The sequence below is a fragment of the Rouxiella aceris genome, from assembly GCF_012933545.1.
In the GTDB taxonomy this organism is placed as follows: domain Bacteria; phylum Pseudomonadota; class Gammaproteobacteria; order Enterobacterales; family Enterobacteriaceae; genus Rouxiella; species Rouxiella aceris.
Window position 1 is genome coordinate 57,672 of sequence record NZ_JAADJU010000015.1, and the last position, 57,671, is coordinate 115,342.

A 57,671-nucleotide genomic window follows, 5' to 3' on the forward strand; every position below is an offset into this window, starting at 1 on the left:
ATCAAGCGTGATAACAAAGTTAAACTGGCCGCGTACGTGAAGCAGGTGATGGGACTGACGCTTAATCCGGATGCGATTTTCGACGTGCAGATCAAACGTCTGCATGAGTACAAACGTCAGCATCTCAACCTGTTGCACATTTTGTCGCTCTACCGTCAGTTGCGTGATAACCCGCAAAGGGATGTTGTGCCGCGCGTGTTCCTGTTTGGCGCCAAAGCGGCACCGGGCTATTACCTGGCGAAAAACATTATTTACGCCATCAACCAGGTCGCCGAGAAGATTAATCACGATCCGCTGGTGCGCGATCGTCTGAAAGTGGTGTTTATCCCGGATTATCGCGTATCGGTGGCTGAGCTGATGATCCCGGCGGCAGATATCTCCGAACAGATCTCCACCGCAGGTAAAGAGGCTTCCGGTACCGGCAATATGAAACTGGCGCTGAACGGTGCACTGACCGTCGGTACCCTTGACGGGGCCAATGTGGAGATCGCCGAACAGGTGGGCGCAGAGAATATTTTTATCTTCGGTAACACCGTTGATCAGGTCAAAGCGTTGCAGGCTAAAGGCTACGATCCGCTGAAAATCCGTAAAAAGGATAAGCATCTGGACCGTATCCTGAAAGAGCTGGAAAACGGCTTTTTTAGCAACGGCGACAAACAGGCGTTCAGCCCAATGCTCGATAGTCTGCTCGACGGCGGCGACCCTTATCTGGTGCTGGCCGACTTTGCGGATTACTGCGCCGCGCAGGAGAAAGTGGATGTGCTATATCGCCATCGCGATGAATGGACGCGCAAAACTGTTCTCAACACCGCCCGTGTCGGCATGTTCAGCTCTGATCGATCAATCCGTGATTATCAGCAACGCATCTGGCAGGCGAAACGCTAAGGAGTCCCCATGGAGAACAACACGCTGGAACAGGCTGCCAGGGAGGCGGGGATCTCCTCCGGATTTATTAACGCGCACGGCCAGCAGCAGGCGATTGCGCCGGAAACCAAACGCGAGCTGTTAACGGCGATGGGCTGGGAGATAGGGCGCCGTCAGGGCTCCACTCCGCTACCGGCGGTAAAAGTCTTTGTCGCTGGCCAGCGTCTGGCGCTGCCGATAGAGGGCGACGGGGAATACCACTGGGCATTACAGCTGGAGAGCGGGGCCACTCGGCGTGGCCGCATCAGTGGCAAGATGACCTTGGCGCTGGCGGGGAAAATCCCGCCAGGCTACCACCAACTCACCCTGACGCAAGATGCGCACAGCTGGGAATGTCGGGTGATTGTCGCCCCGAAGCGCTGCTATGAACCGGATGCCCTGCTGGCCGGGAAAAAGCTGTGGGGTGCCTGCGTGCAGCTCTACACGCTGCGATCGGAGAGTAACTGGGGTATCGGTGACTTTGGCGACCTTAATCTGCTGCTGAAAAACATTGCCCAACGCGGTGGTGCGTTTGTCGGGTTGAACCCCATTCATGCGCTCTATCCGGCCAACCCGGCAGCGGCCAGTCCTTACAGTCCGTCATCGCGGCGCTGGCTGAATGTGATCTATATCGACGTCGGCGCAGTGGATGATTTCAGGCAGAGCGAGGCGGCACAGCGCTGGTGGCAGTTGCCAGAGACGCGGCAGCGCGTAGAGGCGGTGCGCGCCACTGAGGCAGTGGATTACGTCGAAGTGATGCCGCTAAAACTTGAAGGGCTGCGACTGGCGTACGCGCATTTCCTTGGGCGTAAACCGCAGGATACGCAGGTCAAAGCCTTGGCCAGCTTTATCCGCCAGGGCGGCGAGAGCCTCTATTTGCAGGCGGCCTTTGATGCGCTGTACGCACACCTCGCCAAAGAGAGCGATGTGGCGCTGGGCTGGGATCACTGGCCTGAGCAATACCATGATGCGCGCGGCCCGGCGGTACGTGCATTCTGCGAGCAGTATACGCAGGAGGTGGAGTTTTATTTGTGGTTGCAATGGCTGGCAGAGACGCAGTTTGCGAAATGCTACCTCACCAGCCAGCAACAGGCGATGCCGCTGGGGCTATACCGCGATCTGGCGGTCGGCGTGGTTGGCGGTGGGTCGGAGACCTGGGGTGATGGTGAGCTGTACTGCCTGAAGGCCTCGATAGGCGCACCGCCGGATATCCTCGGCCCGCTGGGGCAGAACTGGGATCTACGCCCGGTGGATCCGCATGTGATGGTAAAACGCGGTTATCAGCCGTTTATCGATCTGCTGCGGGCCAATATGACCAGCTGCGGCGCGTTACGCATTGACCATGTGATGGCGCTGCTGCGCCTGTGGTGGATCCCGACAGGTGAGACGGCGGATAAAGGGGCTTACGTTCATTATCCGGTTGACGATCTGCTGGCGATCCTGGCGCTCGAGAGCCAGCGTCATCGCTGTATGGTGATCGGTGAGGATCTGGGCACGGTGCCGGTGGAGATCGTCAGCAAGCTGCGTGAGGGTGGGGTTTACTCTTACAAGGTGCTCTATTTCGAGCGCGATGAAGAGAATAACTTCCGTGCGCCGCAGTCGTATCCGATACAGGCGATGGCGACCATTACCACCCACGATCTGCCGACGCTGCGTGGCTACTGGCAGGCTGACGATCTGACGCTGGGGAAAACGCTTGGGTTGTATCGTGATGAGAGCGTGTTGCAGGAGCTGTATCTTGACCGCGCACGGGCGCGTCAGGGGCTGCTCGATGGGCTGCATCATTATGACTGTATTCCGAAGAAAACCGGACGCCACGCCGATTTGATGGCGATGACGCCGGTGATCAGTCGTGGTTTACAGCGCTACGTTGCCGACAGCGCCTGTGCGCTGCTTGGGCTGCAGCCAGAGGACTGGCTGGATATGGACTCGCCGGTCAACGTGCCGGGCACCAGCAGTGAATATCCCAACTGGCGGCGTAAGCTTTCACATACGCTGGCGGAGATCTTCGCCGACGAGCAGGTTAATAAGCTGATTAAAGACCTTGATAAACGGCGGCGTAATGTGTCGGTGATCTGAGGCTAACGCAGTTGGAAAAGGGTTTCTCCCGGTGGGGGGGAACCCTTTTTTTTGGGTAAAAATCAGAAGCATTAGCAGGTTGCGAGCGATCGCCAGGGCGTAGTTGTTTATACCCATGGAGAGCACAATGAACGCAGGGATGGGGTTGGTCTGAGGTGGGCCGGACGTCACTAAAAATCATACAAATCTACTGCGATCGATATACATACTATTTATCAGATAAGATTTTTACAGAAAAAAAGGGCGGCTTCTTCAGCCGCCCAAGACACAGGGTTTCTAACAAGTCATACACCCATCGCTGGGATTAAGCGTCTACGTTCTTATAGCCTTAGCCTTTCACCCCGCCCGCCGTCAGGCCCCCCACCAGCCAGCGCTGGGCAATCAGGAACACCGCCGTAATTGGGATGGCTGAGAGGATTGCGGCGGCCGCGAAATCACCCCACAGATAGTTCTGCGGGTTAAGGTATTGCTGCATTCCCACCGCCAGCGTGTAGCTGTTCACGTCACGCAGCAGCAGCGACGCCACCGGCACTTCGGTGATAGCGGCAATAAACGACAGAATAAACACCACTGCCAGAATCGGTACCGACAGCGGCAGAAGCACCAGGCGGAAAGCCTGCCACGGCGAGGCACCATCCAGTGCGGCGGCTTCCTCCAGCGAGCTGTCGATGGTTTCGAAATAGCCTTTAATGGTCCACACATGCAGAGCGATACCGCCCATATAGGCGAAGATCACCCCGCCGTGGGTATTGAGTCCGAGGAACGGCACATAAATACCAAGGCGGTCGAACAGGGCATATAACGCCACCAGCGACAGCACCGCCGGGAACATCTGAAAGATCAGCATCCCCTTTAGCAGCGAGCTTTTGCCTCGAAACTTCATGCGGGCAAAGGCATAGGCGCAGGTGGTGGAAAGCGACACAATGCCGACGGCGGTGATGCCGGCGATCTTAATCGAGTTCCACAGCCATAGCATGACCGGGAACGGAGGAGGGGTCAGGCTGCCGTCACTGTTGGTGACGGCGATCCCCAATGCCAGTTTCCAGTGATCCCATGAAATCTGATCCGGGATCAGGCTGCCCGTGGCGAAGTTCCCCGGTCGCAGTGAGATGGCGAAGACCATCAGCAGCGGGAACAGGATCAGCGCCAGAAAGCAGAGTAATAAAAGATGCGTTACCAGCAGTCTGACTTTTTGCGACCTCGGTTTTACCATTGCCATTATCTGTTTCTCCTTAGTCGAATTTCATGCGTGACGCTTTCAGGTTAACGATAGCCAGCATACCCACCAGCAGGAAGATCAGCGTAGCGATCGCAGCCGCCAGCCCGAAGTCCTGTCCACCGCCGCCCTCAAAGGCGATGCGGTAGGTGTAGCTCACCAGCAGGTCGGTATGGCCGGCTGGCGTGGTGGTGCCCAGCATATCCGGCCCGCCGTTGGTCAGCAGTTGGATCAATACAAAGTTATTAAAGTTAAAGGCAAAGCTGGCGATCATCAGCGGTGTCAGAGGTTTGATCATCAGCGGCAGCGTAATGCAGAAGAAGTTCTGCATCGGTGTAGCGCCGTCCATTGCCGAGGCCTCATAAAGATCGTCCGGGATGGCTTTCAGCAGTCCCATGCAGAGGATCATCATGTACGGGTAACCCAGCCAGGTATTGACCAGTATAATCATACCCTTGGCGGTCCAGGGGTCGCTAAACCACGAGGGTTTAATGCCAAACAGCGCGTTTAGCATCAGGTTGATTTCCCCGAAGCTCTGGTTAAATAACCCTTTAAAAATCAGAATAGAGATAAAGGCTGGTACCGCATAGGGCAAGATCAACAGGATGCGGTACACCGCTTTGCCTTTCAGATCCTCCCACTGCACCACGCAGGCCAGCACCATGCCAACGGCAACGGTCAGTACCACGGTAAGCAGGGCAAAAACAATCGTCCAGACGAAGATCGACAGGAAGGGCTTCTGGATACCCTCATCGTGCAGCACGCGCAGGAAATTTTTCCAGCCGATGCCGACGGTAAAGCCGGGACTCAGCTTTTCTGCCTGCCATTCGCCCTGTGCGTTAATCGCCTGATAAAAACCCGTCTCTTTATTTGGGCGATAAACGACACCGGTCTGGGCATTGGTTAACTGTTGGTTCTCTTTATTCAGTTGATAGAGCGACTGAGTGCCGGAGAACTGGTGCAGAGAGCTCATTCTAAGCATTTCACCATCAGGCAGTTTGGCCATTAACTGGCCAAGGGCCAGGCGGTTTTGGGTGATCACGCGCAGCCCGGCTTTGTCTCCGGCAGGCGCAGCCTGGGGGAGCATGGTCAGGGTTTGTGGCGAGGAAGCATTGAAGGCGAAAGGCGGGGAAACCAGCACCTCGCTGTTATCTGATGACGTCAGTGTTAGCTGCCAGCGATCACCTGCCGGATAGAGGGCAAAGTTCAGTGCCTTGCCACCCTCATACTCACGCTCCATCAGCACCGACTGCGCACGTTCAAACGTCAGCTGGTTAGTGCTGCTGTAGTTGGTAAAGGCAATGGCGATGGTGCAAATCAGCGGGAACAATACAAATAACGACATCCCGGCCAGGCCAGGATAGACATAGCGCCACGAATAGGCACGGCGGTTACCGTAAATATAAAGGCCGGTGCTGGAGAGGAGCAGGGCCAGAACGGCAAAGAGGTATTCACCCTGCGCATACATCAGCACGATCAGATAACCGGTTAAGCAGGCGAGCAGGCCGATGGCCAGCCATTTTATCACCTGACTCAACGGCCATTTTTTTTGAGCGGTTTGGGCTACTGGCATAGGGGCTATCCTTGTAGTAACGGCAGGGAGCTGGTTTGCTCCGTGCCGTGTATTTCAATACCTGAACGACATCAATCACACTATTTGGTAATGCGGGTCTCTACGTCTTTCAGTGCCTGTTGAACGGTCTGGCGGCCATTAACCGCATTGATGATGGCGCTGCGCTCGGCATACCAGAAGGCGCTCATCTGCGGGATATTTGGCATGATTTCACCATTTTTCGAGTTGGCCATGGTAGCAGCGATGCGTGGATCACTCTCCAGCTTCTCCTGGTAGGATTTCAGTGCCACCGCGCCCAGAGGTTTGTCTTTGTTGACGGCGCTTAACCCCTCGTTAGTGATGAGATAGTTTTCCAGGAACTCTTTCGCCAGTTCTTTATTCGGGCTGGCAGCATTGATACCTGCGGTCAGTACGCCCACAAACGGTTTGGAAGCTTTGCCATGGAAGGTTGGCAGCAGGGTGACACCATAGTTGATTTTGCTCTTGTCAAGGTTTGACCACGCCCACGGGCCGTCGATGGTCATCGCCGTCTGGCCTTTGTTAAAGGCGGCTTCGGCGATGGAGTAATCGGTATCCGCGTTGATGTGTTTGTTTTTCACTAAATCGATAATAAACTGCAGACCTGCTTTAGACCCCTCGTTGTTCACGCCGGTGTCTTTGATGTTGTACTTGCCGTTTTCATACTTATAAGCGTAACCCCCGTCAGCGGCGATGATAGGCCAGGTGAAGTAGGGTTCCTGCAAGTTCCACATAATGGCGCTTTTACCGTTTGCGCGCAGGGCGGTGTCGAGTGCCGGGATCTCTTCCCAGGTTTTCGGCGCTTCTTTAATCAGGTCTTTGTTGTAAATCAGCGACAGCGCTTCTACTGCCACCGGGTAACCGATCAGCTTGCCGTTAAAGGTGACGGCATCCCAGGTGAACGGGAAGAGTTTGTCTTTAAAGGCCTGGTTCGGGCTGATTTCAGCCAGCAGGCCAGACTGTGCGTAACCGCCAAAACGGTCGTGAGCCCAGAGGATGATGTCCGGGCCACCGCCGGTCGCCGCGACTTGTGGGTATTTCTCTTCCAGTTTATCCGGGTGTTCGACCGTGACTTTAATGCCGGTATCTTTTTCAAATTTCTTACCGACTTCTGCCAGGCCGTTATAGCCTTTATCACCGTTGATCCAGATAACCAGTTTTCCTTCTTCTATTTTGGCAAACGCAGAAGAGGAGAGCACCAGCGTCGCGAGTGCGGTCAGTGTCAGGGTATGTTTAACAACTTTTTTAATGAAAGGAGCCTTGTTGCTGAGAGTCATAATCCAGTCCTTTTTATTCCTGTTAGGAGTCGGTATTGCGCTTGTCAGAGACATAATGACAGGGTACGGCGTCAAGTGTGGATTCAACCCGGCCAGGCTTCATCATCCCCCCCTCTACGCCCCCGGGTCTCAGAGTGTGATCCCGTCGACACTCTCAGTCGTTATGTGGTCCATGACTCGACATTCCGCTTCATTTTTTGCCACTCCGATCACGAATATGCCAGTTGCCGTGAACTTTCTCCCTGCTTAAGGGAGCCGTCGTCCTCCCTGCGCCTCCACCGTGAAAAACTTTGTTACGGGTGATTACGCTTAACGTCTAATCCTTCACTCTTTGTTGCATCGAGTTTTCTCGCTGGCAGCAAGTACAGGAGTTCAGGATGGCGAGCGTTTCCCTTAACAGCGTCTACAAAGCCTTTGGTAGCACCGTGATTTCCAGCAATATCAATCTGGAGATCGAAGAAGGCGAATTCGTCGTGTTTGTCGGGCCTTCCGGCTGCGGTAAATCAACCCTTCTGCGGATGATTGCCGGTCTTGAAGATATCACCTCCGGTGAGTTGAAGATTGGCGATAAGCGTATGAATGAAGTGCCACCCGCCGAGCGTGGTATTGGCATGGTGTTTCAGTCTTATGCGCTCTATCCCCACCTGTCGGTGGCGGAGAATATGTCGTTCGGGCTGAAGCTGGCCGGGGCGAAAAAAGCAGAGATCAATCAGCGGGTGAACCAGGTTGCCGAGGTTCTCCAACTGGCCCATTTACTGGATCGTCGCCCAAAAGCCCTGTCAGGTGGACAGCGTCAGCGCGTGGCGATTGGCCGTACCCTGGTGGCTGAACCGACGGTTTTCCTGCTGGATGAACCCCTTTCGAACCTTGATGCCGCCCTGCGCGTTCAGATGCGTATTGAGATCTCCCGCCTGCATAAGCGTCTGAAGCGCACCATGATTTATGTGACGCACGATCAGGTTGAAGCGATGACGCTGGCCGACAAAATTGTGGTGCTCGACGCCGGGCATATCGCGCAGATCGGCAAGCCGCTGGAGCTGTATCACTACCCTGCCAACCGCTTTGTCGCCGGATTTATCGGCTCACCAAAGATGAATTTCTTGCCGGTCAAAGTCACCGGTGCCGAACCCGCACGAGTACAGATTGAATTACCCAATCGCCAACAGGTCTGGCTTCCGGTGGAAGGCACCGACGTCATCGTCGGTAGCAATCTGTCGCTGGGGATCCGTCCGGAACATCTGCTGCCATGCGACGTGGCCGAAGTCACCCTCTCCGGTGAGGTGCAGGTGGTGGAGCAACTGGGTAACGAAACACAGATTCACATCCAAATTCCGGCCATACGTCAGAACCTGGTATACCGCCAGAATGACGTGATGCTGGTAGAAGAAGGTGCAACATTCGCCATCGGTTTGCCGCCACACCGCTGTCATCTGTTCCGTGAGGATGGAACAGCATGTCGCCGGTTACACCCGGAACTCGGCGTTTGAAAGCACGCGATCCCCTACAGGAGAAAATGATGAGAACAATGCGTATTGCTTCCCTTTCGCTGGCAGTGGCTGCTGGTATCCTTTCTACACAAGCGATGGCGGTTGATTTTACCGGTTATGCGCGTTCGGGCATTGGCTGGACGGGCAGCGGCGGTGAACAGCAATGTTTCAAAGCGACTGGTGCTGACAGTAAATACCGTCTGGGTAACGAATGTGAGACCTACGCCGAGTTGAAATTGGGTCAGGAAGTGTGGAAAGAAGGAGACAAGAGCTTCTACTTCGACACTAACGTGGCCTATTCCGTTTCACAGCAGAATGACTGGGAGTCAACGGATCCGGCTTTCCGTGAAGCAAACGTGAAAGGGAAAAACCTGATCGAATGGCTGCCGGGATCCACCATGTGGGCCGGTAAGCGTTACTATCAACGTCACGACGTTCATATGATCGACTTCTACTACTGGGATATTTCAGGTCCTGGTGCCGGTCTGCAAGATATCGATCTTGGCTTTGGTAAGCTGTCTCTGGCCGCCACCCGTAATACCGAAAGCGGTGGGTCGTTTGGCTATATCGCTAACCAGCGTAAAGAAGTCGCTACCTCAAATGATGTGTTTGACGTGCGTCTGGCAGGTTTGAACACTAACCCGGGCGGCAAGCTGGAGCTGGGGGTAGATTACGGTCGTGCCAACGCCCGTAATGGCTACACACTGGCAGATGATGCCACCAAAGACGGCTTCATGCTGACAGCGGAACACACGCAAAGCATTTACAACGGCTTCAACAAGTTTGTGGTGCAGTATGCCGCCGACGCTATGACCGATCCGGGTCAGGGTGCTGCCAATGGCCACTCTAACGGTTCATCGATCAACAACAACGGCAGCATGATCCGCGTGCTTGACCACGGTGCGATTGATTTCAACGACACCTGGAGCCTGATGTATGTGGCGATGTATCAAGACGTTGACCGTGATAACAACAACGGCACCACTTGGTACACTATGGGTGTGCGTCCAATGTACAAATGGACGCCAATTATGAGTACCCTGCTGGAAGTCGGTTACGACAACGTGAAATCTCAGCGCACCGGAGATAAAAATGGTCAGTACAAAGTAACGCTGGCCCAGCAGTGGCAGGCCGGTAACAGTATCTTGTCACGTCCCGCATTCCGTGTGTTTGCGACCTACGCCAACTGGGATGAGAAATGGGGATATGATACCGACACCGGCGCCAGCAATGGTTTAGCCATGAGCGATACCAGTGCCCATACTTTCAGCCGTGGTAAAGACAGCGAAGTGACCTTCGGCGCACAAATGGAAATCTGGTGGTAACTTTTTCCTTGCTGTTTCGCGCTGCTGATGCGAAGGCCGCGCGGCCTTGCCCCTGTCACCTGGTGAACTGCGCTCTCGGGGACTTGGTCGCTTGCCGCCTTGCGGCAACACGAAAAAGCTTGGGAAAAGCCCCGTTTCACATGAGCTAAGAAGTGCTGGCTGGCGGTATATCCCTGGATAGCCGCCAGCCTTTATGGCGATCAAAAGGAAACAATAATGAGAAAAAATCTGCTGTCACTGTGCCTGTCGCTGAGTCTGTTGGGAGCCGTGCCTGCGGTGGTGTATGCCGCACAAAATGATGTGAATACCGCACCGGCGATCTCAAGCCAGGCGTTGCACCGTCTTTCATGGACGCCGCTGGTGACACCCGTGACGCAGGATGTGACGCTTGGCACAGCCAGCGCAACCCTTAATCAGGGCGATATTCAAGGGGCTGTGGCGGCATATGCACTGCCTGCGGACCGAGGATCCCTTGAGATCACCGTTAGCAGTATTGCCACCGGTAAAACGGTGTATGCCCCGAATGTATTAGTGCTGGATGAACAGATGCGTCCGGCCGCGTTTTATCCCTCCAGCTACTTCCCGTATCAGCAGCCGGGCATCGTTTCCAGCGACCGTCTTGAGGGCACCCTGAAGCTGACGCCAGCCTTGGGGCAGAGACAAATTTTCCTGCTGATCTACACCACGCGTCAGGATCTCGCTGAGACCACGCAGATGGTTAACCCGGCAAAAGCCTTTGCCGCAGGCGTGGGTAATGCCATACCGGATATCCCGGACCCGATAGCACGCCATACGCCAACCGGTAGATTAAGCCTGAAAGTGATTGCTGAACAGAAGAGCGGTAATGTGATGATTGGCCAAATCTTCTCGTCTTCTACCTCTGCGGCGGCAGCGCCGGTAGTGGTTGGCAGCACAACGCCGGCGACGGCTGTACCGGCCAGCGCGAAACCCGGCGAACCGATGCTCGATGACTCTGAAACCTACTTCAACGACGCCATTAAAAAGGCGGTTAAAGCCGGTAACGTAGACAAGGCATTGAAACTGTTAAATGAAGCCGAGCGTCTGGGATCGAAAACTGCCCGTAGCACCTTTATCGACAGCGTGAAGCACTGATCGCAAGCCAGGGGCAGGCGCGTTCTGCCCCGTTAACGCAACGTATCTCATACTCCAACTCTCGGTTGCCAACAGGCAAGCCATCAAACAGTAAATTCAGATTTTGTGCAGCTCATCATGCCCATTAACGTGATGCTATTCAAAGAGTAGCTCTTATTTTTATGGCAATTTAGCGCCTGGTACATTTTGCCTGCCCTGGATTTAATCATCGACCCTTTCAATGTATTGGCTAGAAAATCCCGCCGGATAAGTATCGATTTATTTACGGCAGAGTAAGTTTTGGCCGTGAGAAAACCTGTATCACCAACAACCGATGGTCACGACTTAAATTATGTTGAAACGTTTGCTCTCAGCCCTGTGCGGCAAAAAAAATAAAGCGCCTGCCAATGCCGATTCTGCGCCAAACTCTGCTTCATCTTCTCCGGCAGCAAAAGAAGAGATGATTGTTGCCTATGATGTCAACGGGAAAGAATTCCATATCACCCGCAGTGAGTGGCGAGAAAAAATATTCCTGCCCTCGCTGCAGCAAAAATGGGACAACCCCGCCGAACTTTACGATGCGATCTTGACCGGCTTGAACGATGGTTTTGCCAGCGATTTGCTACCGGCCGCCGAACGTCTGGTAGAGATTGATCCTAATCCCGAACGTTGCCACGTTATTCAGGGCATTGTGCTGATGAATAACAGCCAGTTCGCTGCCGCAGAAAATACCCTGCGTGCAGGCATAGCCAAAGTCGGTGAGACGGGAGCCTTGCTCAACAATTTGGCCAAAGTATTTGCCGAGTTGGGCGACGACACTCGCGCAGATGAGACGCTTTGGCGAGCGATACAGGCTGAACCCAATCTGGAAAATGGTTTTATGTGGTGGGCAACCACGCAGCGGGAACGGGGTGGGGAGGCGGCCTATCTGAAGGCCTTGCGCACGGTAGCGGCTCTGCCTGGCAGTTGGCGAGCGAAATGCTGGCTGGCCCGTCATTATCTGGAAAACAACCAAGTGGCGGTTGCGCGCGACTTATACGCCGAAGTGATGGCCAGTGGCCTGTGCGATGATCGCGCAATGGTGATGATATCCAGAGACCTCGGCAATAATGATGAGATCCCGCTGATTGTCGAATTTTTCGCTCCGGTCTATGACGAGCATAAACATGATCCCAGGGTCGGCATGAACTTACTGCAAGCCTACCAGCAGCTTGGTAATGCCGAAGAAGGTGAAAAGCTGCTTGCCCGCATGTATCCACTGGGTTTAGTGCCCTATAAACAGTATCTTGACGAGTTTGCCCAGGCCTTTCATGAGATACACAAGCAAACGGCGCAAAGTACGCCAATTGATGTCCAAAATCTGAATATTCAAATCTTATCTTTCACGCAGCCAATTTGGCACTATGGCTTATGCCAGGCCGACTGGCTGTTCAAACAAAAGCATGAGGATGCACCAAAAGTAGGCTTCTTCGCGCTGTCAAAAATTAGCAACGACACATCTGCCTCCGAATCTCAGCGCGAAGATGATGTTGGACGATTAACTCGTGCTATTCCACTCTATCTGGCCGAAGCCACTCACTATTGGAGCAACTACTCGACCCAAAACTATTTCCACATCGTGGAGGGGGCGGGACCTGCGCTGTTCGCAAGTCAGATCGACGAAAATATTCTTTTCGACCTTGTGCCACCGACGATGAAGTATTTTGTGACGGGGGAAATAGGCTGTATTGGTGAAAATGAACAGGGTCAGTGGCAAATATCCTTAATTCTCTGGGATTGCACCCGGCGAGTGAAGCAAGCTTGCGAAAGTGGTCAGGCAATTTATGCCGAGCTTGGTGCTCTGGTATTGGATCTTGAACAACGTTTGCTTGCTCACATTGGCCTCAAACGTCAGCAGCCGCTGGATCCGTTCTACCAGTGTCCTGCTGTTGAGGTAATGCCAATTTATCTGAGCGCACTGGCGCAGAATTTTACGCTGACGCTGGTGGCAGATAAACATGCGCCTCACTCCACATTGTGGGGCGAGAGGGCGATGCTTGATTGGCCGTTTAACATGTTGTCGCATTGGCCGTCGGCACATGTACCAAAGCTGATGGCTATCTCTGGGTTGAGTAAAGCTTCTGATTATCGGTCGACGGCACTGGCTGAATATAGGCAACGCTGTCTGAAGTTGCTGCACGATGCCGAAGAAATGAATAGCCCGGCTGCCAAGTTGGCACCGCTGGTATGGAAAATATTCGACATGCAGGAAGAGTTTCTGGCCCATCGCCGGAATTTGCCTGAAGGTTCCGACCAGGGTTACTTGCAATGGCTGGATCGCGTATCCGCAAAGTAACTATAGAACGCAGGGCAACCGCCAGTAACATACGCGCCTGCCCTGAAAATCCGTCGGCACCAGGCCGACGGGAAGTGCGTTAATAAGGATGACCGATATTGACTATGGTGCTGATGGTATCGCCAAAAAAGGCCAGGCGGCTTAGCAGCACCGCCGCCAGCGCAGCCGCAGCCGCCATTGGCACCCGGTTTTTGCCAGGCAGCGAAAGAAAATAAGTCAGAATAAAGCACAGAATACTGCCCCAGAAAAAGAGCGAACTGCTCCATTTTCCTGCCGTCATTTGCATAATAGTGCCGCCGCTGCTCCAGATTAGCGGGGCGATAATCAGCGATAAAACAAACAGCAGGATCCCTTGCCGTAACAGGGACGACGACGGCACCTCGTCCAGCAGTGGGATACAGGCTGCGCCCATCACCCACACCGTCAGGAAGTAGTACACCATCGGTAGACCGTTGGCGATGGCGGTTATCGCCGGTGCGGCATAAGTCATGCCCTGCACGATAACCAGTACCATGGCAAACAGCGCGGCAGCCAGTACCGCCAGTTTATGGCCGTTACTGAGAAATGCCGCAGCAATCGCCACGGCGAAGGCGCCGACTGCGACGATCTCGCGACTTAGCCAGGCCTGTTTGATATTGATTAATGCGTAGTAACCCTGGAAGGGATAGGAAAGGTGAAAAGCAGCGCCGATCAGCGAAATAAACAAGATAATACCGATGACCAGCCAGCCTTTACGCTGGGGCCGGTTTCCGGTGGCCCAACGCCGCCAGGCGAGAAATATCGCCATACCCGCTGCCGTCTGGCTTAACGAGGTGAAGATCACCAACGGGAGTTGATACTCTTCCATAATCAGTCTCCTATCTGCTGTGGCAGATGTGGCATGATAAATCGGGTGCCGGGATTCAGTTCGGGCATCTTGGGGTATCCCGGTGGGTATTGCACGGCATTGGCGGGAAGCTCGTTGCTGTCGAGGTCAATAAGGCTGAGCGCGCCGACCGGACAGGCCTCGACGCACGCCGGCAACAGACCAACATCCAGACGTTCGTAACACAGGCTGCATTTTTCTGCTTTGCGGGTCTCCTGGTTATAACGCGGTGCGCCATAAGGGCAGCAGCGGATACAGTTCTTGCAACCAATGCAGCGTTCCGGGTCATGTACCACCACGCCATCGGCTCTTTTGCTATAGGCCTCTACCGGGCAGGCGGCGAGACAGGCCGGATGTTCGCAATGATTACAGGCCAGCGAGTAAAATGCCCGTTCCTCATGCGGATAAATTGTGGCATCAAGAGGATAGACATAGCGCCAGAACAGCTCCGGTTCGAGCTGGTTGAAGCTCTTGCACGCCATGGCACAACCTCGACAGCCAATACACTTGTTACTGTCGACTAAAAATGCGCGTCTCATACGGTAATCCCTCCCTTGCTAACCGGAGCGTGGGTAATTTCGATATCGACGAACTGGCTATGGATCGCCGAGCCCGGCGCCCCGGTTTTCATTTGCCCCATATCGGATGAGGTGTCATCCACCACGTTCTGTACATTGAAGGTGTTTTTAGGGAACCATGCCTCGTAGATCACCAGAAAATCTGTCGGTACATTCCTGGTCAACTGCGCTCTGACCACCACTTCGCCCAGCGGGTTGAACACCCTGACCCAATCATTTTCGGCGATACCTTTCTTGCGGGCGGCATCGGGGTGGAGATAGACAAAGGGTTCCGGGTAAAACACCTGTGTCCAGTCCAGGTTGATAAATTGCGAATGGATACCAAACAGGGTATGGGGAGTAAATAAATGGAAAGGTAATGTCTTTTCCCTTCCCGCTTTGAATTCGGGCAATGCCGTAAAGCCATGTTGCTGGCAAAGATCTGATTTGAATTCGTATTTTCCGGATTTAGTTTTAAATTTGCGATCATGCCAGGCGGCACTATTGTCGAGTTTGGCTTTGACCGGTCCGTTTAGTAACTCCTCCCAGGAGGAGATCCCAAACATTTTGTAAATACTGTCGTTAAATTCTTTTCCTACCCATTCCCGGCTGTCGACCTGCTGAGGAAAAGTGCAGGAACCCGGCGCTAGTCTGTTCATGGCCCGGGACAGCGCTGCCGCTATTTCGAGGTCCGTTTTGCTCTCATACATCGGCTTGATGGCTGGCTGATTAATGGAAAGCCAGTAGTGCCAGTAGGAAACCGAGATATTCCACTCTTCCAGCAGGGTCGTGACCGGCAAAACAATATCCGCCTGTTCAACGGTCTGATTGAAAAACTGATCGACGCAGACCACCATTTCCAGCTTTTCAAAAGCGCGCTGCATTTTGTTGCGATCAAAGTCCTGCGAGAAGGGATTCTTGCATGAGACCCATAGCATACGGATTGGCGGATCCTTGGCGTCGAGTATTCCCTGGGCGGTTTTGTTGATATTCAGGCTGCGGTCGCTGTACTGCACGGCAGTTTTGGCCGCGAAGTCGAATTCGCCTTTGGGGCCCTGTGGCCCGACAAATCCTACTGAGCCGTCCGGGGCTTTCTGCGTCATGGCGTAATAATTAAATCCCCAGGTTTGCAGATGTCCGTAACGGGCACCGCCGCCTTCCAGCCCGATATTGCCGGTCATGGCGACGAAGGCGTCAATGGCGCGGACATTGGTCCCGCCATTGATATGTCGCTGCATGCCGTAACCGATCCAGATCGTGGCCGGTTTGGCGGCAGCGAACTCTTCGGTCAATTGGCGGATGATATCGGTGGGCAGACCACATTGTTCCGCCGCCCATTCCACGGTGATATTGTCGCGTAAATATTGGGCAAATTCGGGGAAGCCATAGGCGTATTGATTAACGAATGTCTGATCCACTAGCCCCTTGTCCAGCAGGTGGCGCGCCATGCCCAGCGCCAGTGCGCCATCCGATGCGGGACGCACCCGCAGATAGAGATCGGCCTTGACTGCGGTTTGGGTAAGCAGGGGATCGATAACGACAACTTTGGCACCTTGCTCGCGCGCCTTATAGATGTATTTCATGGTGTGAATGGAACACCAGGCCGGGTTAGCGCCCCAGATGATGATATATTTTGCCTTGACCAAATCCTCGGGATCATTGCACCACATATCGCCCATATCGTAGCTCTGGGCGTCGATACCGGCTGGCCAGCAGGGTGTGCCGACAAACCGCGTGGTGTAGCCGAGCGAACTCATCATCCCTTCAACACCGTAATTCATAATGCCGAGGTTACCGGAGTATTTCGTCAATGCCAGCCCCAGCAGCGAGCCATCTTTTTTCTTGATTTCCAACATCTTGCTGGCGATTTTTTCCATCGCCTCATCCCAGGAGATGCGCCGCCATTTCCCTGTGCCACGTCCGTCCTGGATCATCGGATATTTGATCCTGTCGGGGCTATAAGCACGCCGCGGATAGGTAAGCCCCTTCACGCAAGGCATGCCATGGGTAAAGGTGGACTCCTTGGCTCCCTCAACGTAGGACACTATTCCATCCTTGACGTAGGTTTTCAGGCTACAGGTGTCAAAACAGTTGCGTGGACAGGCATTGCGGTAAATCGTGTAATTTTTCGGGTTATAGGGAATAGGGGGTTGCGCCATCGCCTCCCGGGGGAGCAGAAAACCGCCTGGTAACGCTAAAACTGCACCCGCGGCAACTATTCTTTTTATAAATAACCGCCTGCCGGGAAATTCAACTTCATCAATTGTCATGATATTCTCCGTTGCAAATCATTAAACCAAAGTGACAACACCCTGGTGATTGCCAATAACAGAGGGGTTTGTGCCTGGTTCTCGCTGTTGGCGATAAATTTAGGCAGCCAATGGCCCATATGATCGCTGACCAACCAGGCCAGCGCTTCTTGATATATAGGCTGTTGTGGAGCCTGCTTGATCAGTACCAGGCAGAGTTCAATCTCATAAGAAATATGATCATCAGGTATCTGATTTTCATCGCGCACCGATAAACCAAGCGCATGCAGAAGTCCGCGTATTTCTTGCGTGCTGTTGCCCATTAATTGGGGTTCCGTTTCCAGATAGGCTGAGGCATAAGGCGGGGCAAGCAAGGCCTGTGGTCCGACAAACAGGCGATTGAAATCGTATTCTGCATCCCGCCAATCGTCATTGAGATTCAGTAGCGGGAAAGTGACCTGTGCACGACAGTATTTTTCAATTTTATTAATTAGTTGCGGCAGTGTGTCCGCCTGGGGAAACATGTAGAAGTCACGGAGTAACAACCCGACACCGTGCCAGTCAGAGCATGAAAACAGACTGGGTAAGGCGGATAATTCCCCTGTGCTGGCCGATATATTGAGTATTTTTTTCATAAGTTAGGCACTTATATAAATGCAGGTTTGCATTCAATAATAACCTTACTCTTTAAATGGTTTTTATTTCTTTGAACAAACACGCAAATTACATATTTCAAATCTCAATTCACAGCAGTCTGGGCCCCAGGATTAATAACGGATGAGCTATGCAATAATATATTAGTTATTTTTATGTGTTGTTATGCCAAAGAGAATTTATTTTTCGGTTGGTTTTTTCGCAATATAAATATATATATAACGAGGTGCTGCCATTAAATAGTAAAGCGTTGATAATATCGTCCTCTGTTAATCGCAGTACACCAGACGGGGCATTAGCGCCAAACAGCAAGGGTGCTGCAGCCCTGTATAATCAGGGGATGGGTAATGCTGATGGGTTTTAATGGTTTAAAAAGAGTAGATTTACGTCTGGTATCCCTATATTTCCGGTTATTAACCCGCGTTGATAAATTAAAAAATTTAACATGTTCACTTTGTTACACCGCGATCGGCAATCACGGCAGGGAACCCCAAGATCACTCCACCGCCGCTTGCAGCTCAAGCCAGTCAAGGAAGTGATTAAGTGCCTGCGACTTGTCGACATCAGGAGGGATCCAGGCTGCATACTTGCTGCCTTTGAGGGTAATGGCGCAAGGAGCAACCAGTCTGCCTGCCTTGAGGTCGTTTGCCAGTGTTGGCAGCCCGCCAATTCCCACGCCCAGGCCATCGACTATCGCCTGCAGGGCCACATGATAGTGGTCAAAGCGCTGAAAGCGCTGTGGGCGCAGATCTGCTATCCCGGCGGCTTGCAGCCAGCGTTCCCATTCTCCCACTCGTGTGTGCGCAGAAACAAACACCTGGCTCGCCAGGTCCTTCAGGTCCACCACAGGTTGTCGGCTCAGCAGCGCGGGCGAAGCTATCAGGGTCAGTTTCTCTTCAAATAATGGCCGCTTGGCGAAATGACGCCATTCTGGACGCTCAAGAGGATCTCGGCGGATCAATACATCGAAAGCGGGCAGGCTTTTTGTTTCAGTGCTGTTCGACGTTGCCACCGAGACTTCGATATCGGGATACAGGGCATGGAATGCCGGTAACCGCGGGATCAGCCAGCGCATGGCGAAGGTGGTTTGGGTATTGACCTTGATGACGCGGGTACTCGGGGTTCTGCCGAAGCGCACGGCTGCATCGCCCATCAGATCGAAAGCGGCGCTGATCTCGGCGGCGAAGGCCCGCGCATGTTCCGTGGCGATATTGCGCTGCCCTTGACGCGTAAACAACGGCTGGCCCAGCCACTCTTCGAGCATTTTGATTTGGCGGCTGACGGCGCCATGGGTGATCCCCAGTTCCCCGGCAGCCGCACTCAGACTACTGGCGCGGGCGGCAGTTTCGAAGATACGCAGAGCATTAAGAGGCGGTAGATGTCGCTTGTTCATCTGTGACTTTTAGTATCAGTTATGGGGATTATTTATCGATAGTATGAAACAAAGGCACTGATTAAGGTAGCGGCTTTACCAGCAAAAGCGGAATGCCGTGGAAATCTATCTATACGTGTTTTTACTCGCTCTGGCGGCGGGGACTCTGAGTGGCATGATCGGTACCGGGTCATCTTTATTACTGCTGCCAATGTTAGTCCACGCCTTTGGCCCCCGAGCGGCGATGCCCGTTATGGCGATAGCCGCCATTATTGGCAACCTGTCACGGATGGTGGTCTGGTGGCGGCAGATCGATTGGCGTGCCGCAGTTGTTTATGCACTATTTGGTATGCCAGCGGCTTCGCTTGGTGCACATACGCTGCTTGCGCTGCCTGCCTGGATCATCGACTGTGCGCTGGGGCTGTTTTTCTGGGGCATGCTGCCGCTAAGGCGATATTTACACCAAACGCAACGGCGGCTGTCGCTGGTGCAACTGAGCCTGTGCGGCGCTGGCATCGGTTTTCTGACCGGATTGGTGCTTTCCACCGGTCCGATGAGTGTGCCCGTTTTCACCGCCTATGGTTTACGCGGCGGTGCATTTCTGGCAACCGAAGCCGCCAGCGCACTGTTACTCTATAGCAGCAAGGTGGGCACCTTTGTCGCGCAGGATGCACTGTCCTGGCAAACCGCGCTGCAAGGTCTGTTAGTCGGCGCAGGTATTATGCTGGGCACTGTCGGCAGCAAGTCGCTGCTGTTGAAATTTCCTGCCAGGACCTTCGACATAGTGATTGACCTGCTGCTGTTTATTTCCGGGGCGGCACTGCTATACAGCGCCTGGTGCGGATAAGTCTCTGGCAGTGGTCACATCCTGCCTGGCTTTCATTAATGCCCGATCCCAGGGAGCCGTGTCGCCAAAACTCTGTTTTAAGTGCTCGACAAAAGAGCGTAATTTCAACGAAATATGGCGTCTTGATGGGTAGACGGCATAAATGGCCAGTCGCGTGGTCTGATGATCTGTCAGCAAAACCTGAAGCTTGCCTTCGGCGATCGCCCGGGCGAAAACAAAGTCGGGTCCGTAAACAATACCTGCTCCCTCGAGGGCTGCCGCCAGCAGGATTTGCATATCGTTTGCCGCCAGTCGCAAAGGTCCGTCGATAATATGGCTATTGCCCTGCGGGTCAACCAGCGTCCAGTCGCCGGCTGAAACGGCGTTATTAAAGGCCAGCCTCGGAGCCTGGCGAAGGTTATCCAACGTTGGGGGCACGGCGAACTTTTGCAGAAAGGACGGCGCAGCGCAGAGCAACATTTGGCAATCGGCAAGTCGTTGTGCAATAAGATCCGAATCCTGCAGGGTGCCGATGCGGATGGCAACGTCGATACTTTCTGCCAGTAGATCGGCATAGTGATCGCTCAGCACGGTTTCTACCCTGACCTCGGGATAGTTATCCATATAGCCAGCTACCACATTGCCCAGATACAGGGCACCAAAGGTTGCGGGCGCGGCCACACACAGACGGCCTTGCACCCTTTGTTGGGTGTTTTGTGCCTCACTGTCCGCTTGCTCCACTGCCTCGATAATGTCTTTGCAGCGCTGATAATATGACCTGCCGATATCGGTAAGGGTCAGTAATCGGGTGCTGCGTTGCAGCAGTCGTACCTGCAAGTGATCTTCCAGTGCAGAAACATGTTTGCCGGCCATGGAGGGGGAGAGGCCAAAGCGCCGCGCTGCGCCAACCAGGCTGCCACCTTCGACGGCGGCAACAAATACCGCCATGCTGGTCAATCGGTCCATTGCGTCTCCATATGATAATTGCATTATCAGTTAACGATAATAATCAGGAGATTATCACATATCTTGATGGTCGCTATAGTGAGTCTGCCCGCGATCCGGCGGGTTGCCTTGGACTGGAGACCGAAAATGAAAGTCGCAACCAATAACCTATCTATTCATGTTGAGCAGCAGGGGAGTGGGGACTGCGCTCTGGTGTTCCTGCATTACTGGGGGGGCTCATCTCGCACATGGCGGCATGTTACTAAACAGCTTGCCCGGGATTTTCATTGCCTTGCCATCGACCATCGCGGCTGGGGGCAGTCCGATGCGCCCGCAGATGGCTACGGACTCGCCGACCTTGCCGCAGATGCCGAAGGGGTTATCCAGGCGCTGGGACTTCGTCGTTATCTGCTTGTGGGTCACTCGATGGGTGGCAAGGTCGCGCAACTGATGGCCTCCCGTCGTCCCGAGGGGCTGATGGGCTTAGTGCTTGTTGCTCCCTCACCACCGCAGCCTATGGCTATGCCGCAACCAGCCAGGGATATAATGGCTGCAGCCTATAATAGTCGCCAAGCGGTGGAAGCCACGCTCGATCATATGCTTACGGCCAGAACGTTGTCGGGTGAGGATCGAGAATTCGCCATTGCCGATAGCCTGGGGGGAGCACCTGCCGCAAAAGCTGCCTGGCCACGCGCGACAAGCCTTGAAGATATCTCGGCTACGGTTAGCGAGATCGCGGTACCGGTTCTGGTGATTGCCGGTGAATTGGATCGCGTCGATACGCCAGACTTACTGCGGGCAGAGCTGCTGAGTCGTGTTCCGCAGGCAGTGATGGTAATTTTGCCGGGCACCGGTCATCTATCGATGCTGGAGGCACCTGATGAGGTAAGTCAACTTATCCACCAGTTTTGTGGCCAGATCTTTACTCCCCAGGCTTAAGACCGTCGATAAGCCCGCTGTTTTTACCGCGGGTTTATGAACGTAATCACAATCATAAAACTTCAATGCGCAATACCAGAAATCGTTATGCTATTGTGCGATCGTTCCATGTATCTCTGTAAATTATATTACCTTCTGTATATTTCCAAGTAATTGTTTCATAGCGATATTCAATATCCTCCAAGTGCGTACTGGTCATTCCAGATGGATGTAAGTTTGGAGTAATTGCGGTAATCTTAATGTTTTCCATCAAAATATTGAAATATTCAACTTCAATTCCAGCGTCGTTAGTCCTATACATTTTCAACATCGCAGTTTTTAATAGACGCCCTTCACAAAGGGTACGAAAAAGTAGAGGTGTCGTTCTGTCGAATTCTTTTTGTATTTTGATCGGAGTATGAATCCTTGTTCCAGTTAGTCGCCCCGAATTGTTATCTGCAGGTAAGCAAACATGATGATTAACAGAACGCAGCTCAATTGAACCGAGACGAGCAGGCATCAGGCAAGAACCAACAATAGGTGAATCATTTTCATCTGTTAACCATAAATGTGCCGGATTTGACATACATTAATATCCTCTTCATTTCTTTTTACATTTATACCAAAGAAAAATATGGAAACAAAAAACAGAAAGAATAAATAATCCTATTAAGTTTATGGCAATATCAGGAAACCAAGATACTGCAAACATACTAAAAATAATGATGGATAATAAAAAACCCCATCCCCATAAAAATAATATCAGCTCTTCTTTAATCCACTCTTTAAAGAACTTCATGATTCACCTCATTAACTTTATGATTAAATGAACAAGTTCATCATCTGAAATAAGCATGGGGTTTAAATAAGGACTTCTGGTGATAACTGGCTCAATAAGGAAATACATCATTTCAAGATTTCGTTCATATAATGCACTATAGTAAAATGCATTGAATTTTTTTAAGGTGTCTGCGCAGTTTGCTGCTTCCTGGACTAAACCATATAAATTTAGAGTAACAGCCGTTAAAGTCACGCTGCCTTTAAAAACTATTGATTTGGTTCGGTTAATACGCTCATTAATAATTGCGTTAAAACTATAGCTCTGACAAATTGCTGTGGCTATAGCAATAATTAATAATCGATTGGTAAGTCCAGTTGATGATATGTGCACTCCTGAACTGACAAGTTGACGAAGAACATGTTGTGCTCTTCCTTCATTTTTATTTTTGAAATGTATTTCAATATATATGCGAATCATTTCAAAAATAACATTTCTGTCTTTAATTAATTGAATAACTCCAGCTATAAACCTGACATCTTCATGTTTTAGTTTAGAACAAACATCCTGATAGTTCTCAGTGAAACAAGATGCATAGTATGATGCTCGTGTTACGCCATCACCCATTTGTTTCAGATTGGCAACAACGTTATCCTTAACTCCTGTCAGCGCTTCTTCAAGTTTCACTGCAAGAATTTTGTCAGCCTGCAGAGAGGTAATTATTGAATTACTATGATACATAACTAATTCCTTTAGAAAAACATTCCTTTATTCTCTGAAAATTTAAGTAATTTACAAAAAATCATTATTAATACATTTTCAAAGTCTCATCTTCATATGCTTTCTCCTCCCTGCAAGTTCAAATTCGATTTTATCCCAGGTAAATTCAGAACCTGATTACCAATTGAAGTCCGGTCACACCGACATTCTAACAAACGTCATCCTTAGTTTGAAATTATGTAACTAATTGTAATATTGGCTACAATGTACAAAATAGTAACGAAGGACATTATAAATAAAAGTGCACAAACTCGAAAACCTCGATGTGATCATAAAAATAACCATAACTTCTCGCAGTTCGTCTGATATTGCATAGACGGTTTGCTTAAGCGGACTAGGCAGGTGCTCTTCTCACCGAAAGTCGTAAAGTTCGCATTTCCCGCCACTTTTGTTATGTATCTGTTAATCTCCGCACGAAAATTGTGTCTTTGGCGATGAATAAACTTGAACACGATCACAGTTATTCGTTTCACTTCCTGAAGCCGATTGTCAGCGGGAAAAATTGCTCTGATAATGTTACCGATAACATGTTACCGGTAACAATGAAGATAAAGGTAACAGTGTAGTCTGCAGAGAAAAAGCCCAGTCGGGCGTTTTTTGCAGTTAACCGGGATCTAGCACTTTCTATTCAGCCTTGGAGCTCAGTCGTGACCAATAATCAAAATCGCATTTACGTCGTCATGGGGGTTTCCGGCAGTGGGAAATCTGCCGTTGCCAATGCCGTGGCCAGTAAACTGTCTGCCGGCTTCCTTGATGGTGACTTTTTACACCCGCGCAGTAACATTCTTAAAATGGCTGCAGGTGAAGCGCTCAATGATGAAGACCGCGCGCCATGGTTGGCAGCCCTTAATGACGCGGCATTTGCCATGCAACGCACCAATAATGTCTCGATCATTATTTGCTCGGCGCTGAAGAAACATTATCGCGATCGTCTGCGCGCCGGGAACAGCAATCTCTCCTTTATCTATCTGCATGGCGATTTTCCGGTGATTGAAGCACGTATGGCGTCGCGGAAAGGTCACTTTTTTAAATCCTCCATGCTGATTTCCCAGTTCGCCGCGCTGGAACAGCCCGGCGTTGAAGAGCACGATGTGGTTGCGATTAATATCAATCAACCGCTGGACGCGGTGATCGCCGAAACCCTGCAACATATCCAGAGTTTCCAGGCACAGGAGTGTTGTGCGTGAATACCATTACTTTAGTCGGTACCGCAGCCGGGTCGGTTTTATTACTGCTGTTCCTGGTGATGAAGGTGCGTATGCACGCCTTTGTCGCCCTGATGCTGGTTTCCATTGCTGCCGGGATATTCTCCGGCATGCCAATCCTGACCATTGCCGATACCATGCAAAAAGGCATGGGCAGCACTCTGGGTTTTCTGGCCATCGTGGTGGCGCTCGGGGCGATGTTTGGCAAAATATTGCATGAAGTCGGCGCGCTGGACCAAATTGCCGCCCACTTGCTGAATCGTTTCGGTAAAAGCCGTGCCCATTACGCCCTCGGCATTGCCGGACTGGTATGCGCCTTGCCGCTGTTCTTTGATGTGGCCATTGTGTTACTGATTGGCATTGTCTTTGCCGTTGCCCGCCGTACTGACGGCAATATCGTCAGACTGGCTATTCCGCTGTTTGCCGGTGTCGCTGCCTCGGCCTGTTTCCTGCTGCCTGGGCCGGTCCCTATGTTATTGGCTTCTCAGCTTAACGCGGATTTTGGCTGGATGATTGCCATCGGCCTGGTCGCCGCCATTGTCGGTATGTTGGTCGCGGGTCCGCTGTACGGTAACTTTATCAGCCGCTTTGTTAACTGGCCGATGCCGGAAGAAGAAAACGCACCGGTGCTGAATACCAATAATCTGCCGTCCTTTGGGCTGAGCCTGGCGTTGATCCTTTGTCCGCTGGTGTTGGTGGGAATGAAAACCATAGGTGCGCGTCTGGTGACTCCGGGTACGCCATTGCAGCAGTGGCTGGAGTTTATCGGCCATCCCTTTACCGCCATTTTGATTGCCTGTCTGATTGTGATCTACGGTCTGGCAAAGCCGCGCGGTATGACCAACGAACAAACGCTGGCTATCTGTTCTGCCGCAGTACAACCGGCCGGGATCATCCTGCTGATGACCGGTGCCGGTGGCGTATTTAAACAGGTGCTGGTGGATTCTGGCGTCGGTCCGGCAATTGGTGATGCGATGATCGGCACCGGCTTGCCTATTGCCGTCGCCTGTTTTGCTCTCGCTGCGGTTGTTCGCGTTATTCAGGGGTCGGCCACCGTGGCCTGCCTGACCACCGTGGGTCTGGTGCTGCCCGTTACCCATCAGATGGGGCTTAACGGCGCGCAGCTTGCGGCGCTGGCGATCTGTATTACCGGCGGGTCTATTGTCTTGAGCCATGTGAATGATGCCGGGTTTTGGTTATTTGGCAAATTTACCGGTGCCAGCGAGCTGCAAACCTTAAAGACCTGGACCGTGATGGAAACCATTCTGGGCACCACCGGTGGCATCATCGGCATGATTGCTTTTACTTTGCTCTAAAAATACTGTGAGGACGCTATGGTTAACGAGACACTCTCCCGTGTAACACAACGCATCATCGATCGTTCCAAAGCCAGCCGTACCGCCTATCTGGCGCGCATGGAGGCGGCACGCTCGCAACGGGTACACCGTGCCCAACTGGCTTGCGGTAATCTGGCGCATGGCTTTGCCGCCTGTCAGCCTGATGATAAAAATGCCTTAAAAAACATGGTGCATAGTGATATCGCGATTATCACCGCCTACAACGATATGCTTTCTGCCCATCAGCCCTACGAGCATTATCCGCAGCGCCTGAAAGAATCGCTGAAAGCCGTCGGTGCCGTCGGGCAGGTAGCCGGTGGTGTACCGGCGATGTGCGACGGGGTGACTCAGGGGCAGGATGGCATGGAATTATCGCTGATGAGCCGCGATATTATTGCCATGTCTGCCGCCATTGGCTTGTCGCACAATATGTTTGATGGCGCACTGTACCTGGGCATTTGCGACAAGATAGTGCCGGGATTAGTGATGGCGGCGCTCTCTTTCGGCCATCTGCCAGCGGTATTTGTACCTGCCGGACCAATGAGCAGCGGCCTGCCAAATAAAGAAAAAGTGCGGGTACGCCAGCTGTATAGCGAAGGCAAGGTTGACCGTCAGGCATTGCTGGAGGCGGAGGCCGCTTCCTATCACGGCATTGGCACTTGCACCTTCTACGGCACTGCCAACACCAACCAGATGGTGATGGAAGTGATGGGCCTGCATCTGCCGGGGGCATCTTTTGTTCATCCGGAAACCGCGTTGCGTGACGCGCTGACCGACGCGGCTGCACGTCAGGTGACTCGTCTGACCGAAACCACCGGCAACTATCAGCCCCTTGGCCTGTTGATGAATGAGAAAACATTGGTTAACGGCATTGTTGCCCTGTTGGCTACCGGTGGCTCCACCAATCTGACTATGCATATGGTAGCGATGGCGGCGGCGGCGGGCATTATTATCAACTGGGATGACTTCTCCGAGTTGTCGGATGCTGTGCCTTTATTATGTCGTATCTACCCTAATGGCCCGGCTGATATCAATCAATTCCAGGCCGCGGGCGGCGTACAGCTGGTGGTGCGAGAACTGCTGAAAAACGGCCTGCTACATCAGGACGTCAATACCGTCGCCGGTTTTGGGCTGGATCGCTATACCAAAGAGCCATGGCTGGATAATGGCAAGCTGGCCTGGCGTGAAGGTGCGGATAAATCGCTGGATAATGAAGTCATTGCCAGCATTGCTCAGCCGTTTGAACACCATGGTGGCACCAAGGTGCTGTCCGGTAATCTGGGACGTGCCGTAATGAAAACCTCTGCGGTACCGGCTGCAAATCAGATTATTGAAGCTCCGGCGGTGGTATTTGAAAGTCAGCATGACATTGTGCCCGCCTTTGAAGCGGGCAAGCTGGACCATGACTGTGTGGTAGTGGTGCGTTTCCAGGGACCGCAGGCCAATGGCATGCCTGAGTTGCATAAGCTGATGCCACCCCTTGGTGTGTTGATGGATCGTGGATTTAAAGTGGCGCTGGTCACCGATGGCCGTTTATCGGGAGCCTCCGGCAAAGTGCCGTCTGCCATTCATGTTACCCCTGAAGCTTATACCGGCGGCATGCTGGCTAAAGTGCAGAACGGCGATATGATCCGCGTCAATGGTCGTACCGGCGAACTAGAGCTGCTGGTAGATGAAAGTGAACTGGCCCGCCGCCTGCCTTATCAACCGGATCTGCGTGCCGAACATATTGGCTGCGGCCGAGAACTGTTTAGTGCCTTGCGTACGCAACTGTCCGGTGCCGAGCAAGGGGCCTGCTGTATCCGATTCTAATCGCGGTAAAGATTGGTGGTTTTTGCCAACGATAAGATAAGGCAAGTTTTTATCCAACGACCACAGGGAGTTATCCTTGTGGTCGTTTTTTTAGCAGTCCCTTCTTGCGCACCAAATTTAACCCGGTGAGGCATCCTTTATTGCCTTGCCAACAGTCCCTTTCTATAAACTGTTATAGTTTATTTTCATATTATTGTTACTGTTATAGATATTGGCAGTATGGTTAAATTCCCTTCTGATTTTATTTCCAAAAAACCCCATTCCCGTCACTTATACTTAACCTGTTGGGTGAAAAATAGCCAATTGTAGTGCCTGCATTTAAGCTTGGGTTAACGGCATCATCTGTAAAAATAAAGAGGTTTTATGTTCGGTCTGGATGCTTTCGAACTTGCACGTATACAGTTCGCTTTCACCGTCTCCTTCCATATTATTTTTCCGGCCATTACCATCGGGCTGGCCAGTTTTCTGGCAGTCCTGGAAGGCATGTGGCTGAAAACAAAAAAGGAAGAATACCGCGACCTGTATCATTTCTGGTCCAGGATCTTTGCCGTCAACTTTGGCATGGGCGTGGTCTCCGGGCTGGTAATGGCCTATCAGTTTGGCACCAACTGGAGTGTTTTCTCCTCCTTTGCCGGCAGTATTACCGGTCCGTTGCTGACTTATGAAGTGCTGACCGCTTTCTTCCTCGAAGCGGGTTTTCTTGGCGTTATGTTATTCGGCTGGGATCGCGTCGGCCCCGCTCTGCATTATTTTGCTACCTGCATGGTGGCACTGGGAACGCTGATGTCGACTTTCTGGATCCTGGCATCTAACAGCTGGATGCATACGCCACAGGGATACGCCATCGTCAATAATCAGGTTATCCCCATCGACTGGCTTCAGGTGATTTTCAATCCGTCATTCCCCTATCGCCTGTTGCATATGACCACCGCCGCTTTTCTCTCTTCGGCATTTTTTGTCGGCGCTTCTGCCGCCTGGCATTTGTTGAAAGGTCGCAATACGCCGGCAATGCGCACCATGCTGTCAATGGCCTTATGGATGGCGCTGATCGTCTCGCCCATTCAGGCGTTGCTTGGTGATGCCCATGGGCTTAATACCCTGAAGTATCAGCCAGCGAAAATTGCCGCCATTGAAGGCCACTGGGAGAATAAAGACAGCGAACCTTCGCCGCTGATCCTGTTTGGCTATCCGGATATGGACCGTGAGGAGACGCGTTACGCCCTGGAAATTCCTTATCTGGGCAGCCTGATCCTGACGCACAGTTTGTCGCAGCAAATCCCGGCGCTGAAATCTTTTGCCAAAGAAGACCGCCCGAACTCCACGATCATTTTCTACAGCTTCCGCATTATGGTCGGCTTGGGTATGTTGATGATTCTCCTGGGATTGTGGAGCCTGTATCTGCGCTGGCGCGGCAATCTTTATGAAAACAAAATGTTCCTGCGATTTACCTTACTGATGGGTCCATCAGGTTTGCTGGCCTTATTGGCGGGGTGGTTCACCACGGAAATTGGTCGTCAGCCCTGGGTAGTTTATGGCCTGTTGCGCACCAAAGATGCGGTATCAAACCACGGCGCGATGCAGATGAGTATCAGCCTGTTGCTGTTTATCGCCATCTATTCATCGGTGTTCGGCGTGGGTTATCTCTACATGATGAAGCTGATCCGTAAAGGGCCACAGGCTCATGAGGGCAAGAGTCAGGAACACGGTGGACCAGGGCAACCGCGCACACCGGCACGTCCACTGTCGGCTATCCAGGAACCGCTCAACGACGAAGGTAAAGGAGTCTGAAATGGGTATTGATCTTCCGCTGATTTGGTTTTTGATTATCGTCTTTGGCGTGATGATGTACGTGGTGATGGACGGTTTTGATCTCGGGATCGGTTTGTTGTTTCCGTTGGTAAAGGAGGAGCATGAGCGCGATGTGATGATGAATACCGTTGCGCCGGTGTGGGATGGTAATGAAACCTGGCTGGTGCTCGGCGGAGCGGGGCTATTCGGTGCTTTTCCGCTGGCGTATTCGGTGATCCTCGATGCTTTGACCATCCCGCTGACATTAATGCTGTTTGGCCTTATTTTTCGCGGCGTAGCATTTGAGTTTCGTTTTAAAGCCAGTGCAGAGAAACGGCACATTTGGGATAAATCATTTATCTGCGGCTCAGTGCTGGCAACCTTTTGTCAGGGAGTCGTGTTGGGGGCGGTAATTAGCGGTATTCCGGTGGTTGATCGCGCCTACTCAGGGGGCACACTGGACTGGCTGACCCCTTTTAATCTGTTCTGCGGCTTTGGGTTGATTGTCGCCTATGCCCTGCTGGGCTGCACTTGGCTGATTATGAAAACCGAAGGGGCGTTGCAGCAAAATATGCACAACAGCGTCAAACCCTTGTTATTTACCCTGTTGGCGATCCTGGCAGTGATCAGTATCTGGACGCCGCTGACTCATGGCGACATTGCGGCTCGCTGGTTTACCCGGCCAAACCTGTTTTGGTTTCTGCCGGTACCGCTGCTGGTTTTGCTCGTCTCCTGGTGGATGCTTCATGCGGTAAACCGTCAGTCTCACCATGCTCCTTTTCTGTTGACGTTGGCATTGGTGTTTCTGGGGTACACCGGGCTGGGTATCAGCATTTGGCCGAATATTATTCCACCGTCAATTTCAATCTGGCAAGCCTCGTCACCGCCGCAAAGTCAGGGATTTATGCTGGTTGGTGCACTGTTTATTATTCCGGTCATTCTGGTTTATACCTTCTGGAGCTACTACGTTTTCCGTGGAAAAGTCACTCCTGAGCAAGGCTATCACTGATAACGGAGGCAGCGATGAAAAAGTTAATCAGAGAAATGGATGATAATACGGTGATCAAGCAGCCTTTCTGGAAACGGCTGGGTTGGCTGGCGATGATCTGGTTTGGCAGCGTACTGGCTTTGTTTGCGGTGGCTTCGGTATTTCGTTTATTAATGATGGCGGCGGGGATGCGCAGCCATTAATCAGTGACTGCTTCGATGTTGCGGAGGCTGTTACTGCCTTTAAAGATAGATCCCCCCCAGGAGGCCCCTGGGGGGGCAAGTTTGCAGCGTTATTTTTGCCTGTTGACCACGGCTCCGCACTATATTGCACGGTATGTAAATAATGCACCTGGTGTTGGGGCGATAATTACTGATGGGCAAATAGTGGCAGGGTAGGGCATGTTGCGGGGAGTAAAAGGTACCTGAATTGTGGAGTAGCTCCTACCTGATAATGGCCGGAGCTTATTATAAAATAGCAGTCTTATCTCGGACTGTTACCACGAGTGGTTGTCGTTTTCAAACTTATATCGTTTAGGATCAAGAAATCTGTGCGGCAGATAACGGTGTAAGTTTCGTTGCTCACAAAAATAAGTGAAGTCATCAATATGGCTTACACCACACTTTGAATAGATACGCTGCAAAGCATTTTCTATAGTACGTGATGATTTACACAACATATCGCCAATACTTTTGCTGGTCATACCCTGAAGCTTTAAAAAAATGACTTCACACTCTTTTTCCGTAAATAATTCGTCAGGTTTTTCAAGCAAAAGCGAACCGGGCAGTCGTCCGCGAATATAATCATTAGAACTAAATATTTCCAAATACTTGATTGAACCGACCATGCCGACACATTGATTGTCTTCGCTATAGAAAGGGACCTTCTTTGACAGATAGGGAGAATCAACCGCACCGGGGTGTACCTCCAGTAAGGATATGCGTTTTTGGGTATTGACTACATATTTTACTTGTTCCTGCCAATGTTTGGCAGATTCCGGATTATCGAACAGACTGGCGGGAATTTCATCGTCAAGTCGGCCGATAATGGCATCGGCAGAACGTAAGCCAACAAATTTTACCAGTGCCATATTGGCATAGATAAAACGCAGGCTTTTATCTCGGATAAAAAAAGGGGCCGGTAATTGATCAAGGGTACGGGTTAGCATTTTAGGCAGAATTAATTCACTCTCACTCATATTAATATCTCTAAAATAGGGGGGGTGAAAAAACTATACCATAGGGTAGTTTTTAATTAAAACCTGAATTTATTTATATTGACTGCTGTTCTATGTTTTATTTTTATAAAAAAGTTATTAAATCAATAAGGTAAAATAATACATTTTATATTAATATGAAAAATTATTTCTCATCAATTTATTATATATATTTATTACGTTGTGGTGATTTAATCCTATTAAATAAGCAATGGTTTTTCGCTGCTGAATTTATTGCGGTATCGCGGTGAAAGTCTTTAGCTGACTTCACACCCGGTCGGTAATTGATCTGATATGATGGCAACAACGTCCCCTTTTCGCGCTAAAAATACGCTATGTCTCGTACTCAACGCCTGTTGAATTTGCTCCAGCTTCTGCGTAGCTATCGCTTTCCTGTCACCGGGGCGCAATTAGCTGCGCAACTCGATATCAGCCTACGTACGCTTTACCGCGATATCGCCACACTGCAACAACAAGGTGCCAATATCGAAGGGGAAGCGGGTCTCGGCTATGTTTTACGCCCGGGATTTATGCTGCCGCCGCTGATGTTCTCTGAAGAAGAGATCGAGGCACTGGTATTGGGTTCGCGCTGGGTGGCGGCCCGCGGTGATAGCCGGCTCAGTGCGGCCGCCACGTCGGCACTTACCCGCATTGCCGCCGTTTTGCCTGAGGCGCTGCGTCATTCGCTGGATTCATCCGCCTTACTTGTGGGTCCTGACAGTAAAACCACGTCAGCAGTGGCCTGGCTGCCGGATATTCGCCGGGCAATCAAGGCCGAGCGGAAATTGGATATTCACTATCGCGATCTTAATGACCGCGATTCACAGCGCTGTATCTGGCCCTTTGCCCTGGGATATTTCGATCAGGTTGATGTTTTGGTGGCCTGGTGTGAATTACGTCAGGAGTTTCGCCATTTTCGCACCGACCGCATCTTATCCTTGACCATGCTGGCAACGCGTTATCCGCGCCGACGCCAGGTGCTGTTAAAAGAGTGGCGGGCAAGAGAAGGTATTGCTCCGCAGTAAGTGGCGACTACTGACAAAAATTGGCAGCAGGTGCGGCTAGCATGGAATACGCCGGGGAGCTTAACCGGTTTGTTTATCAATCTATGCGGAGCATTCCAATGACAGATCACAATTTTATCATTCTATACGTTGACAGCCCCGAGAGCAGTGCGCAGTTTTACCATGACCTACTGGGTAAAGCGCCTGTTGAACTCTCGGCAACCTTTGCCATGTTTGTACTGGCGTCCGGTGTCAAGCTGGGCTTATGGTCAAGGCATACCGTTGAGCCTTCAACTGCAGTAAATGACCCTCTCGGCGGCGGCGGCGAATTGGCCTTTGCCGTCAGCAATAGTGCCAGTGTCGATGAAATTTATAGTCGCTGGTGCCAACTTGGATTAGCGATTATCCAGAGCCCGACAGTACTGGATTTTGGTTACACCTTTGTCGCCATAGACCCGGATGGGCATCGTCTGCGGGTATTTACTCCCGGCGAACAGTAAATTATCGCTAAAACACCAGCAGTTTTATCCCTGCTGGTGTTATTTCATGGCTACCCCCTCAACGCCGGGCTGATAAGGTTAATGGCCTGGCATCACGTGAAAAGCTGTGACCGGAGAGATAAATTCACAATTAAACACAGCATTCACAGGGGTGTGTGAAGCCTATACCCGGGCTGTCTAACGCTAAAAACTGATAAAAATCATTATCATAAACATGTAAATACCATGTTAAATCCTCGCCGGGAAGTGTGATAATCATCATTTCAATGTGAATCCCCATCACCAATAATAATCATACTTTATTTCGCTGCTACTTAATGTTTGGGTGCCAATACTGCCGACCAGGGAAACCAGCCGTAAATAAAAAAGTATTACCAGTGAAAGTGCCTAAGTGTGCTAAATCGCCTGGTAAGAAATAAGAATAATTTCCATCAGAAATGGCATCAGGTGATATTGTCTGCATCCCATAAATGCTAACGCTAAAAACTATTATATGTTTATGAGGAGAACGTCATGTTTGTTGATATATTCCAGCGTGTAGCCTTTCTTATCGCCGTGTCGCTGCTCGGCTGGTACGTTGGCAAAAAATTCAAAATCAGCAGTAAAGATATTTCGACCTTATTAATCTACATTTTCTCACCGATTGTCAGCTTTGTCTTGATCCTCGACTCGCCGGCTAACGTTGGTTATGTCGGCTATTCTGTCTTGTTCTATGTGGTCTCCTGCATTGCAGCCGTGCTGGCGCTATGGGTGGGGCAGCGAATCTGGAAGGATAATCGCGCCAATCTGTTTGCCGCCGCCGGTGGGCAGGGTAACGTCGGTTATTTTGTGTTGCCCTTGGCCATCGGTCTGTTGCACGGTAAAGAGGGTGGGGCTGCTGCCATCGGTATTATTGTGTTTTGCAAGGTCGCTTCGACAATATATGAATTTACCATGGCCTTTTATCTTACCGCGCGCAGCCTTTATTCGGTCAGGAAAAGCCTGATTATGGTAGCCAAAATGCCGACTCTGCATGCCACTATTCTGGCACTTATTGTCAAATATTTTGGTTTCCACTTGCCGGAATTTCTCTCTTCCGGATTGAATGGCTTTACAGGCGGTTACAGTATTTTGGGCATGATGGTTATTGGTCTGTCTTTAGCCCGATACGAAAAATTAATCCCTGACTGGAAATTTACCGCCTATTCCATTATCTGGAAACAAGGGCTTTATACTCTGGTAATTATTTCTCTGTTTACTTACTTTTTTAACCTCAACTATGCCGAGAAAATTGTCCTGGTAATGCTAGCCAGTAATCCCCTGGCCGGAAATATTGCCGCCGTGGCGGCTGCGTTGGACGTCCATCCGGAAAAAGCCGCCTTTGCCATTATGGTCAGCACCATTCTGGCCCTGGTGACGGTACCGCTGACATTGGCCTTTGTTTTTTAGCCATTAGCTACTGCTAAGGCACGTTTTTTTACCGGTTACAAAAATTCACAGCGTTTTGTGAATTACATATGGCGCATTATTTGATGTTTTTACTTTTAAATTCAGTTTGTTGAGTGAGTTTAATGCGCGTGATTTGTGCGCGAAAAATGCGATATTGCGCCTATATTTGTGAATTATCGTTAAATACAATGTGAATACTCACCATCACCTGACAGGTTTTATCCTGCGTACCCTCACGCAGGGTGCTGGCCTGGTAAATCACGAGATAAATCAGCAATGAATAATTCAACGGCAATACAGATTATCAGTGCATTAGTGGTCCGCTCGCCCTTTGATGCGGAAATTTTGCCAGCCTGGCAACAACAGGGCCATGCCGTGCAGGTTAAATGGACTCCGACTACGGTGATTATGGATAATATCCGTGACGGCTATCGCAGCGATATTGCCATTGTTACCGTTGGGGCGATGGATGAGCTGATTGCTGCCGGGATTGTCGATGGCAGTAGCCGCATTGAACTGGTGGAATCGCGTATTGGTCTGGCGGTGAAAGCCGGTGAGCCTCATCCCGATATCGCCACCACCGAGGCGCTGGTGGCCACGCTGCTTGCTGCCCGCTCGGTGGCTTATTCTATCGGCGGTGCCAGCGGTATCTATTTTAATACCATGATCGAAAAACTCGGCATTGCCGAGGCGGTCAATGCCAGGGCCAGTACTATTCCCGAAGGCTTTACTGCCGAAAAACTGATTTCCGGCGAGGCCAGCCTGGCGGTGCAACAGGTCAGCGAGCTTTTGGTGGTGCCCGGTATCGAAGTCATTGGTCGTCTGCCGGAAGCCGTGCAAAAGACGACTGCGTTCTCGGCAGCCCTATTTAAAACAGCCAGCCAACCTGAACTATGTCGAGATTTTCTCAGACATTTACAGTCGGCACAGGCCAGTCGCGCTTATCAGGCGAAAGGGCTGGATCCGGTGTTTAATAGCTGAAATCTGGAGGCGCCATGACCGTCCGAATTGTATTATTTCACGCCACGCCGGTTGCCATGCAGCCCATTCACGATGCCTTTAACGCCCTCTGGCCAGAAGCGGAGATTGTTAATCTGCTCGATGATGGTCTGTCGATTGATCTGGCCCGGGCAAAGCAACTCAATGAGCAGATTATCGAGCGCTTTGTGCGTCTCGGTCAGTATGGCTATGAGATGAAGGCCGATGCCATATTGGCCACTTGTTCTGCCTTTGGCCCGGCGCTGGACAAGCTGGCTGCCTTGCTGCCGGTGCCGGTATTAAAACCGAATGAGGCAATGTTCCGTGAGGCGATCACCCGCGGCCAACGTATCGGTATGCTGGCGACTTTTGGTCCGGCTGTGGCACCGATGGAGCAGGAGTTTCGCGATTTTGTTGATCAGTCTGGCAGTGAAGCGACGCTGAAAACCGTGCTGGTGGAAGAGGCGATGACTTGCCTTAAGCAGGGAGATGTTGCCGGACATAACCAACAGCTGGTAGACCATCTGCCGCAACTGGCGGATTGTGATGCCATTATGCTGGCACATTTCTCCACCTCTCGCGCCTGGGATGCGGTGTCTCAGGCTAGCACTATCCCGGTGCTTTCCGCCCCCCACGCGGCGGTAAAACGCGTAAGAAGGTTGCTTGAGGCAAGCAGGGAGCCGAAATTATGCTGATAGGGGTGATTGCCGACGACTTTACCGGTGCAAGTGATATTGCCATTACTCTGGCCAAAGGGCTGCCGGGGGAAGGCGGATTAAAAACGGCACAGTATCTCGGTGTGCCACAACAGGCGGCCAGTGCCGAGATAGAAGCCGGGGTGATTGCCCTGAAAAGTCGCTCCATCGCCGCCAGCGAGGCGGTGGCAACCTCTCTGGCGGCCTGCCAATGGTTGCTCGATCAGGGTTGTAAGCAGATCGTCTTTAAGTATTGTTCCACGTTTGACTCTACTGCCGCAGGCAATATCGGCCCGGTGGCAGATGCTCTGGCGGCGTTATTGCAGCAGTCGGCGGTGGTGGTCTGTCCGGCTTTTCCGGCAATGGGCCGCACTCTGTATCAGGGACACCTTTTTGTTCACCATCAGCCGCTTAATGAGTCGGGTATGGAAAATCATCCGCTGACGCCGATGAAAGATGCTGATATTCGCCGGGTGTTGGCGGTTCAGTCGGTAAATAAAATTGGCCATATTGCCTGGCAGCAGGTTGCTGCCGGACCGCAATCGCTGATTGATGCCTTGGCGGCATCGGCTCTGCGGGGTGAACGGCTGACCGTGGTTGATGCTCTGGATGACCAGGATCTGGTGACCATTGGCCGCGCCTGCGACGGGGTGCGTCTGCTAACCGGCGGCTCGGCGATTGCTCAGGGGCTGGCGCATAACTTTATTGCTCGCGGAGAAGCGACCGGTTCGGCGGTTGCTGTGCCCCATATTGACGGTCCCGAGGCGATTTTGGTCGGCAGTTGTTCCAATACCACACGTAAACAGATAGCTATCCATGCCCGCCAGCATCCGGTATTGATGATTGCTGTTGACGATGTATTAGCCGCCAGGGTGACCAGTGAAACATTGGTAGCCTTTATTCTCGGCCATGGGGGAGAAGCGCCACTGGTTTACTCCTCGGGAGATACCGCTGCGGTGATGGCCGCTCAGCAACAGTACGGACAAATGCAGGTGTCGCAGGCGCTGGATAACCTGTTTGCCGACACTGCTCGTAAACTGGTTGCTGCTGGCGTTCGTCGTATCGTGGTTGGCGGTGGCGAAACTTCAGGTGCCGTGGTCAGTGCGTTGGATCTCGGGGCGTTGACCATTGGTCCGGAGATTGATACCGGTGTGCCGGTACTGGTTTCCTCAGGTGCGCAGCCCATCGCCCTGGCGCTGAAATCTGGCAACTTTGGCGGCGAGGATTTTTTTGCCAGGGCGGTGAAAACCCTGCGTGGAGACTGAGGGTCTGCTATTTTGTGGCTGATAATCAACCGGTGAGATAACCTTATGCTGCCTACAGAACGTCGTGATTTTATCTTTCGCTATGTGCATGAAAATCAGGTGGCGGCGATCAATATTCTCGCCAGCCTGATGAGCGTATCGCATATGACTATTCGTCGTGATGTCGAAGAGCTGGAAAGAGAAGGCAAGATCACCCGGGTGAGTGGCGGTCTTAAGCTTAATGAGGCATTGCGTCAGGAACTGGCCTATAACGATAAGGCGCAATTGCATCACCGTAGAAAAATATTATTGGGTAAATATGCTGCCAACTGCGTGGAGGATGGCCTGGTGGTCTATCTCGACGCCGGTACCACCACTTTTGAAATTGCCCGCTGTCTGGCGCAGCGTTTTCATTTAACAGTGATCACCAATGACTTTTCGATTTCACAATATTTAATGGATAAGCCGCAGGTTAATCTTTTTCATATTGGCGGCGAGGTGGATAAACGCAATTACTCCACGGTGGGAATTTGTGCCGCTTCTTTTTTAAAATCACTGAATATTGATATTGCCTTTATTAGCAGTAGTTCCTGGGATCTCCGCCATGGCGTATCAACCCCTTATGAGGGCAAAGCCATTGTCAAACAGGCTGTAGTCAATGTCTCACGTCGCAATATCCTGATTAGCGATAGCAGTAAATATGGCAAGTATGGCAAATATAATATTTTCCCCTTGGCGGAAATAAAAGAGATCATTACCGACTCGTTATTGCCGGTGGAAGATCAAGTCAGTATTCAGAATGAAGGTGTGAAACTACACGTAGTAAATGTCGAATGACCCTGAGTCAATAAGCGACCTTACTCTTCACCCCCGCAGTGCGGTAAAACATGTGCATTGGGAGAGAAAACATGTCTGCAGAAAATAAGATCCGTGAGGAAATCTGCGAAACCGGCGCCAGCCTGTTTCAGCGGGGATATATCGTAGGGACTGCCGGGAATATCAGCGCCAGACTAGACGATGGTTGGTTGATCACGCCGACCGATGCCTGCCTGGGGCGACTTGACCCGGCAGCTATTGCCAAAGTAAGCACCAGCGGTGAATGGATCTCGGGACTCAAGCCATCCAAGACACTGTTATTGCATCGCCAGGTTTACGATAACAATCCTGATGTTGGTGGCGTACTGCATACCCACTCTACCGCGCTGGTGGCATTGACGCTGGCGGGGGTATGGAGTGAGGGAGCGATCCTGCCGCCTATCACCCCTTATCAAGTGATGAAGGTCGGTAAAATCCCACTGATCGCTTACTGTCGCCCCGGAGCGGCCGAGGTGGCCAGTCAAGTGGCGGCAATAGCCAGCCAGGTGCGCGGCGTGATGTTGGAACGTCTCGGGCCGGTGATCTGGGAAAGCTCGGTAGCCAAAGCCGGATTTGCCCTCGAAGAGCTGGAAGAGACTGCACGATTGTGGATGATGCAGCAGACAAAACCTGCGCCTTTATCCCAGCAGAACCTTGATGAGCTGGCCAGCGTATTTGGCACCCGTTGGTAGCCCAAGCAAGGAATAGCGTGGGAGTGCGTACTCCCACGTTATTATAAGCCTCGATTAAAACTCTCGTTTAACGGTGATATAACCATTAAAAGTTACAGAGCATTCCTCATCATTAACAATTGATGAGCCTATTAATATATTCTCCTTCCCCTCCTTGTTTACAAAACTATATCTTACAATCAGGTTTCTGGGGTTATACTCCATAAAGGCATTTTTCATACCTTCAAAATCATCATAATCTAAATTTTCAATAGCCTTTTTAGCCATTTGTTCAGCTAAAAGTTTACTAACAGGCTGATTATCGATAAGAGTGATTTTTGTTTTACTTTTGATGATATCTTGATCATCATTGGTTCCCCAGTCATAACGCATTGCATGCATTAAATCGATATCAGCTGATCCTACCACTGCGCACGGGCTATTTTTAACAGCAAGGCTATTAAAAGAAATCCCAGTTAGAAATAGAATCATCATGATTTTCATTTTATAAAAAATTCCATTTTATTTTTAAAAGGTTTTAAATAACCATCATTGAGATAATCCCCAGGAGAGTGGAATTGCTCCTCTATTGAGGTGAAAGCAAGTCTAAAACTCTCGTTTAACGGTAATGTAGCCATTGAAATTTACCGAGCATTCTTCATCATCAACGATTGATGAACCTACGAAAATATTCTCCTTTCCCTGTTTGTTTATATAGGTGTATTTAACGATAAGATTTCTGGCATTGTATTCCATAAACGCATTACGCATCCCGTCATAATCGACATAGTTAAATTGGTCTACGACTTTTTTTGCCATTTGCGCTGCTAATAGTTTAGTGACAGGCTGGTTATCAATTATCTCAAGTTTTGTTTTAGTCTTTAAAATATCATCTTCATGTATACCAAAATCTTGCTTCATAGCTTGTATTAAATTTATGTCAACAGTTGAGCCTATAACTACGCATGGATTAACCATAGATCCAAAGGCATTAGATGAAATGCCGATGAGAAACATTGCTATGAAGTTTTTCATTTAACAATCAGCTCCTTGTCGCCGCTGTCCCAGATAGTTATACGATTTGATTCGATTGCAATAATGCAACCTTCAGAGGCAGCACCAGGGTGATTACCTCTATCACTATGAATACGGAATTCTTCGCGGCCACACATATTGTTTGAGCAATGGTAATGTGTATGACGGTGATTTTCCCGTTTAACGCGAAAAAGATAATAATCCCTCTTTGGGCTATCGCCGGTAGCGATAATTTCCCTGGCTAAAGTTCGAAGAAAAACCAGTAATTTTATTGTAAATTTTATTTTAGACAGCTTTGAATAACTATTATTGATGTAGTCAATAGGGGGGATCCCTCCCCTATTGAGGTGAAAGCAAGTCTAAAACTCTCGTTTAACGGTGACATAACCATTAAAGCCTATGGAACATTCATTATTATTGACAAAGGATGAGGCGATAAAAATATTCTCCTTACCATTTTTATTAAAATAGGTATATTTAATAATCAAATTTCTTGGCTCATCTTCAGTATAGGTGGTCAGTAATTCATCGTAAGAAAGGTACTTATATTTAGATTGTTCGTTTTTAGCTAATTGCTCCGCAAAAGCTTTGCTGATAGGCTCGTTGGCTATTAATTTTACTTTGGTTTTATTTTTTACAAGAAGATCTTGGCTAATGCCTAGATCTTCTTGCATAGCATTCATCATATCGATGTTTAATGATGATCTTGCGACAGCACAAGGGTTGCTGGCTACGGCTAAGCTATAAAATGGCAATCCACAGAGTAAAATAGTAACAAATGCTTTCATTTTACAAGGAGCTCCCTGTCATTGCTATTCCATATATCCCTACGAGTGTTAAAATCTGTAACTATACAACCTTCTGAGGCAGCGCCAGGATGTTTACCACTATCACCATGTATACGGAATTCATCGCGGCCACACATATTGTTTGAGCTATCAGGTATCAATGGTAATGTATAGGGGCCAGTTTTGGTGGAATTATAAGGTGCGCCAATAGTGTATCTACCTCGTGGTAGTGGTCCTTTGTTTTTTACACACTCCTGGTCCGGATTATTATAATAACCGATCGCTCCTGCGTACTTGGCTTCAAACTGGAATACACCATCTTTGTAAAACTTTGCATTTCTTACATCATATTCCCAGGTCATAATTAAGTCCTTTTATTCCATTGGTCCGTATGGGTGATATTGCCATCAAGATAGTGCCAGGTGATACTGCTAAAGGCCAGGTCAATATATTCATGGTGGTTATGACTTATATTGTTATCCTCTTGGATAGCAAAAAAGGATTCAATATCACTGACTTTAACTTGATCCAGCGTGGTGCGAAAGTACTCCTGTTCTTCACCGGCGTGGTTAATTTGATAAAACTTAAATACCGCCTTGCTAAATGATTCTCCTGAGGTCAGGGCGCGATATAGATAGGGGGAGGTGGTATCGATCTCTTTTTCAAAGGCATAGCCACTATGTTGCCGCTTGGCGGTAATTTTTCCGTTGGCATTATCGATGGTTTGCTCAACGGTATGCATTAATTCCAGTACTTCAATGCTACCTTCGCGCCCTTCAATATCCACATCGCCCTTAATCAGTGCACCGCTATGGTTATATAGCCAGAGATAAACGGGTATCGCCATAAATGACATCCTTGTTGTCGGTTTAACACAAGGATTATAACGGCGTTTTTTTTAATGATTGCAGGATTTAATAAACAAAAGCTAAATGAAATGGACTTTTTAATTTTATTATTGCTGATTTAAATAAGTGCTGGCACTAATATCCGGTGAACTTAATGATTGTCCCGTTGGCTAATGCATCAGGATATTTGCGGTGTTGCCAGCTTGCAAATTACTTGCTGTTATTTTTCCGTTTAACACGAAAATGCAAAAGATAATAATCACCCTTTGGGCTATCACCGGTAGTGATAATTTCCCAGCCGCGATGTTGGTAAAAGGCAACGGCAGTTTTATTTTTTACCAGACATTTTAGCGCGCCGGTGCGGGTGAAACTTTGTTCTACCGCCTCGATAAGCTGGCTGCCGACTCCCTGACCCTGCGCCTGTGGGGCGACAAACAGATTATGCAGAAAATTTTCCTGACTAAAAATCGAGGCAAAGCCGGTAATTTTACCGTCGGTCTCGGCCACGATCACTTTTTCGCCCAATACCGCGCGGTCAAAATCTTCCAGTTGCCAGCTGCTGCTGTCTAACCAGGTCCAGGCAGTTTTGCGCGCGGCTAAATAGAGGGTGCGTAAGAAAGGGCGGTCAGTTTCCTGATAAGGGCGGATAGGCAATGCTGGCTCCTGGTAACATATTAAGCTAACGGTAATAACCAAGATAATAGCCAAATAATGCACCGCTGGCGCTATTTTGAAAAACTATTACAGCGATAGTCCAGTGGCAACTAACAGGGGCAAGAGGGGGAAATCCGTAAAACATCCGCACCCGCCGGGGCGCGGGTGGGGTTCAGTCGAGGTAAAATACCGGTTTTAGATCGTCGCTAAGCGGGCTGTTATCAGCATTGGCAGGCATTACGTCGGCCATATGTTGCCACCACTTCTGGCAAATATCGGTGCTGGCCACGGCATCCCATCGTTCCTGCGATTCGATTTCTACATAACCAAATAGCAGATGGCGTTTTTCATCCAAAAAAATACTGTAATGGTGGGCGCCATGGGCTTTCAGGGTTTCTGCCAGCTCCGGCCAAATTGGCGAGTGGCGACGCTGATATTCGGCGTGAGCATTGGGATTTACCTGCATAACGAAGGATTTTCTGATCATGATTATTCTCCTGAAAGCAAAGAGGCCAGTAACCCTGGCCTCCCGGTTGTTGATAACGATTTAAATCACAGGGCGCTCAGATATAACTGGCGCACCTCTTCCCGGCTGGCTGTGCGCGGATTGCACGGTGCACAAGGGTCAGCCAGCGCCTTGTCGAGCCAGTCTTCGATATCCGCTTCGCGGATCCCCAGTTCTTTAAAGCCGGAAGGAATACCGACACGCAGCGACAGTTTACGAATGGCAGCAATTGCCGCGATACTGGCCTCGGTTTCGTTCAGCCCTTGAGTTTCGACGCCCATGGCGCGAGCGATATCGGCAAAACGCCGGGGCGCCGAGGCTCGGTTAAACTCTTCGACAATCGGCAGCAGAATGGCATTACAGACGCCATGCGGCAGATTATGCGTGGCACCCGGCTGATGTGCCAGTGCGTGTACCAGCCCAAGACCGGCGCTATTAAACGCCATACCGGCCAGATATTGCCCCTGAGCCATTTTCTCGCGGGCTTCGAGATTATCACCATGATCCACCGCCTGCGGCAGCCATTGCGTAATGGTGGAAATCGCCGCCAACGCCGTAGGATCGGTTAACGGATGCGCGCCGACAGAAACATAGGCTTCAATGGCGTGCGTCAAGGCATCCATCCCGGTCGCGGCGGTAACGCCGGCGGGGATCTTAAGCATAATCGCCGGATCGTCGACGGCAATATCAGGGATCAGATTACTGTCAATGATCACCTCTTTAACTTTGCGCTGACTGTCGATAATCACCGCATTGCTGGTAAGCTCAGCGGCGGTACCGGCGGTGGTATTGATCGCCACCAGGAACACTCCCGGTTTACTGACTTTGCCGACGCCAGAATAACGGGTTACCGGGCCGGGATTGGCGGTAAGGATTTTGATGCCTTTCGCGGTATCAATCGGACTGCCGCCACCAAAGGCGATCAGGTAATCGCAATGATTTTCCTGATACAGACGGAAGCCCTCATCAACTACCGCCGAAGTGGGGTTGGGCACCACGCCACCATATAATGCATAAGGCAGCGCCGCGCTTTTCAGCGCCGAGAACAAGCCGTCAAGCAAGCCCAGTTCCACTAACTGGCCGTCGGTGACAATCAGCGCCTTGCCGGGCTGTCGGGTTGCCAGCATGGCCACCATATCGACGATCGCGCCCTGGCCGTGCAGACTGATTTTGGGTAATGCCAGCATAAAACTCATAGAAAAATCCCTCTTGATATCAAATGATTTGTCTCCGCAGAGACACCGTTCGCCGTCCTTGCCGTCCATTACGCCGGGGATTGCCTGAGTCCCCGGGTCTGGATTATTGGTCGCTGTGTAAACGTCCCATCAGGCTTTCAATGCGGCAGCGAAAGGCGTGACCTCAAAACGTTTGGCAAGAGCAATCAATTCCTCAGTCTTGATAGTCTGCTTTTTCCCGCCCATAGAACGGACTTTAACCAGAATTTCAGCAGATTTTTCGGCGGTATCGATCAGTCCAAAAGCATCATCCAGCGTTGGTCCGCAGCCAAAGATACCGTGGAAGGCCCACAGCACCAGACTGTGATGCTGCATTTGATCCGAGGTAGCGGCACCAATACCGTCGGTGCCCGGGACCATCCACGGCACAATACCGACGCCTTCGGGGAACACCACCAGACATTCGGTGCTGCATTCCCACAGTTCGCGGGTGATTTTGGCGCTATCGAGTTCCAGTACATAGGTCAGGGCAATCAGGTTGGTGGCGTGACAGTGCATAATCACCCGATCCTTACCCTGGCTAACCTGTTTGCGCACGGCATGTGACTGCAGGTGTGAGGCCAGTTCCGACGTCGGCAAGCCACCGGCGGTCAGTCCCCAGAGGATTTTGTAGCTGGTGCCTTGCCCATCGAGCTGGATAATGGCCAGCGCTTCCGACGGTGCCAGTTGCACGTTACGGAAAAACTTGCCGGAGCCGGTAACAATAAAATATTCATTGGCCAACGCCGGTGCATGCTGGCTGAGTTCAACCTGACGCGGCTGCGGGTAAAAATCCTGCAGATAAGGCGCTACCTCTTCCGCCGTCAGGCGCATGCTGACGTTGCCGCCGTTGCGCTCGTCCCAGCCTTTCAGCCACATATCGGTGGTCGCTTTGACCATGCCTGCTACAAACCACGAACTAAATAAAGTTTTCATCAATTCTTTCCTGCAAATAACCAATAGGGTGAATGCGTATCGGCAAGGCTTAGCGTTTGGCCAATACCTGAGTTTCGTACTGGCGCACGTTGTCGAGCCACTGGCCACCGACGGGGACGTCGTGACGCTGGCAATAGCTGTCCCACACCGCCTGCCATGGCAGCGATTTTTGTTCTTCCAGCAAGGCCAGACGTGCGGTGTAATCGCCTTCGACTTCCAGTTTTTTCAGTAACTCCGTCGGTTCCAACAGCGCTTTCAGCAAAGCCTTTTTCATATTGCGCGTACCAATGACCCAGGCGGCGATGCGGTTGATGGAGGCATCAAAGAAATCCAGGCCGATATGTACACGGTCAAACAGCTTGTGACGCACTATTTCACTGGCGATAGCCTGAGTTTCGTCGTCGAGCAGCACCACGTGATCGCTGTCCCAGCGTACCGGACGGCTAACGTGCAGCAGCAGCCGTGGCACATACAGCATGGTGCTGGAGATTTTGTCGGAGATGACTTCGGTCGGATGGAAATGCCCGGCATCGAGGCAGAGTGCAGTCCCACGGCTGGCGGCATAGCCGAGATAGAATTCGTTGGAACCGACGGTGTAACTTTCTGAACCAATACCGAACAGCTTGCTTTCGACGGCATCAATATGTTCATTTGCGGAGAATTTCTCGGCAATAACTTCATCAAGAGCACTCATCAGGCGCTGACGCGGAGCCAGACGGTCGACGGTGATATCTTTCATGCCGTCCGGGATCCAGATATTCATGACCGACGGCGTACCCAGCGCGCGGCCAAAAGAGGCAGAAACGCGGCGGCTGGCCTGGCAGTGTTCGATCCAGAAGCGACGGATTTCCGGATTAGTGTGCGACAGGGTAAAACCGTCGGCACTGAGCGGATGCGAGAAGCAGGACGGATTAAAGTCCAGACCAAGATGGTTCTTCTGCGCCCATTCGACCCAGCCGGCAAAGTGTTTGGGTTCGATTTCATTACGCGCCACCGGCTGGTCAGATTCCAGATAGATAGCATGTAAATTTAGACGATTAGGGCCGGGGATCAGCGAAATAGCCAGTTCCAGATCGTCGCGTAACTGCCGGGCATTGCGCGCTTTGCCCGGATAGTTGCCGGTGGCCTGAATACCGCCGGTCAGGCCACCTTGTGAACTTTCAAAGCCGGCGACATCATCCCCCTGCCAGCAATGGATGGAGATCGGCAGGCTATCGAGTTGTTTGATTGCGGCTTCGGCATCAATGCCCAGTTGAGCAAAACGTTCTTTAGCAAGCGCCCATGCGTTGTCGATTGATGAAGTCATACAGCAAGTTCCTCATTGGTGTGACACAGCGCCTGAAAACGGCGCCAGTGAGTGGAAAAGTCCGCGTGAGTGCGGGGCACGTAGTGGTGTTGTTCGAAGTTGTTGGCCACAATGCGGCGGAATTCGCCGGCATCGGCAACGGCATGCAGCGCCATTAACTGGCAACCGATATTGCCGAGGGTCGAGGCCTCAACCGGCCCGGCGCTGACGTTAAGCTGACAGGCATCGGCGCAGAGCTGGTTCAGAAACTGGTTCTGACTGCCGCCGCCGACAATATGAATATTGTCCAGCGGCCTGCCCTGTAACGCCGCCAGTTGCAGCGAAACCTGGCGATACTGCATGGCCAGACTGTCGAAAATGCAGCGCGCCAATTCGGCGGCGGTGTCGGGTACCGGACCACCCTGTTGCCGACAGGCTTCGCGGATGGCGGTGACCATCGAACAAGGATTGATAAAGCAGTCTTCGTTGGGATTAATCAGATAGGTGAATGGCTTGATGGCCTTCGCCTGGGTGATCAAAATCGGTAAATCCTGCACATTCAACTCACGGCAGACGCGCTGAAACAGCCACAGTCCCATGATATTTTTCAGCACCCGATAGCTGCCGTTAATGCCGCCTTCATTGGTGATATTGTCGTGCAGCGCCTGGGCATGATTGAAAAACTTCTGGCTCTCAATGCCCATTAACGACCAGGTCCCCGAGCTGAGGTAGGCACTGTGCGTATTGCTAAGGGGAGCGGCAACCACCGCGCTGGCGGTATCGTGGGTAGCGACGGCAAACACCGGCACCTTGCGTCCGCGCGGGCTATGCCACTCGCCGAGGCTATTGCCCGGCTGGGTGGGTTTTTGCAGCCAGCGGCGAGGCACCCCAGCCAGTTTCAGCAAGTCGTCATCCCAGTCGCCGGTGGTGATATTTAGCAACTGCGTGGTGCTGGCGTTGGTATATTCCCAGTTCATGTTGCCGGTAAGACGGTAGTGGAAATAATCCGCGATCATTAACAGATGCGCGGCTTTGCTCACCACTTCCGGCTGTTGCTCGGCCAGCGCCCGCAACTGATATAAGGTATTGAACGGCATAAACTGAATACCGGTTTTTTGATAAATAGTCTGACGGCCAAGCTGCTGCTCCATGCGCGCCATCACCCCTTCGGTACGGCAGTCGCGGTAGGCAATGGGTAATCCCACGCGTTGACCCTGTTCGTCCAGCAGCACGTAATCCACCCCCCAGGTATCGATACCTATGCCATCGAGGGCAATACCGGAGGCATCCAGACGATTGAGGCCTTCACGAATATGCCGTTCAAGGGCATCGAGATCCCAGGTTTCGTGACCGTCAATACGCGTCAGATTATTGGGAAAACGGTGAATTTCCTGCAGTGTCAGCGTGGGCGCCGAGTCGGGTTGCAAACGGGTAAACGTCGCCAGCATTACCCGGCCACTGGAAGCGCCAAGGTCAATTGCGGCAAGATAGTGAGTTGTCATAGCGGCCATTCCTTAGTGAATATGCTGGCCAGTGTAGGAGGGGCAGGGGACAGACACCTTCCGGTGACTGCCACCGGTTTTATCGGAATGGCAGCATTAAAAAGGTAGATGCGAGGCAGATCACAGTTCGCTGCAAAGCTGGCTTTTTGCGCGGAAAACCGCACGTTGCAGCAGTGGCTGGGGGGGATTGTGACCTTGGCCGCAGAACCGTATTAAAGCCGGTTGAATCTTGAAAAAACGACCGGCGATAGCGTTTTTACTGCCACGGTTTGAAGGTAAGGCCGCAGCATGCGGGGTAGGCTTTTTCTAAAGCCCTATACTGTTGCCTAACCGGAGGCGAGAAATGACGTTACTAAAAGGGGATGATTATTTTGCCGCGCCAGAGTTGACCGTCACGGTCGAACGACGCCTGCCGCAAGAGGCATTCCCGGAGCACTACCATGACTTTCATGAGATTATGCTGGTGGAAAGCGGGTCGGGGGTGCATATCTTTAATGATATTCCCTATATTCTGACCGCGGGCACCGCCTGTTTTGTGCGTGCCAACGATCACCATCTTTTTGAAAATGTCGACAACCTGCGGCTGACCAATGTGTTATTCCGTTCGCCCAAAGCCTTTCGCTTTATCCAGGATATCGACAACTTTCTGCCGCAGGATCACCACTACCCGACACAGATTCACTGGCAACTCAGTCCGCCGGTGCTACAGCAGGTATTGCAGTGCGTTACCCAGTTGGCTGCGCTGCCCGATAATGTGGATATGGGCGCTATCGCTATTCGCGAAAGTCTGTTTTTACAACTGTTGATCCTGTTCTATCAGCAGCGCTTCCAGCCACAATTGAGAGATACCTCCGAAAACCGGGTCAATCAACTGTTGCAATGGCTACAGTCACATTACAGTGAAGAAGTTAACTGGACGGAATCTGCAGAACGTTTCTCGCTGGCGTTGCGTACCTTGCATCGGCAGATCAAACACTACACCGGCATGACGCCACAGCGTTATCTTAACCGTTTACGTTTGCTGGAAGCGCGTCGGCGCTTATACCAGAGCGATCAGAGTATTACGGATATCGCCTATGCCTGCGGATTTAGTGACAGTAACCATTTCTCGACCCAGTTCCGTCGGGAATTTTCTGTGTCGCCAAAACTTATGCGTGATCAAGTAGGTTAAGCGGCATCGTTCGCGGCCAGTGGTCATCTGCCCCTGCGCCGCTTGGCTTATTTGCTGCCCTGGGTACCGAGATCGCTGTTATGTCACTGAAACTGACCAAAAATGATTTTTTTCTTACCGGTATCAATTCGGTGATGGTGGAAGAACGTCATCCTCAGGCAGACTTTTCCTGCCACGATCACGATTTTGATGAACTGGTGATTGTCTGGCGCGGCAATGGCCTGCATATCTGGAACGATATTCCTTATCCCATTACCTGCGGTGATCTGTTTTATATCAACGCCAAAGATCGCCACAGCTATGAGTCGGTCAACGGCCTGGTGCTGGATAACGTGCTGTACTGCCGTGAGCGTTTCAGGCTGACCGCCGACTGGGAGCAGCTATTGTTGGGGGAACATGCCAGCCAGGAACAGCGTTACTGGCGGTTAAGTACGCTGGGGATGGCGGTGTTGCGTGACAAGGTGGATGAACTGGCCAAGGAGTGCATGAAGTCGGAGCCGCTTTCCGTACAGTTAAGTGAAGCCCTGCTGATGCAACTGGCGTTGCTACTGCTGCGTTTTCGCCATCAGCCCAACAGCGGCGCACTGCCCGATGCCCATCAACTGGATCTGTTGCTGATGGCACTGCGGGCCAGCATTGCCGAACCTTTCCACCTCGACAGTTTTTGCCAGCAGCATCAGCTCGGCTCTCGCGGATTGCGCGCCTTGTTTAAACATCATACCGGGATGAGTGTTCCTCATTACCTGCGCCAACTGCGGATTTGCCGGGCGATGAGTTTGTTGCGTTATGGCAATAAGACTATTGGCGATGTGGCGGCGGAATGCGGGTTTGACGACAGCAATTACTTTTCCGTGGTGTTTAATCGTGCCTGCGGTGTTTCGCCACGTGATTATCGCCAACGTTTTATCACTCAGTTGCGTAAAGCGCCTATGCAACCATCGGCGGTGGTCAATCTTTCCTGATATCTTTCCCGTTGCAATGAGCATAACGGCAGCAACCCGCCTGCCGTTATGCGCTATTTTATTTACAGCGCCATACCCAGCCCGACGATATTGGCCGCCAGAATAATCACCAGCGCGCCAAGGCACAGAATACGCACCGGTTTTTTGCCCACGCCGCGCCATTCGTTTAATACCAGACCGACAATACCGCCGCACAATACATAGAAACTCATATGCAGCATCCAGCTCATATAGTCATATTCAATAGGAATGCTGGCATGTCCCCAGGCATAAAAGAAGAATTGCAGGTACCACATAATGCCGGCAATAATCGAAAAAATGATATTGGCGAAAAGCAGCGATTTGGCCACCGACATATCGGCTTTTAGCGAAATATTTTTGCGGGTTGCCAGGCGGATAAAACAGAATCCCAGATTGACGATGGCACCGCCGCCCATAATCACCACATAACTTGGCAGCGCAATATACAGCGGGTCAATACCCAACGCTTTCGCCGCCTGATGCATAGGTACGGCAGCGCTCATGGCAAAAGACATACCGGCAGAGAAAATGCCGCACATTACCGCCAGAATCAGCCCTTTGCGCAGATTAAACTCTTCGGCTTTAATGCCCAGCGCCTGTTCTTTCAGATAACCGGCGTAGCTGACAATCGCCACCCCAATCACGGCGACAACTACGCCAAGCAGCGTCAGTTGGCCGCCGAGGGTACCAAAAAGCAAACCGATTTTACCTTGCAGGATCGGTGTCATCAGCGTGCCGATAATCAGCGTAATACCGATGGCAATGCCGATACCCAACGACATCCCCAGGTAGCGCATGGTCAGGCCATAGTTGATATTACCGACCCCCCACATGGCGCCGAACAGGAATACCGGCAGCAGCGTCATAAAACTGAATGAACCGTAATAGGCCCAGAAGTCAGGTAACAGCGCATAGCTGACTGCCCATGGCAAAATGATCCATGAAAAGAAGCCGCCCAGGGACCACATGGTTTCCCATGACCAGTTTTTGACTTGCTTAAATGGTGCGTAGAAGCACGCTGCGCTGGCCGCGCCTATCAAATGCCAGATGATCCCTAAAACAATCGAACTGTTCATTACCCTAGACCTTTTGTTATATAGCGAGACAGGTATCAGTGAAGAGATAAGTGATGGCGCTGCCTATGCCGGGATAAGTGCAAAGCAAGACAGCGGTTGAGCAGTAGTTTAAGAAGTGTCTGGCGGGCGGGCCTTCCGGCCACTGCCACAAAGAAATGGCAGTTGGCATTCACTGAAAGGTGAAGGTGAGTCAGTTCACAAATTCGCAGATTGCTTTAAAAGGCATCAATATCACCCGGGTAGTGATGCCAATATTGCATTGATATAAAAAGATAATTTATTTTTTCAGGCCTGGGGTCGGGAGCGATTTTTGCCTCGCCGCGATTAACTCTTTGCCTTTGCATGCAGCGAATGAGTCAGCTCATGGGCATAACGAATAAAATCAGTCACCGCTTTATTTTTGACATGCCGCTGCCAGCTTAAGGTCAGCGTTGTGGTAGCCGCCGCTTCGCTGAGAAAACAGTAATTCACATCGGGGATCATCACGGAGGTTTGGGTTTCCGGCACCAGCGTCACCCCCATTCCCATCGATACCAGACCGATGGCCACAGAGACATCGCGGGTAAACTGGATTTTCTGCGGGACAAATCCCGCCTGCTGACAGGCATTCATCGCCGACCATCCAAGACCGACGCCGGGAGGGTCTTTCTGGATAAGAAATGGCAAGGACGACAGGGCAGAGAGTGCGATTTTCTTTTCCTGACCCAGAGGATGATTGCGCGGCAGCACGGCAATCAGTGGCCGGGTAGCCACATCGAGATAGTCAAGTTCCGGATATTGCGGCACCGGTGATCGAACCAGCGCTACATCCAGTTGGTAATTTAGTAAAAGTGTAAGTTGTTCGTGAACATTATGTTCTTCTATCACGATCTCGATATCGGGTTTCTGCTTGCGATAACCATTAATTAACAGCGTTAAGGCCGGATCAAGAATCGAAGAACCGACGTAGCCGAGCTTTAGCTGTCCTTTATATCCCAGCCGTAAACTGCGCGCATTTTCGAGAAATCGATCGTAATGATTAATGGCAATACGCGCTTCCTCCACCAGTTGCTGCCCCTCAAAGGTCAGTGCAACATGGCGCCGATCGCGGGTAAACAACGGGATTTGCAGTGCCTGTTCAAGCACTTTGATTTGCAGGCTTAATGCTGGCTGGGCAATACCCAGTCGCAGTGCCGCCTTGCCAAAATGCAGCTCTTCTGCCAGCACCACAAATGACTGTAATTGTCGGTAGTCCATAGGTTCTCCAGTACGTTTCCCTAATAGTAATACCTTATCAAAGTGCCGGGTATTGTTATTGGACTCTTATCAGTATTCCTCTGAAACTGTGCGGGCAACGGCAGGAAAGGTCAGTGCACGGGCACTGAGTTTTCGGTCGTTATTGCCAGAATGCGGCGGGGCTATACATACCGCTGAATTGCCGATTACCTGACTCAGAGGGCATTGCTATGTCTGAAGTACAGAAAAAAGTGACGGATCTCCGTTCCGCACTGGAGCTGTTAAGCCAGTACGATGACGAACTGATCTACACCGATGAACCCGTTAATCCTATTGCCGAGTTAGCCGGGGTATACCGCTACGTCGGCGCACATGGCACGGTTAAACGTCCAACCCAAATCGGACCAGCGATGATCTTTAACAAGGTCAAAGGCTATGACGATATGCGCGTGCTGATAGGTCTGCTCTCTTCACGCAAACGTGTAGCGCGCCTGTTTGGTACCACCCCGGAAAACCTGGCGTTTATGCTCAAGGATTCCGTTGCCGATCCCATCGCACCTATTGTTATTCCTCGCGAAAAAGCGGTGTGTCAGGAAGTGGTTCATCTGGCCAGCGATGCGGACTTTGATATCCTGAAGATCCTGCCTGCGCCTACCAATACCCCGGAAGATGCCGGTCCCTATTTCACTCTCGGCATGTGCTACGCCGCGGATCCTGAAACCGGCGAACATGACGTGACTATTCACCGTCTGTGCGTGCAGAGCAAAGACGAAATTTCCATGTACTTTGTGCCGGGCCGCCATCTCGATACTTTCCGCCAAAAAGCGGAAGCCGCTGGCAAACCGCTGCCAATTTCCATCAGCATCGGTGTCGATCCGGCCATTGAAATCGGTGCCTGCTTTGAGCCGCCAACCACCCCGCTGGGTTTTGACGAACTCTCTATCGCCGGTAGTCTGCGTAAGCAGGCGGTAGAGCTGGCCGAGTGTCTGACGGTAAATGCTCGCGCTATTGCCAACGCGGAAGTGGTGATCGAAGGTGAACTGCTACCGAACTATCGCGTGCGAGAAGATCAAAACACCGATACCGGTAAAGCCATGCCTGAATTCCCTGGTTACACCGGTAGCGCACAGGCGCAGGTTCCAGTTATTAAAGTCAAAGCCATTACTCACCGCCGCCATCCGATCCTGCAAACCTGTATTGGGCCAAGCGATGAGCATACCAATATGGCGGGTATCCCCACCGAAGCCAGTATTTTGCAGATGGTTGAACGTGCACTGCCGGGCTTTGTACAGAGCGTGCACTGTCCAACACCGGGTACCGGTAAATATCTGGCGGTGCTACAGGTGAAAAAACGCACCCCGGCTGACGAAGGTCGTCAACGCCAGGCCGCACTGCTGGCTTTTGCCGCTTTCTCCGAGCTTAAACACGTCATGCTGGTGGATGAAGACGTCGATATCTTTGACCTCAATGACGTGATCTGGGCGATGACCACCCGCTATCAGGGTGATGTCAGCACCGTCTTTATTCCCGGTGTACGCTGCCACCCGCTTGACCCTTCATCCGATCCGGCCTTTAGCCCGTCGATCCGCGACCACGGTATTGCCTGCAAAACCATTTTTGACTGCACAGTACCTTACAACCTGAAAGCGAATTTCCAGCGCAGCGAGTTTCTCGAGGTGGATGTGAACCGCTTTATCCCGGGTTTTAACAAAAAATAAGGAGACAGCATGTCAGGGTCTGCATTACGAACACCGCGGAAACCGCGCGTCATTGTTGGCATTAGCGGTGCGTCCGGATTTTCTTACGGCGTCCAGGCGCTGCGCTATCTGCGCCAGCTTGATGTCGAATCGCATCTGATTATTTCTCCGGCGGGTCACCTCAACCGGGAACATGAAACAACGCTTAGCGAAGCGGATGTGATGGCGCTGGCGGATGTGGTGTATCCCTTCCGCGCGGTGGGAGCGGCCATTGCCAGCGGATCATTTCGAACGCTCGGTATGCTGGTTGCGCCTTGTTCAATGCATACCCTGGCCGCTATCGCCAACGGCCTGACCGATAACCTGCTGACGCGGGCGGCAGACGTCGTGCTTAAAGAGCGTCGTCGGCTGGTGCTGATGGTACGAGAAACGCCACTGCATGCCGTCCACCTGCGCAATATGCAGCAAGTGACCGAATGCGGCGGCATTATCTTTCCGCCGGTGCCAGCGCTATACGCCAGGCCGAGCAGTGTTGAAGAGATTATTGCGCATAGCGTGGCCCGGGCGCTGGGACTGTTGGATCTTGACTGTGCCGATCTGCCGCGCTGGGGGGAAAATATGCAATTAATGACCAGGGGAAAAGACTCGTGATTATTGGACCTTATATCAACGGCTCTGCCGTATTGATTGGTGGTATTGTCGGCGCATTGCTCAGTACGCGTTTGCCTGAACGGCTGCGTTTGTCTATGCCTTTGATTTTTGGCGCTGCCTCAATGTGTATGGGGGTTGTTCTGGTCGTAAAGGTCAGCCATATGCCGGTGATGGTGCTGTCGGTTATTTTGGGGGCCTTGCTGGGTGAACTTTGCTACCTGGAGAAGGGCATTGGCAAATTGGGCAGCAAAGCGCGCAGCTTTGTGGAACTGTTTGTTAAATCCGACGCCAGCGATCAGGCTTCTCAGGAACAGTTCCTGCAAAGTTACGTGGCGATTATTGTGCTGTTTTGTGCCAGCGGCACCGGGATTTTCGGTTCGATGCATGAAGGCATGACCGGAGATACCAGCGTACTGATCGCCAAGTCATTCCTCGACCTGTTTACCGCAGCGATTTTCGCCACCACCCTCGGTTTTGCCGTGGCCGTGGTTGCTGTACCGCAATTGATTATTCAGTTGCTGCTGGCCTATGGGGCAATATTTATTCTACCGCTGACCACGCCGGCAATGCAGGCCGATTTCTCTGCCGTTGGCGGGGTATTAATGTTTGCCACAGGTTTTCGCATTTGCGGCATCAAAATATTTCCGGTGGCCAATATGTTGCCTGCGCTGCTGCTTGCCATGCCGATCTCCAGCCTGTGGAGCAGTTTTTTTTAAAAGATATAAATGCTCACCCGCTTAGATAAAACAGCGGTAAAGGAAAAATGTTATTGCAGAAAACAGGGTTGTCCTACTGCGCATTAGTGATTTATCACCTGTGTTGGTTGACTGTGGCATTTTTTCTGCGAATAACCGGGGTCCAGGGACTGGAAATAACGAATGTTTATCTAATAAAAAACAGGTTATATCATGATCAGAAATAAACTTTCCCTGGCCGTGGCATTAGTGATGCCATTGACCACTTTCGCCGCGGAAAATACGACTATCGCGCCGGAAGGAGTAAAAACTGAAGTATTAACAGTGACGTCATCCGCGGATGATGGCAGTGCCGGAACCTTGCGCTGGGCGCTGGATAAGAATAATCAAAATCCAGGCCATTACCGTATAGAACTTCAGTCGCCGAATAATCAGCCATTGGTTATTAAACCGCTTAAACCTCTGCCGGCAGTACAGGGACCGGTAGAGATTATTAATCTTGACTGGCTGCGCAATGGCAAATATGCCGCCATTGATGGCTCCGGTTATATTAAAGGCAGCGATCCGCAATCCTGTCCAGGGGCAGTCAGTGGCCAATATGGTGCCAATGTTCGCACCACCACCATGCCAGGACTGGTTTTACGTGATACTCATGATGTGACTCTACAGGGACTGGAAGTCCGTAATTTTTGTATTGGCATTTTAATCAACCGCGCCAAAGACAATGTGATTGAGGACAGCCGTATTGTGGGGAATCATGGCGGTGCGGGTATTATGATGACCGGCGATGATGGCAAAGGAAATTCCACCACGACCAGCACTGAGCGTAATAAAATTATTCGCAATGCCTTTATTAATAATGGCGATGGCATGGAAACCACGCGCGGTGCATCATTTAACCTGATTGCAGATAACTTTATTACCACCGACCAGGTACATAACCAAGAGCCATCGCAGGGGCTGGAAATATTGTGGGGCAATGACAACGAAGTGATCCACAACCATTTCGAAAATTATTCCGACGGTGTGCAACTTAACTGGGGCAACCGTAACGATATCGCCGGTAATACCTTCAGCAACCTCTCTTCTGCCGTTACCCTAAGCGGTACGGGCAATATTGTGGATGGCAATACTATGACCGGCAACCGGGTCGCGGTATCAGTGCGTCCGCAGGGGGAACCAGGACCCAATCACACCTTTGGTATTAACCGTATCACCGGACCGGCGGTTAACCGTATTACCGCCAATATCATGGTGGGTAACGGACAACCGGTGAATCGTTGCTTTGCCGGCGGCAGTTGTCTGCCGGGATATGCCGGTGCCATTATCTTTAATGTGCCGGGTCTGGAGCATGCCGCCTTTATCGGCAATCGCGGTGGTGGCATCAGTAATGACACCAGTAAACTGGAAAAAATCTGCGCTATTGATGGTAAATCAGCAGACTGCGAAAAAACGCCGAATAAAGACCAGCATGCGCCTTTGATTACCCATGTTAGCCGTCAGCAGAATGACCTGACGATCGACGGACAGGTGAAAGGCGAAGCCAATACGTTGTATCGCGTTGAGTTCTTCTCCAACAGCAAATCTGCCATGGATGAAGCGGAACATTACCTCGGTTATCAGATGGTGGCCATCGATGCCAAAGGTGAAGGAGTGATCCACGAAAAAATGACCCTTGCTGCCGATTTGCCAGTGGCGAATGTTACCGCAACGGCGACCACCAACGATGGAGCCACTTCGCCATTAAGTACGCCGACCGCGCTGAAATAATTAAGTCATAGCGCACACCCTCCTTAACGACTGCATTCCCTGCAACTAAAAAAATAACGTCATCAGGTGGCTAAGGCCATCTGACCGGCGAGTTATGACGGTCAAAAGGAAAACTATGATGAGATTTACTAAAAGTGCAGTCGCCCTGGCACTGCTGTTGAGCTTACCGACGATGGCCATGGCAGCGCAAACCAGTGCTCCCGCTGCGGCGGTGGTACAACGTCATGCTGAGGCGATCACCATTCGTCATACGGTCATTGGTACGGGAATGGCGAAAATAATCATCCCGACCACCGGCACTACGGCGGACCAGGTATTGGCGCAGGCGAAAACCATTGGCTCAAATGCTGATGCCGATCTGATTGAATACCGCATTGATTATCTCGATTTTGCCACTAACGCGGCGAAAGTCGGCGAGCTGGGCAAACAGGTCGCCGCGGCCGTTAACGGTAAACCCTTGATCCTGACGTTTCGTACCCAGGCGGAAGGTGGTATGAAAGCCATCAGCGACAAAGCCTATGGCGATCTTTATTTGTCACTGATCAAAGAGGGTTTTATCGATATTCTTGACGTGGAAATGTTTCGTGACCAGAAGGTGGTTCAGCAAGTGGTGGCGGCGGCCCATAAAGCCGGTATCAAGGTGGTGATGTCCAGTCACGACTTTAATAAAACCCCG

55 protein-coding genes (2 of these 55 cut by a window edge) are annotated in these 57,671 nt (G+C 51.3%); 29 read left to right on the forward strand and 26 right to left on the reverse strand.

The window, feature by feature from the left end; translation table 11 throughout:
* Positions 1-885: the end of a maltodextrin phosphorylase gene (gene malP / locus GW590_RS22130; protein ID WP_169405249.1), read on the forward strand. It extends 1,518 nt beyond the left edge of the window; the window shows 885 of its 2,403 coding nt (coding positions 1,519-2,403); the start codon falls outside the window, past its left edge; it ends in the stop codon at positions 883-885.
* 9 nt (positions 886-894) lie between these two features.
* On the forward strand, positions 895-2,982 hold the full coding sequence (malQ, locus tag GW590_RS22135; RefSeq protein ID WP_169405250.1) for a 4-alpha-glucanotransferase: 2,088 nt from the start codon (positions 895-897) through the stop codon (positions 2,980-2,982).
* Between the two features lie 328 nt (positions 2,983-3,310).
* On the opposite strand, the gene malG is transcribed toward malQ, so the two are convergent.
* The 3 genes from malG to malE all read right to left on the reverse strand — a co-directional run bounded on the left by malG (position 3,311) and on the right by malE (position 7,066).
* Positions 3,311-4,201 (reverse strand): maltose ABC transporter permease MalG, encoded by an 891-nt coding sequence (gene malG, locus GW590_RS22140; protein WP_169405251.1) that lies wholly within the window; start codon positions 4,199-4,201, stop codon positions 3,311-3,313.
* Between the two features lie 13 nt (positions 4,202-4,214).
* Complete coding sequence (gene malF / locus GW590_RS22145; protein ID WP_169405252.1) at positions 4,215-5,771, reverse strand: maltose ABC transporter permease MalF; 1,557 nt, start codon at positions 5,769-5,771, stop codon at positions 4,215-4,217.
* An 80-nt stretch (positions 5,772-5,851) separates the two neighbouring features.
* Complete coding sequence (gene malE, locus GW590_RS22150; protein ID WP_169405253.1) at positions 5,852-7,066, reverse strand: maltose/maltodextrin ABC transporter substrate-binding protein MalE; 1,215 nt, start codon at positions 7,064-7,066, stop codon at positions 5,852-5,854.
* A gap of 377 nt (positions 7,067-7,443) precedes the next feature.
* Between malE and malK the strand changes: the two genes are divergently transcribed.
* From malK to GW590_RS22170, 4 genes are all read left to right on the forward strand, one after another.
* Positions 7,444-8,553 (forward strand): maltose/maltodextrin ABC transporter ATP-binding protein MalK, encoded by a 1,110-nt coding sequence (gene malK / locus GW590_RS22155; protein ID WP_169405254.1) that lies wholly within the window; start codon positions 7,444-7,446, stop codon positions 8,551-8,553.
* Positions 8,554-8,579: 26 nt separating this feature from the next.
* Positions 8,580-9,878, forward strand: coding sequence for a maltoporin (locus GW590_RS22160; RefSeq protein WP_169405255.1), 1,299 nt, complete (start codon positions 8,580-8,582; stop codon positions 9,876-9,878).
* Between the two features lie 216 nt (positions 9,879-10,094).
* The gene (gene malM / locus GW590_RS22165; RefSeq protein WP_169405256.1) at positions 10,095-10,991 is read left to right on the forward strand and encodes a maltose operon protein MalM; all 897 of its coding nucleotides are present in this window, start codon (positions 10,095-10,097) and stop codon (positions 10,989-10,991) included.
* A 331-nt stretch (positions 10,992-11,322) separates the two neighbouring features.
* Positions 11,323-13,305 (forward strand): tetratricopeptide repeat protein, encoded by a 1,983-nt coding sequence (locus GW590_RS22170; protein WP_169405257.1) that lies wholly within the window; start codon positions 11,323-11,325, stop codon positions 13,303-13,305.
* 79 nt (positions 13,306-13,384) lie between these two features.
* Here GW590_RS22170 and GW590_RS22175 read toward each other — a convergent pair whose 3' ends face one another.
* The 5 genes from GW590_RS22175 to GW590_RS22195 all read right to left on the reverse strand — a co-directional run bounded on the left by GW590_RS22175 (position 13,385) and on the right by GW590_RS22195 (position 19,023).
* Positions 13,385-14,152 (reverse strand): DmsC/YnfH family molybdoenzyme membrane anchor subunit, encoded by a 768-nt coding sequence (locus GW590_RS22175; protein WP_169405258.1) that lies wholly within the window; start codon positions 14,150-14,152, stop codon positions 13,385-13,387.
* Between the two features lie 2 nt (positions 14,153-14,154).
* Positions 14,155-14,709 (reverse strand): 4Fe-4S dicluster domain-containing protein, encoded by a 555-nt coding sequence (locus GW590_RS22180; RefSeq protein WP_169405259.1) that lies wholly within the window; start codon positions 14,707-14,709, stop codon positions 14,155-14,157.
* Positions 14,706-16,997: a molybdopterin-dependent oxidoreductase gene (locus tag GW590_RS22185; protein WP_169405260.1), complete on the reverse strand. Its 2,292-nt coding sequence runs from the start codon at positions 16,995-16,997 to the stop codon at positions 14,706-14,708. The genes GW590_RS22180 and GW590_RS22185 overlap by 4 nt, the downstream gene beginning before the upstream one ends.
* Positions 16,994-17,611, reverse strand: coding sequence for a TorD/DmsD family molecular chaperone (locus GW590_RS22190; RefSeq protein WP_235956013.1), 618 nt, complete (start codon positions 17,609-17,611; stop codon positions 16,994-16,996). Before GW590_RS22190 ends, GW590_RS22185 begins: the two co-directional genes overlap by 4 nt.
* A gap of 515 nt (positions 17,612-18,126) precedes the next feature.
* A complete protein-coding gene (locus GW590_RS22195; RefSeq protein WP_169405261.1) occupies positions 18,127-19,023 on the reverse strand; it encodes a LysR substrate-binding domain-containing protein in 897 nt (298 codons plus the stop codon).
* 97 nt (positions 19,024-19,120) lie between these two features.
* Here GW590_RS22195 and GW590_RS22200 point away from each other — a divergent pair, with 97 nt between their 5' ends.
* Positions 19,121-19,849, forward strand: coding sequence for a sulfite exporter TauE/SafE family protein (locus tag GW590_RS22200; RefSeq protein WP_169405262.1), 729 nt, complete (start codon positions 19,121-19,123; stop codon positions 19,847-19,849).
* On the opposite strand, the gene GW590_RS22205 is transcribed toward GW590_RS22200, so the two are convergent.
* Entirely contained in the window at positions 19,826-20,794 is a 969-nt protein-coding gene (locus GW590_RS22205) for a LysR family transcriptional regulator (RefSeq protein ID WP_169405263.1), read from the reverse strand. The two genes, GW590_RS22200 and GW590_RS22205, sit on opposite strands and share 24 nt — an antisense overlap.
* A 126-nt stretch (positions 20,795-20,920) precedes the next feature.
* Between GW590_RS22205 and GW590_RS22210 the strand changes: the two genes are divergently transcribed.
* A complete protein-coding gene (locus GW590_RS22210; protein WP_169405264.1) occupies positions 20,921-21,712 on the forward strand; it encodes an alpha/beta fold hydrolase in 792 nt (263 codons plus the stop codon).
* Positions 21,713-21,797: 85 nt separating this feature from the next.
* Here the strand turns inward: GW590_RS22210 and GW590_RS22215 are convergent, their stop codons facing one another.
* The 3 genes from GW590_RS22215 to GW590_RS22225 are packed head-to-tail and all read right to left on the reverse strand — an operon-like array spanning position 21,798 to position 23,210.
* Positions 21,798-22,277, reverse strand: a complete 480-nt coding sequence (locus GW590_RS22215; protein WP_169405265.1) for an Hcp family type VI secretion system effector — start codon at positions 22,275-22,277, stop codon at positions 21,798-21,800.
* Between the two features lie 15 nt (positions 22,278-22,292).
* Positions 22,293-22,490, reverse strand: coding sequence for a hypothetical protein (locus tag GW590_RS22220; RefSeq protein WP_169405266.1), 198 nt, complete (start codon positions 22,488-22,490; stop codon positions 22,293-22,295).
* Positions 22,491-22,493: 3 nt separating this feature from the next.
* Positions 22,494-23,210 carry a hypothetical protein gene (locus GW590_RS22225; RefSeq protein ID WP_169405267.1) on the reverse strand — a complete coding sequence of 239 codons (717 nt, stop codon included), beginning with the start codon at positions 23,208-23,210 and terminating at the stop codon, positions 22,494-22,496.
* 686 nt (positions 23,211-23,896) lie between these two features.
* Between GW590_RS22225 and gntK the strand changes: the two genes are divergently transcribed.
* From gntK to GW590_RS22255, 6 genes are all read left to right on the forward strand, one after another.
* Entirely contained in the window at positions 23,897-24,436 is a 540-nt protein-coding gene (gntK, locus tag GW590_RS22230) for a gluconokinase (protein ID WP_169405268.1), read from the forward strand.
* The gene (gene gntU, locus GW590_RS22235) at positions 24,433-25,770 is read left to right on the forward strand and encodes a gluconate transporter (RefSeq protein ID WP_169405269.1); all 1,338 of its coding nucleotides are present in this window, start codon (positions 24,433-24,435) and stop codon (positions 25,768-25,770) included. Before gntK ends, gntU begins: the two co-directional genes overlap by 4 nt.
* A gap of 18 nt (positions 25,771-25,788) precedes the next feature.
* A complete protein-coding gene (gene edd / locus GW590_RS22240) occupies positions 25,789-27,603 on the forward strand; it encodes a phosphogluconate dehydratase (RefSeq protein ID WP_169405270.1) in 1,815 nt (604 codons plus the stop codon).
* 363 nt (positions 27,604-27,966) lie between these two features.
* A complete protein-coding gene (locus GW590_RS22245) occupies positions 27,967-29,391 on the forward strand; it encodes a cytochrome ubiquinol oxidase subunit I (protein ID WP_169405271.1) in 1,425 nt (474 codons plus the stop codon).
* Position 29,392: 1 nt separating this feature from the next.
* Positions 29,393-30,400: a cytochrome d ubiquinol oxidase subunit II gene (gene cydB, locus GW590_RS22250; protein WP_169405272.1), complete on the forward strand. Its 1,008-nt coding sequence runs from the start codon at positions 29,393-29,395 to the stop codon at positions 30,398-30,400.
* Positions 30,401-30,435: 35 nt separating this feature from the next.
* Positions 30,436-30,582, forward strand: a complete 147-nt coding sequence (locus GW590_RS22255; RefSeq protein ID WP_211186879.1) for a DUF2474 domain-containing protein — start codon at positions 30,436-30,438, stop codon at positions 30,580-30,582.
* A 293-nt stretch (positions 30,583-30,875) separates the two neighbouring features.
* Here the strand turns inward: GW590_RS22255 and GW590_RS22260 are convergent, their stop codons facing one another.
* Complete coding sequence (locus GW590_RS22260; protein WP_169405274.1) at positions 30,876-31,577, reverse strand: PAS and helix-turn-helix domain-containing protein; 702 nt, start codon at positions 31,575-31,577, stop codon at positions 30,876-30,878.
* A 353-nt stretch (positions 31,578-31,930) separates the two neighbouring features.
* Between GW590_RS22260 and GW590_RS22265 the strand changes: the two genes are divergently transcribed.
* The 8 genes from GW590_RS22265 (at position 31,931) to otnC (ending at position 38,991) form a co-directional block, all read left to right on the forward strand.
* Complete coding sequence (locus tag GW590_RS22265) at positions 31,931-32,620, forward strand: helix-turn-helix transcriptional regulator (RefSeq protein ID WP_169405275.1); 690 nt, start codon at positions 31,931-31,933, stop codon at positions 32,618-32,620.
* Positions 32,621-32,718: 98 nt separating this feature from the next.
* Positions 32,719-33,099: a VOC family protein gene (locus tag GW590_RS22270; RefSeq protein ID WP_169405276.1), complete on the forward strand. Its 381-nt coding sequence runs from the start codon at positions 32,719-32,721 to the stop codon at positions 33,097-33,099.
* Between the two features lie 513 nt (positions 33,100-33,612).
* Positions 33,613-34,527, forward strand: coding sequence for an AEC family transporter (locus tag GW590_RS22275; protein WP_169405277.1), 915 nt, complete (start codon positions 33,613-33,615; stop codon positions 34,525-34,527).
* A 276-nt stretch (positions 34,528-34,803) separates the two neighbouring features.
* A complete protein-coding gene (locus tag GW590_RS22280; protein WP_169405278.1) occupies positions 34,804-35,508 on the forward strand; it encodes a substrate-binding domain-containing protein in 705 nt (234 codons plus the stop codon).
* A gap of 14 nt (positions 35,509-35,522) precedes the next feature.
* Positions 35,523-36,200: an aspartate/glutamate racemase family protein gene (locus GW590_RS22285; protein WP_169405279.1), complete on the forward strand. Its 678-nt coding sequence runs from the start codon at positions 35,523-35,525 to the stop codon at positions 36,198-36,200.
* Positions 36,194-37,465: a 3-oxo-tetronate kinase gene (otnK, locus tag GW590_RS22290; protein WP_169405280.1), complete on the forward strand. Its 1,272-nt coding sequence runs from the start codon at positions 36,194-36,196 to the stop codon at positions 37,463-37,465. Before GW590_RS22285 ends, otnK begins: the two co-directional genes overlap by 7 nt.
* A 45-nt stretch (positions 37,466-37,510) precedes the next feature.
* A complete protein-coding gene (locus tag GW590_RS22295) occupies positions 37,511-38,281 on the forward strand; it encodes a DeoR/GlpR family DNA-binding transcription regulator (protein ID WP_169405281.1) in 771 nt (256 codons plus the stop codon).
* Between the two features lie 71 nt (positions 38,282-38,352).
* Positions 38,353-38,991 (forward strand): 3-oxo-tetronate 4-phosphate decarboxylase, encoded by a 639-nt coding sequence (gene otnC, locus GW590_RS22300; RefSeq protein WP_169405282.1) that lies wholly within the window; start codon positions 38,353-38,355, stop codon positions 38,989-38,991.
* A 54-nt stretch (positions 38,992-39,045) separates the two neighbouring features.
* Here the strand turns inward: otnC and GW590_RS22305 are convergent, their stop codons facing one another.
* From GW590_RS22305 to rhaB, 11 genes are all read right to left on the reverse strand, one after another.
* Positions 39,046-39,474 carry a hypothetical protein gene (locus tag GW590_RS22305; protein WP_169405283.1) on the reverse strand — a complete coding sequence of 143 codons (429 nt, stop codon included), beginning with the start codon at positions 39,472-39,474 and terminating at the stop codon, positions 39,046-39,048.
* 102 nt (positions 39,475-39,576) lie between these two features.
* Entirely contained in the window at positions 39,577-40,005 is a 429-nt protein-coding gene (locus tag GW590_RS22310; RefSeq protein ID WP_169405284.1) for a hypothetical protein, read from the reverse strand.
* Between the two features lie 359 nt (positions 40,006-40,364).
* Entirely contained in the window at positions 40,365-40,793 is a 429-nt protein-coding gene (locus tag GW590_RS22320) for a Shiga toxin A subunit (RefSeq protein ID WP_169405285.1), read from the reverse strand.
* On the reverse strand, positions 40,790-41,155 hold the full coding sequence (locus tag GW590_RS22325; RefSeq protein WP_169405286.1) for a tlde1 domain-containing protein: 366 nt from the start codon (positions 41,153-41,155) through the stop codon (positions 40,790-40,792). The genes GW590_RS22320 and GW590_RS22325 overlap by 4 nt, the downstream gene beginning before the upstream one ends.
* Positions 41,156-41,157: 2 nt before the next feature.
* Positions 41,158-41,640: an Hcp family type VI secretion system effector gene (locus GW590_RS22330; protein ID WP_169405287.1), complete on the reverse strand. Its 483-nt coding sequence runs from the start codon at positions 41,638-41,640 to the stop codon at positions 41,158-41,160.
* Positions 41,641-41,851: 211 nt separating this feature from the next.
* Complete coding sequence (locus GW590_RS22335) at positions 41,852-42,295, reverse strand: GNAT family N-acetyltransferase (RefSeq protein WP_235956014.1); 444 nt, start codon at positions 42,293-42,295, stop codon at positions 41,852-41,854.
* 172 nt (positions 42,296-42,467) lie between these two features.
* Positions 42,468-42,782, reverse strand: a complete 315-nt coding sequence (gene rhaM / locus GW590_RS22340) for an L-rhamnose mutarotase (RefSeq protein WP_169405289.1) — start codon at positions 42,780-42,782, stop codon at positions 42,468-42,470.
* Between the two features lie 65 nt (positions 42,783-42,847).
* Positions 42,848-43,996, reverse strand: coding sequence for a lactaldehyde reductase (gene fucO, locus GW590_RS22345; RefSeq protein ID WP_169405290.1), 1,149 nt, complete (start codon positions 43,994-43,996; stop codon positions 42,848-42,850).
* 129 nt (positions 43,997-44,125) lie between these two features.
* Positions 44,126-44,950 (reverse strand): rhamnulose-1-phosphate aldolase, encoded by an 825-nt coding sequence (gene rhaD / locus GW590_RS22350; RefSeq protein WP_169405291.1) that lies wholly within the window; start codon positions 44,948-44,950, stop codon positions 44,126-44,128.
* Positions 44,951-44,999: 49 nt separating this feature from the next.
* Positions 45,000-46,256, reverse strand: coding sequence for an L-rhamnose isomerase (locus GW590_RS22355; RefSeq protein WP_169405292.1), 1,257 nt, complete (start codon positions 46,254-46,256; stop codon positions 45,000-45,002).
* Complete coding sequence (gene rhaB, locus GW590_RS22360; RefSeq protein ID WP_169405293.1) at positions 46,253-47,737, reverse strand: rhamnulokinase; 1,485 nt, start codon at positions 47,735-47,737, stop codon at positions 46,253-46,255. The genes GW590_RS22355 and rhaB overlap by 4 nt, the downstream gene beginning before the upstream one ends.
* 343 nt (positions 47,738-48,080) lie before the next feature.
* Here rhaB and rhaS point away from each other — a divergent pair, with 343 nt between their 5' ends.
* Positions 48,081-48,908, forward strand: a complete 828-nt coding sequence (gene rhaS, locus GW590_RS22365; RefSeq protein WP_169405294.1) for an HTH-type transcriptional activator RhaS — start codon at positions 48,081-48,083, stop codon at positions 48,906-48,908.
* 80 nt (positions 48,909-48,988) lie between these two features.
* Entirely contained in the window at positions 48,989-49,870 is an 882-nt protein-coding gene (gene rhaR / locus GW590_RS22370; protein ID WP_169405295.1) for an HTH-type transcriptional activator RhaR, read from the forward strand.
* A gap of 62 nt (positions 49,871-49,932) precedes the next feature.
* Here the strand turns inward: rhaR and rhaT are convergent, their stop codons facing one another.
* Together rhaT and GW590_RS22380 are read right to left on the reverse strand one after the other, a co-directional pair.
* Positions 49,933-50,967, reverse strand: coding sequence for an L-rhamnose/proton symporter RhaT (gene rhaT, locus GW590_RS22375; RefSeq protein ID WP_169405296.1), 1,035 nt, complete (start codon positions 50,965-50,967; stop codon positions 49,933-49,935).
* 324 nt (positions 50,968-51,291) lie between these two features.
* Positions 51,292-52,203: a LysR substrate-binding domain-containing protein gene (locus GW590_RS22380; protein ID WP_169405297.1), complete on the reverse strand. Its 912-nt coding sequence runs from the start codon at positions 52,201-52,203 to the stop codon at positions 51,292-51,294.
* A gap of 209 nt (positions 52,204-52,412) precedes the next feature.
* Here GW590_RS22380 and GW590_RS22385 point away from each other — a divergent pair, with 209 nt between their 5' ends.
* From GW590_RS22385 to aroD, 5 genes are all read left to right on the forward strand, one after another.
* Complete coding sequence (locus GW590_RS22385) at positions 52,413-53,900, forward strand: UbiD family decarboxylase (RefSeq protein ID WP_169405298.1); 1,488 nt, start codon at positions 52,413-52,415, stop codon at positions 53,898-53,900.
* Positions 53,901-53,909: 9 nt separating this feature from the next.
* The gene (locus GW590_RS22390; protein WP_169405299.1) at positions 53,910-54,530 is read left to right on the forward strand and encodes a UbiX family flavin prenyltransferase; all 621 of its coding nucleotides are present in this window, start codon (positions 53,910-53,912) and stop codon (positions 54,528-54,530) included.
* On the forward strand, positions 54,527-55,246 hold the full coding sequence (locus tag GW590_RS22395; RefSeq protein WP_169405300.1) for a DUF554 domain-containing protein: 720 nt from the start codon (positions 54,527-54,529) through the stop codon (positions 55,244-55,246). The genes GW590_RS22390 and GW590_RS22395 overlap by 4 nt, the downstream gene beginning before the upstream one ends.
* Before the next feature lie 192 nt (positions 55,247-55,438).
* A complete protein-coding gene (locus GW590_RS22400; protein ID WP_169405301.1) occupies positions 55,439-56,995 on the forward strand; it encodes a NosD domain-containing protein in 1,557 nt (518 codons plus the stop codon).
* 115 nt (positions 56,996-57,110) lie between these two features.
* Positions 57,111-57,671: the 5' portion of a type I 3-dehydroquinate dehydratase gene (gene aroD / locus GW590_RS22405; RefSeq protein ID WP_235956015.1), read on the forward strand. 324 nt of this gene lie beyond the right edge of the window; only the first 561 of its 885 coding nucleotides appear in the window; the start codon lies at positions 57,111-57,113; the stop codon falls past the right edge of the window.

Coding starts and splice junctions, on each gene's coding strand:
- otnK (WP_169405280.1), top strand. CDS start 36,194: ATGCTGATAGGGGTGATTGCCGACGACTTTACCGGTGCAAGTGATATT.
- GW590_RS22310 (WP_169405284.1), bottom strand. CDS start 40,005: ATGAAAAACTTCATAGCAATGTTTCTCATCGGCATTTCATCTAATGCC.
- GW590_RS22325 (WP_169405286.1), bottom strand. CDS start 41,155: ATGACCTGGGAATATGATGTAAGAAATGCAAAGTTTTACAAAGATGGT.
- GW590_RS22185 (WP_169405260.1), bottom strand. CDS start 16,997: ATGACAATTGATGAAGTTGAATTTCCCGGCAGGCGGTTATTTATAAAA.
- GW590_RS22265 (WP_169405275.1), top strand. CDS start 31,931: ATGTCTCGTACTCAACGCCTGTTGAATTTGCTCCAGCTTCTGCGTAGC.
- GW590_RS22260 (WP_169405274.1), bottom strand. CDS start 31,577: ATGAGTGAGAGTGAATTAATTCTGCCTAAAATGCTAACCCGTACCCTT.
- GW590_RS22215 (WP_169405265.1), bottom strand. CDS start 22,277: ATGTCAAATCCGGCACATTTATGGTTAACAGATGAAAATGATTCACCT.
- malE (WP_169405253.1), bottom strand. CDS start 7,066: ATGACTCTCAGCAACAAGGCTCCTTTCATTAAAAAAGTTGTTAAACAT.
- rhaT (WP_169405296.1), bottom strand. CDS start 50,967: ATGAACAGTTCGATTGTTTTAGGGATCATCTGGCATTTGATAGGCGCG.
- rhaD (WP_169405291.1), bottom strand. CDS start 44,950: ATGAAAACTTTATTTAGTTCGTGGTTTGTAGCAGGCATGGTCAAAGCG.
- malF (WP_169405252.1), bottom strand. CDS start 5,771: ATGCCAGTAGCCCAAACCGCTCAAAAAAAATGGCCGTTGAGTCAGGTG.
- GW590_RS22225 (WP_169405267.1), bottom strand. CDS start 23,210: ATGTATCATAGTAATTCAATAATTACCTCTCTGCAGGCTGACAAAATT.
- GW590_RS22390 (WP_169405299.1), top strand. CDS start 53,910: ATGTCAGGGTCTGCATTACGAACACCGCGGAAACCGCGCGTCATTGTT.
- malG (WP_169405251.1), bottom strand. CDS start 4,201: ATGGCAATGGTAAAACCGAGGTCGCAAAAAGTCAGACTGCTGGTAACG.
- GW590_RS22160 (WP_169405255.1), top strand. CDS start 8,580: ATGATGAGAACAATGCGTATTGCTTCCCTTTCGCTGGCAGTGGCTGCT.
- GW590_RS22380 (WP_169405297.1), bottom strand. CDS start 52,203: ATGGACTACCGACAATTACAGTCATTTGTGGTGCTGGCAGAAGAGCTG.
- GW590_RS22330 (WP_169405287.1), bottom strand. CDS start 41,640: ATGGCGATACCCGTTTATCTCTGGCTATATAACCATAGCGGTGCACTG.
- rhaR (WP_169405295.1), top strand. CDS start 48,989: ATGTCACTGAAACTGACCAAAAATGATTTTTTTCTTACCGGTATCAAT.
- GW590_RS22205 (WP_169405263.1), bottom strand. CDS start 20,794: ATGGACCGATTGACCAGCATGGCGGTATTTGTTGCCGCCGTCGAAGGT.
- malK (WP_169405254.1), top strand. CDS start 7,444: ATGGCGAGCGTTTCCCTTAACAGCGTCTACAAAGCCTTTGGTAGCACC.
- GW590_RS22400 (WP_169405301.1), top strand. CDS start 55,439: ATGATCAGAAATAAACTTTCCCTGGCCGTGGCATTAGTGATGCCATTG.
- GW590_RS22210 (WP_169405264.1), top strand. CDS start 20,921: ATGAAAGTCGCAACCAATAACCTATCTATTCATGTTGAGCAGCAGGGG.
- GW590_RS22280 (WP_169405278.1), top strand. CDS start 34,804: ATGAATAATTCAACGGCAATACAGATTATCAGTGCATTAGTGGTCCGC.
- GW590_RS22385 (WP_169405298.1), top strand. CDS start 52,413: ATGTCTGAAGTACAGAAAAAAGTGACGGATCTCCGTTCCGCACTGGAG.
- GW590_RS22220 (WP_169405266.1), bottom strand. CDS start 22,490: ATGAAGTTCTTTAAAGAGTGGATTAAAGAAGAGCTGATATTATTTTTA.
- fucO (WP_169405290.1), bottom strand. CDS start 43,996: ATGAGTTTTATGCTGGCATTACCCAAAATCAGTCTGCACGGCCAGGGC.
- GW590_RS22170 (WP_169405257.1), top strand. CDS start 11,323: ATGTTGAAACGTTTGCTCTCAGCCCTGTGCGGCAAAAAAAATAAAGCG.
- GW590_RS22275 (WP_169405277.1), top strand. CDS start 33,613: ATGTTTGTTGATATATTCCAGCGTGTAGCCTTTCTTATCGCCGTGTCG.
- rhaB (WP_169405293.1), bottom strand. CDS start 47,737: ATGACAACTCACTATCTTGCCGCAATTGACCTTGGCGCTTCCAGTGGC.
- edd (WP_169405270.1), top strand. CDS start 25,789: ATGGTTAACGAGACACTCTCCCGTGTAACACAACGCATCATCGATCGT.
- GW590_RS22285 (WP_169405279.1), top strand. CDS start 35,523: ATGACCGTCCGAATTGTATTATTTCACGCCACGCCGGTTGCCATGCAG.
- GW590_RS22355 (WP_169405292.1), bottom strand. CDS start 46,256: ATGACTTCATCAATCGACAACGCATGGGCGCTTGCTAAAGAACGTTTT.
- GW590_RS22270 (WP_169405276.1), top strand. CDS start 32,719: ATGACAGATCACAATTTTATCATTCTATACGTTGACAGCCCCGAGAGC.
- malQ (WP_169405250.1), top strand. CDS start 895: ATGGAGAACAACACGCTGGAACAGGCTGCCAGGGAGGCGGGGATCTCC.
- rhaS (WP_169405294.1), top strand. CDS start 48,081: ATGACGTTACTAAAAGGGGATGATTATTTTGCCGCGCCAGAGTTGACC.
- GW590_RS22195 (WP_169405261.1), bottom strand. CDS start 19,023: ATGAACAAGCGACATCTACCGCCTCTTAATGCTCTGCGTATCTTCGAA.
- GW590_RS22305 (WP_169405283.1), bottom strand. CDS start 39,474: ATGAAAATCATGATGATTCTATTTCTAACTGGGATTTCTTTTAATAGC.
- rhaM (WP_169405289.1), bottom strand. CDS start 42,782: ATGATCAGAAAATCCTTCGTTATGCAGGTAAATCCCAATGCTCACGCC.
- GW590_RS22180 (WP_169405259.1), bottom strand. CDS start 14,709: ATGAGACGCGCATTTTTAGTCGACAGTAACAAGTGTATTGGCTGTCGA.
- GW590_RS22245 (WP_169405271.1), top strand. CDS start 27,967: ATGTTCGGTCTGGATGCTTTCGAACTTGCACGTATACAGTTCGCTTTC.
- GW590_RS22320 (WP_169405285.1), bottom strand. CDS start 40,793: ATGAAAGCATTTGTTACTATTTTACTCTGTGGATTGCCATTTTATAGC.
- GW590_RS22255 (WP_211186879.1), top strand. CDS start 30,436: ATGGATGATAATACGGTGATCAAGCAGCCTTTCTGGAAACGGCTGGGT.
- otnC (WP_169405282.1), top strand. CDS start 38,353: ATGTCTGCAGAAAATAAGATCCGTGAGGAAATCTGCGAAACCGGCGCC.
- GW590_RS22190 (WP_235956013.1), bottom strand. CDS start 17,611: ATGAAAAAAATACTCAATATATCGGCCAGCACAGGGGAATTATCCGCC.
- GW590_RS22175 (WP_169405258.1), bottom strand. CDS start 14,152: ATGGAAGAGTATCAACTCCCGTTGGTGATCTTCACCTCGTTAAGCCAG.
- cydB (WP_169405272.1), top strand. CDS start 29,393: ATGGGTATTGATCTTCCGCTGATTTGGTTTTTGATTATCGTCTTTGGC.
- GW590_RS22295 (WP_169405281.1), top strand. CDS start 37,511: ATGCTGCCTACAGAACGTCGTGATTTTATCTTTCGCTATGTGCATGAA.
- malM (WP_169405256.1), top strand. CDS start 10,095: ATGAGAAAAAATCTGCTGTCACTGTGCCTGTCGCTGAGTCTGTTGGGA.